Raw genomic sequence first — 57,671 nt, 5'->3', positions numbered from 1 at the left:
CCGCGGGCCTGGCGTCGTTCGGGTACGGCATGGGCTCGGGCGAGATCGGGCAGAACGTCGAGGGCGTCGACGTCGAGCGGGCGCTCCGGCGCACCGTGGTGCCCAGCCTGCACGGCAGCTATAGCTTCGGCATCTGCGTGGGCGGGCTCGTGGGCCTGGGCGCGAACCTGGTGCACGTCCCGGTGGCGGCCCACCTGCTGGCGGTCGCCGCGCTGACGGCGGTCGCCTCGGTCGTCCTCGTGGCCAACCTCGCGCCCGCCGTCGGCCGCGAGGACGCCGACGCGGGGCAGCGGCGCCGTCCGCTCGGCGAGACCGTCGGCGCGTTCCTCGCGGTGTGGCGCGAGCGGCGCACCCTGGCCATCGGCGTGATCGTGCTGGGCATGGCCCTGGCCGAGGGGTCGGCGAACGACTGGCTGCCGCTGATCATGGTCGACGGGTTCGACCTGTCGGCCGCGACGGCGTCGCTGATCTACGCGTTCTTCGGCCTGTCCATGGCGATCGGGCGGTTCGGCGGCGGGTACTTCCTGGACCGGTTCGGCCGCACGCCGGTGATGGTGGTCAGCGCGCTGCTCGCGATCGTCGGCATCGGCCTGGTGTCGTTCGCGCCGTCCGCCTGGCCGGCCGCGGTCGGCGTGCTGCTCTGGGGGATCGGCGCCTCACTGGGTTTCCCGGTCGCCCTTTCGGCGGCCGGAGACGACCCGCTGAACGCCGCACGCCGCGTGAGCGCCGTCGCCACGGCGGGCTACACCGCGTTCCTGGTGGGGCCGCCCCTGCTCGGGTTCGTCGGCGAGCACCTGACCCTGAGGCTCGCGATCCTGCTGGTCATGGTGCTGGTCGCGGTCTCGGCCTGCTTTGCCCGCGCGGTCACCCCGCCGGCGGGGGCGGCGCGCCTGTCCTCGCGTCAGGTGGAGTGAGTCCAGGAGAGGTCGGGTCGACGTGATCGGGCGCGGGCTCGACCAGGTGGCCCGTGGGCCGGGCGTGGCTGCGGACGTGGTGGGCTGGGTCGGTAGGCGATCGCGCCGTGGGCGGGAGTGGTCTGGCAGCCGATCTGGTAGCGGCTGCGTGGGGTGTAACCGGGTGCGGGGCCGGTCATGCCGACCGCGGGGGTCCAGGCCGGGGTCGGTGGTGGGGGTGCGACCGAGACATAGGTGTGCCCCGTCGGAGTGACCGTTTCTACGGCGTGCCGCCCGTCGAGCTGGGTGGTCTTCTGTGACCAGCCGGGTGCCTGCTTCGCGTGGTTGCACCGGGCGCACAGGCCCTGCCCGTTGTCGAGGCTGGTCGGTCCGCCCTCGGCGTGCGGGGTGACGTGGTCGAGGTGACGCACGGGGGCGTCGCACCAGGTGGTGGCGCAGATTCCCTGTTCCCGGGCCCGCAAGAGGCTTGCTAGTCCCTGGGGGTGGAACCGGGACGTCGAGGTGGTCGCTACCAACCGTCCGTGGGGGTTGACGTAGATCGAGCGCAGCCACGCGGTGTCGGTGTCGATCGCATGTGCCGCCAGGTTCCGGGCGACCGGGGCCGGGACGGTGCCGACCCCTGCGGGGGTGCCTTCAAGGACCACAGCGGGCTCGTCGCCACGGGCGAGAAGGGTCTGGTCGGAGACGAGCAGGTTGATCGTGACCGGCACATCCTCGGCATGGCCGGGCTCGCGTCCGGTGGTGCGCTCGATGAGGGTGTCGGCCATGATCTGCCCCACCCCACGCTCGTCCCCCGTGGCCTTGGTGGTCTGGGCGTGAGTCTTGAGCTGGGCGTAGGCCTGGACACCCTGGGCCATCGGGACCAAGGCGGTCAGGTAGACCATCAGGTCCGGTGCCGGGCGGATGGACACCCGTCGTTCGGTCACCGCGCGCGCGTTGCGCTTCACGCACGCGTGCACGTCCAGCCGGGCGGCGAGTTCCTTGATGCGGGCGACCAGGCGGCGGGTGCCCATCCTCGCCAGCTCCGCCAGATGTGCCGGGCCGCAGATCTCCTCGTCGATCAGGGCACGGTGTTCCACCGTCAGGTGGGAGGTCTCCCGCACCAGGAGCGTGGCCCGCCACTGGGACAACACCCCCGAGCGCAGCGCGTTGAACGTGTGGGGCATCTGCGTGACCCACACCCGGGACGTGCTCACGAACCCAGCCCCTGCATGCGGGCTCACCCGCAACGCAGCACCGACCTGGTTCGGCACCCCGCGACCCTGCCGCTCGGCGCGAATGGACTGCCGGGCCTCCTCGGCACGCGTGGCCTCGTCCAGGACGACCGCCAGCCGTGCTTGGGTCGCGGTGATCGCGTTCTTGACCGCCTCCAGCTCACCGAGCAGGTCGACGCATTCGGCCTGCACGGCCCGCGCATCCACGACCGAGTCAACAGCACCAGACCTGGTGTCAGTGGCTCCGGGCAGGATCATGCCTGCCAGTAGTTCCCGCACCGCCCGCACGCCCGCCACGTCAACGACCCCGCCGGGCACGGGCGCACCGGACGCCCTGTCGCCATCGGGCAGCACAGGGCGAACAGGCTGTCCGCCCGCCGCCGTCAGTACCTCACCCGTTCGCGTCATGCCATCAACATATGGCACATCCGTTCGCATCGCTCGCTGAACGGACCCGATCTGCCGACAGCAGAATCGCCTGCTCGTCTGGGGGAAGCCCTGGAACTCGGCGGCCGGCGGCCCCGAACGGGCGGGCCGTCTCGTCGATCACGCCAGACGCTCGTTGCGGGGACGGAAACCTCAGGAACACCCGTGCGGGCCACAGCACAGGACCGCGCAGCACAGGACCGCGCGGTTCGCCTGACTGCCCACCGCCCCACGACGCCGGGCGATCGGGATCCCGGGACGGCCGGCATCTCTGGAGTCCTGCCACTTCCGTCCCGGCCCGCCCCGCCTCGTCAGGTCTCACCCGAGCCCTACGGTGGGGCCCATGGCGAGACTTCACGACGTGGTGTTCGACTGCCGCCACCCCGCATCCCTGGCCCGGTTCTGGGCGGTCGTCCTGGACGGCTACGCCGTCGCCCCGTACGACGACGAGGAGCTCGACCGGCTGCGCACCCTCGGCGTCCACGACCCGGAGGACGACCCGTCCGTGCTGGTCGAGGGGCCTGCCGGCGCTCCGCGGCTGTTCTTCAACCGGGTACCCGAGCCCAAGACCGTGAAGAACCGCGTGCACCTCGACGTCCGCGCCCCCGACCGGGACGCCGAGGTGGCGCGCCTGGTCGCGGCGGGCGCGTCCCAGGTCGGCCGGCACGAGAACTGGGTGGTCCTGGCCGATCCCGAGGGCAACGAGTTCTGCGTCTTCCGCGAGTAGCGGCCCCGCCGGCCTAGGCGGCAGTGGGCAGCAGCGCGTCCCGGAACGCCGCGACCGCCGCGCCGCACGCCCAGTCGATGAACGTGTGCCGCCGCACCACCAGGCGGCAGTTGGCCGCCGCGCCGAACGCGTGCGCCGCGAACTCCTCGCGGATACGGCGCTCGTACAGGTCGTACTCCATGACGCCCTCGCCCGCGATGACCACCACCTCCGGGTCCACCAGGTTGGCGGTGACCGCGAGGGCCGCGCCGATGGCGGTGCCCGCGCGGTCGAACGCGTCGACGGCGGTCCGGTCGCCCGCGTGCGCGAGGGAAACGGCGTCCGCGAGCGTGAGCGTGGGGTCGCCGTGGCCGGCGCGCACGGCGTCGCGGATGGCGCCCGAGGAGGCCACCGCCTCCACGCAGCCGCGGCGGCCGCACACGCACACGGCGTCGGGGGAGGCCAGGGGCAGGTGGCCGATCTCGCCGACCACGCCGTGCGCCCCGACCACGACGTCGCTGTTGACGTAGATGCCGCAGCCGATGCCCGCGCCGATCGTGACGATGGCGAAGCTCTCCGCCTCCACGCCGAGCCCGAACCACTGCTCGGACCGGGCGAGCGCGCGCACGTCGTTCTCGACGACGACCGGCAGTCCGACCTCCCGCGCGACCGCCGCACCCAGGGGCACGTTGGCCCACCCCAGCAGCGGGGAGTGGCGCACCACGCCGGAGCCCGTGTCGATGTCGCCCGACGCCGACACGCCGAGGCCGACGAGACGGTCGGCGCTGTCGCCGAGCTTGTCGATCAGCCGCCGCGCGCAGCGGACGATCTCGCGCGTGACCGTCTCGGGGTCGTGCCGCTCGAGCGCGCGCCGGGTGGAGGTGAGCACCTCGTTGCCGATGCTCACCGCGACGGCCACGATCTCGTCGGCGTTGACCTTGACGCCGATGGCCAGCATGGAGCGGGGCACCACGCTCAGCGGGTAGACGGGCCGCCCCGGGGACGAGCTCTCGGCGTGCTCGCCGACGGTCACGAACCCGTCGCGGATCAGCGGGCTGACCGTCTTGGTCACCTTTGCCTGGGACAGGCCGGTCAGCCGGCCGATCTCGATCCGGCTCACCGGGCCGTGCGTGATGATGCGCGTGAAGATCTCCGCCGACGTCGTCGTGCGCAGCTTGGGGCGGCGCGGCGGCGTCGGGGGCGGCGTGGCACTCATGGGAAACCTCGTCCTCGGCCTGGGCGCGGCGCACGAGGCGCCGCGCCCAGGCCGGCCGTCACTACTTGGAAAGAATCTCCTGGGCCTTGTCCGCGGCCTCCTGCCACACGTCGTCGTCACGCTGGTGGCTGTAGTACGCCTCGAACAGCGGCTGCAGCTCCGACTTGAGCTCCGCGCCGTTGCGGTAGGCCAGCGACGGCTCGAGCTCCTCGTTCTTCGCGTAGTTGACGAACACGCTCAGGTCGATGCCCTTGTCGAGCTGGTCCGCGGCGAGCGCGTCCATGGCCGACGGGATGGACGGGAAGAACGAGCCCGACGTCAGCGCGGCGCTCTCCTGGCACTCGGCCGTGCCCATGAACGAGATCCAGTCCCAGGCCGCCTGCTTGACCTTGCTGCCCGACCAGAGCATGTTGCCGTTGGAGTTGCTCATCACCACGCGGGTCTCGCCGTCCGGGCCGAGCACGTTGGGCGCGATGCCGACCGACATGTCGGGCAGCTTGGCGAACGTCGTGGCCGACCACGAGCCGCCGGAGATCATCGCGACCGAGCCCGAGCCGAGCTGCTCGGTGTCACCGACGGTGAACTGGCCGAACTCCGGGGCGAGGCCGCGGTCGGACAGGCCGCGCAGGTAGTCCATGGTCTCGGTGAACGCCGGGTCGTCGAAGGCGAAGGACGTCGGCCAGGCCGCCGGCTCGCGCATCGTCCAGTCCGACGAGGCGGCGAACTGGTACCAGGTGGTCTGCCCGAGGTAGTCGGCCGTGCCGAGCGCCCCGATGCCGTAGACCGCGACCTTGTCCTTGTCGAAGCCCTTCTCGTCGCCGCGCTTGCCGTTCTCGTCGACGGTGAGGCGGGCGACGACCTTGTCGAAGGTGCCACCGTCCTCCGGGTTCCAGGTCATGTTCTGGACGTCGTCCTCGGAGAGGCCCGCGTCCTTGAGCATGTCCTTGTTGTAGTAGAACGCCGACCCGGCCCAGTCGAGCGGCAGGGCGTACTGCTTGTCGTCCGTGTACGTGAAGGCGGGGACGCCCACGTTGAACACGCCCAGGTCGTAGTCCGACTCGGCGATGTAGTCGTCGAGCGGCTCGAGCTGGCCCTGCTTCGCGTACGAGTCGAGGAACTCCACGCTGTTCTGGAACGCGTCGGGGGCGTTGCCGGCGACGAAGCCCGCCGTCAGCTTGGTGAAGTAGTCGTCCACCGCGTACTGGGTGATGTTGACCGTGATGTCGGGGTACTTCTCCTGGAACGCGGGCAGGCAGGTCTTGTAGGACTCCGCCTGCTTCTCGTCCCAGGTCCACCAGTTGACGGTGCCCGCGTGGGCGCCCTCCTCGGCCGCTCCGCCGGCGGAGCCGCCCGCGCAGGCGGCCAGCGAGACGGTGACAGCGGCTGCAGCGACGATGCTCAGCATGTGCTTCGGTTTCATGATTCCTCTTCGATCAAGGGACCGGGTGGGTTCGGTTCGGGTTGGTAGGGCCGGCGGTCGTCCCGAGCAGGCGGCCGAGCACGTCGAGCGCGCCCTGCCGGTCGAGGCTGCCGCCGGCGTCATGGCCGTTGGACGGCCAGACGGTGATGTCGTGCTGCGCCGCGTACTCGTTGTGCGCGGCGAACACGGTTTCCGGGGGAGTGATGTCGTCGTCGAGCCCGCAGGAGAACCAGGCGGGCGTGCGCGCGAGGCGCGCGAAGTTGACCACGTCCACGTAGCGGAGCGTGGCCAGGGCGCGCTCGCGGCGCGCCCGGTCCCGGGCCAGCAGGTCGGCGAGTTCCCGGTAGGGCCCGTGCGCGCTCAGGGTGAGCGCACCCGGGAGGTCCGCGAGGAACGGCGCCTGGGCGAGCACGGCCGACACGTCGTCGGCGAGGTACCCGGCGGCCAGCGCGATCCCGGCGCCCTGGCTGTTGCCGAGCACCGCCACGCGGCCGGGGTCGACGCCCGGCAGCAGCCGGACGGCGTCCACGGCGCGGGCCGCGTCGGTGAGCACGCGCCGGTAGTAGTAGCCGGCCGGGTCCGCGAGGCCGCGCGTGATGTACCCGGTGCTGTCGCCCCACGGGCCGTCCGGCGTGGAGCCGTCGCCCTGGCCGCGGGTGTCCATGACCAGGTGGGCGTAGCCCGCCGCGGCCCAGGTCAGGTCGTCGATCGCGTGCCCGCGGCCCGCGCCGTACCCGGTGAAGTGGACCACCGCGGGCAGCAGGCCGTCGCGGTGCCGCGGCAGCCGGAGCCACGCGCGTACCGGCTCGCCGCCGAACCCGGGAAAGGTCACGTCGAGCACGTCGATCGCGCCGAGCGGGGTCTCCACCGGGACGGCGGACGGCGGCGCGTCGTACCGCCGGGCCTCGGCGAGGGTGTCGCGCCAGAACCCGGCGAAGTCGTCCGGCAGCTCCTGCGTCGAGCGGTAGGCGCGCAGGGCGGGCTGGCGGGGGTCCGGGATGGTCATGAGGTCTCCCCGAACAGGCTGTCGGCGGCGACGGGCGAGCCCACGGGCACCGTCCGGGTCCGCCCGGCGAAGCTCACGGTCACGTCGCGCGGGCCGGCGCCCACGACGTCGTGCAGACGCAGCGCGACCGGGCGGCCGCCCCGCCAGTCGAGGTCCACCGCGACGCCCCCGCGGGTGCGCACGCCGGTGATCCGGCCGTCGGGCCAGGCCGCCGGCAGGGCGGGCAGCAGCCGGACCGGGCTGTCGGGCGTGCCCTCGCCGGTGCCGACCAGCATCTCGGCGATGGCCGCGGCCAGGCCGAAGTTGCCGTCGATCTGGAACGGCGGGTGCGTCGAGAACAGGTTCGGCAGCAGCCCGCCCCACTCCGAGCCGTCCGGCGGCGCGTCGAGGTCGGGGTCCCCGGGGTAGGGGGTGGTCGCCTCGCGCAGCAGGTCGCGTGCGACGTCGCCGTCGCCCAGTCGTGCCCGCATCGCGATCTTCCACGACCAGGACCAGCCCATGGCCCCCGGCCCGCGGGCGTCAAGGGTGCGGCGGGCGGCGTCGGCCAGCTCCGGGGTGCGCTCCACGTCGACGGCATGCAGCGGGTGCAGCCCGATCAGGAGCGACAGGTGGCGGTGGTGCGGTTCGAGCGAGGCCGAGTCGTCGCCCCATTCGTACAGGGTGCCGTCGTCGGCCACGCGCAGCGGCGCGATGCGGGGCAGCGCGGCGCGGATCTCGTCGAGCAGCGTCGCGTCCGCGGCGTCCGCCACGCCCACGGCCTCCGCGGCCGCGAGCGTGCGTTCGAGCGTCGCCCGGATCAGGCTGAGGTCCATCGCGGACGACGTGGAGACGGCGCCGGACGTGCCGTCGGCGCGCAGGAAGAAGTTCTCGGGCGACGTCGACGGCGAGGTGCCGAGCGTGCCGTCCGGGCCGGCCACCAGCCAGTCGAGCGCGAAGGCACTCGCGCCGAGCAGCAGCGGGAGCACCCGCCCCGCGAGCTCGTCGCGGTCGCGTCCGTACTCCCAGCGCTGCCACAGGTGGTCCGCGAGCCACAGGCCGCCCATCGGCCAGAACGCCCACGACGTCGGGCTGTGCCCGGCGCCGACGGGCAGCGCGTACCCCCACGGGTCGGTGTTGTGGTGCGCCACCCAGCCGCGGGCGCCGTAGAGCTCGCCGGCCACCGCACGGCCCTCGCCGGCGACGCGCTCGATCAGGTCCAGCAGCGGCTCGTGCAGCTCGCCCAGGCCGGTGCGCTCGGCGAGCCAGTAGTTCATCTGGGTGTTGATGTTGATCGTGTAGTTGGACGACCACGGCGGCCGCATCGACGCGTTCCAGATGCCCTGCAGGTTGGCCGGTGGCGAGCCGGGCCGCGACGACGAGACGAGCAGGTAGCGGCCGTACGCGTAAATCACGCGCGCCAGGGCGCGGTCGTCCGCGTCGGCCAGGAGGGCGTCGACGTCGACGGGCTCGTCGCCGGCGGGGACGCCCAGCTCCAGGCCCGACCGGCCGAGCAGCTCGCGCGCGGCGGCCTCGTGCCGGGCGCGCAGCGCTCCGGCGCCGGACGCCGCGACGTCCTGCGCGTGCCGGGCGGCGCGCGCGACGAGCTCGTCGCGCGGCGCCTGCGGCTCGTGCCGCCACCAGCGGCGCGCGTTCGTCTCCGTCGTGACCGCGAGCAGGACACGGCGCGCCCCGGTGATCACGACCTCGTGTGTCCCGGGCACCACGGTCGCCGCGCCGTCGGTGCGCACCGCCACGGCGACGGCGGCGGCCGGGTCGAACCCGGATCCGCCGACGGCCTCCGGCCCGCCCTCGCGCCAGACGTGCGCGACGGCGTCGGGCTCGTGCTTCGGCGCGCCGTCGACCGGCGTCTCCATCAGCAGGGACAGGTGCGCGAGGCCGCCGTCGGACACCCCGGCGTCCGAGCCGGCGACCCGCAGCGGCGACCGCAGCCGCACCACCGCGGAGACGGGAGAGTCGGCGACGAGCTCGACCACGAGCGCGCCGTCGGCCGCGGAGACCCAGGTGGCGCGGCGCACGGGCACGCCGTCCAGCAGGAAGGTCTCGTCGACCACCGCGGACGACAGGTCGAGCACCCGCTCGTACCCGGTCGTGTCGATCCGGCCGAGGTCCAGGTCGAGGTCGCCGAGCGGCAGGAACTCCTGGCTCCACGGGCCCTCGAAGGTGCGCAGCAGGCGTTCTGTCTCGTCGTCGTCGTGCCGGGCGACGGCGTCCCGTACCTGGGCGAGGCGCTCGGGACCCGCGCCGCCGGCGACGACGGCGTCGAGCGCGCGCCGCGGGCCGTCGGGGGTGCCCGACCACAGCGACGCGTCGTTGAGCCCGATGCGCCCGCGGGCATCGCCGAGCACCATGCCGCCGATCTCTCCGTTGCCCACGGGCGTCGCCTCGCCCCAGCGCGCGGCGGGCGCGGTCCAGCGCAGTCGGACCGGGCGCGGTGCGGTACTCACTTGAGCCCCGAGAAGCCGATGGAGTCCACGATCCGGCGGCCGAACGCGAGGAACAGCACCAGCATGGGCAGCGCCGCGACCAGCGTGGCGGCCATCAGGCCCGCCCAGTCCGGCGCGGCCTGCGGCGACGACTGCTTGAACACGGCCAGGGCGAGCGTGAGCGGGCGCACGCTGTCGTCGCTGGTGACCAGGAGCGGCCAGAAGTAGTCGTTCCAGGCGCCGATGAAGCCCAGGATGGACAGCGTGGTCACGGGGCCCGACGTCATCGGCAGCGTGATCTGGAACAGCACGCGCAGCCGGCTCGCGCCGTCGATCAGCGCGGCCTCCTCGATCTCACGGCTGAGGCCGAGCATGAACTGGCGCAGGAAGAAGATGTTGAACGCCGAGAACAGCGCTCCCGGCAGGATCAGCCCGCCGAACGTGTTGAGCAGGCCCAGGTCCTTGATCAGCACGAAGTTCGGCAGGAGCGTCAGGATGCCGGGCACCATGAGCGCCGTGAGCAGGATCGAGAACACGAGGTCCCGGCCGGGCCACTCGAGGCGGGCGAACGCGTAGGCGGCGATCAGCGAGAAGAACACGACCAGGCCGGTCGAGAGCGTCGCGAAGATCAGCGAGTTCAGCGCGAAGTGCAGGATGTTGATGCTGGCGCCCGAGCCGCCCTCCGCGAGCGACTCCGCCGACGTCGCGATGCCGAGCACCCGGCGGAACGCGCCGAGCGTGAAGTCGACCGGCAGCAGCGACGACGGGTGGGTGATCAGGGCGTAGTTGTTCGAGAACGACGTGCGCAGGATCCAGTAGAACGGGAAGAGCGTCACGAGCACGACGCCGCCGAGGTAGGTCCAGGCGACGGCGCGCCCCAGGCTGGGGCGACGCCGGGCGGGCGATGGCCGGGTGCCGGCACGGCTGGTCGGACGGGCGGCGGGCCGGACGGCGTCGACGGCCGAAGGGGCAGATGTGGATGCGGCTGCGGATGCGGACATGCGGGGGTTCCTCACGGGTTCGGGGCGGCGCGGACGGGCGACGGGTCAGTCGGTGTCGGACTCGTCGGCGCGCAGCAGGCGCATCTGCAGGAAGGTGATGGCGATGAGCATCGCGAACAGCGCGAGCGACATCGTGGCGGCGTAGCCGAACTCGAACTGGCCGAACGCCTTGTCGTAGATGTAGAGCTGCAGCACGTTCGACGCGCGGGCCGGGCCGCCCTGGGTGGTCACGGCCACGAGGTCGAAGACCTGGAACGAGCCGATCACCGTCAGCACCAGCACCATCGCCAGCACGGGCCGCAGCAGGGGCAGCGTGAGGCGCCGGAACATCTGCATCTCGTTCGCGCCGTCGATCCGCCCCGCCTCGTAGATGGTCGGCGGGATGGTCTGGAGGCCGGCGAACACGATGATCGCGTTGTACCCCATGCCCTTCCAGACGCTGATCAGCGCGATCGTGGGGATGGCCCACCTGCTGGAGCCCAGGAAGAAGACCGGGTCGAACCCGAGCTGGCGGATGGCGATGTTCACGATGCCGAGCTGCGCGTCGAGCATCCAGGACCACGTGGTCGCGGCGACGACGCCGGAGATGAGGAACGGCAGGATGATGACGCCGCGCAGGGCCGTGGAGGCCGTGAGCCGGTGCAGCACCACGGCCGTCGTGACCGACAGGGTCATGCCGATCACGACCGACAGGAGCACGAAGTAGGCCGTCACGCCGAGCGAGTGCCAGAAGACCTCGTCGGCCACGAGCCGCTTCAGGTTGTCCAGGCCGGTCCACTCCGGCGGGGTGAGCACCCGGAAGTCGGTGAAGCTCAGGTAGATCCCGCGCAGCGTCGGGTAGGCCGCGAAGACGAGGAAGCCGATGACGGCCGGTGCGATGAGGACCCAGGCCAGCCGCGCGTCCCCGCGATGGGCGGGTGAGCCGGCGCGGCGTACCGGCCCGGTCTTGCGTACGCGTCCGGCCGCGGTCCGTCCGCGCGCCGGGGTCGTGGTGGAGATCGCCATCGGCCTCATCCCTCGTCGTCGAAGTGCAGGAGGTGTCGGCACCTCGCTTGCTGCCGAGAGCGTAGGGCGACTAAGTTTCCGCTGTCAAGAAAGTCGATTCGGGGTGGTGAAGATGTCTGCTGGTGATGAATACGCGGTGCTGAGCGCGGCCGGGGTGTCGCTCGTGCTCGACCTCGCGGGCGAGATGCCCCGGGTGCTGCACTGGGGCGAGGACCTCGGCGACGTCGGCCCCGACGGCGTCGCCGCGCTGCGGGAGTCCGGGCTGACGGCGCGGGTCGCCAACTCCCCGGAGGCGCCGCGCGCGCTCACGCTCCTGCCCGTGGAGCGGGACACCTGGTCCGGACTGCCGGGCCTCGAGGGCCACCGTGCCGGGACGGCGACCACGCCGCGCCCGGAGCTGGTGGAGGCACGCGTCGAGGTGCCGGCGGACGGCGTCGGCGGCACGGTGCGCCTGGACCTGCGCGAGCCGGTCGCGGACCTCGCGCTGGCGGCCGAGGTGGAGCTGGAGGCAACGGGCGTCCTGCGGGTGCGGTGGACGGTGACCGCAGGCGGTCAGGGCGCGGATGCCTACGACCTCGCGCACGTCGTGGCGCTGCTGCCCCTCCCGGCGCGCGCCACGGAGGTGCTCGACTTCAGCGGGCGCTGGAGCCGGGAGCGGCAGCCGCAGCGGCTGCCGCTGGTGGACGGCACGCACCTGCGCGAGGTGCGCCGGGGCAAGCCGGGGCTCGACTCGCCCTACCTGGTCGCCGTCGGCACGCCGGGCTTCGCCCACCGCACGGGCGAGGTCTGGGCGGCCCACGTGGCGTGGAGCGGCGACCAGCGCTGGATCGTGCAGCGCCTGCCCGAGGGCGCGGGCGCGCACGCGGCCGTGCTCGGCGGCGGCGAGCTGCTGCGCCCCGGCGAGGTGCGGCTGGGCCCGGGGGAGAGCTACGCGGCGCCGGACGTGCTGTTCGCGTGGTCGGACGCCGGGCTGGACGGCCTCGCCGACCGGTTCCACCGCCGTACCCGCGCCCGCCGTCCGCGCCGGGCGCCGCAGCCCCTGGTGCTCAACACATGGGAGGCCGTCTACTTCGACCACGACCTGGGCCGGCTCGGCGAGCTCGTGGACCGCGCGGCCCGCGTGGGCGTGGAGCGGATCGTGCTCGACGACGGCTGGTTCCGCGGCCGGCGGGACGACACGGCGGGTCTCGGCGACTGGCAGATCGAGGCGGACGTCTGGCCCGACGGGCTCGACCCCTTCGTGGCGCGGGTGCGCGAGGCGGGGATGGAGTTCGGGCTGTGGTTCGAGCCCGAGATGGTCAACCTCGACTCCGACCTGGCGCGCCTGCACCCCGAGTGGCTGCTGGCGCCGTCGGCGGGGGTGGGCTCCAGCTTCCGCAACCAGTACGTGCTCGACGTCGCGCACCCCGACGCGTTCGCGTACCTGCTGGAGTCGATCTCGAAGCTGGTGGAGCGCTACGAGATCGCCTACATCAAGTGGGACCACAACCGGGAGCTGCACGAGGCGGTGGTGCGCGGCGGCGCCGCCGGGGACCGGCCGGGGGTGCGGCGGCAGACGCTGGCGCTCTACGCCCTGCTGGACGAGCTGCACGACAGGCACCCGGGGCTGGAGATCGAGAGCTGCGCGTCGGGTGGCGGGCGCATCGACCTCGGCATCCTGGAGCGCACCGAGCGGGTGTGGACCTCGGACTGCAACGACCCCGTGGAACGCCAGCAGATCCAGCTCTGGAGCGAGCTGCTGCTGCCGCCGGAGCTGCTGGGCTCGCACGTGGGCGCGGAGCGGGCGCACACCACGAACCGCGTCACCGACCTGTCCTTCCGGCTGGTGACGGCGGCGTTCGCCGCGCCCGGGATCGAGTGGGACATCACCGGCTGCACCGAGGACGAGATGGAGCGGCTGACGTCCTGGGCCGCGTTCGTCACGTCGCGGCGGGACCTGCTGCACGGGGGAGTGCGCGTGCACGCGGACCTCGCCGACGAGCAGACGCTGCTGCACGGCACCGTGTCCGAGGACCGTGCGCGGGCACTGTTCGCGTGGGTGCGGCTGGCGAGCTCGGCCGGGCCGCAGACGGCGCGGGTGCCGTTCCCGGGCCTCGACCGCGACCGGGACTACGTGGTGCGCGTGCCGGACGCGTTCGGCGCAGCCGCCGTGCACGGCCAGGAGCCCGCCTGGATCGCGCGGGCCCGCGGCGCGGAGGGCTTCCGGGTGTCCGGCGCGATCCTCGCCGGCGCGGGCCTGACGCTGCCGGTGCTCCAGCCGGCGTCGGGCATGGTGCTGGAGCTCACAGCAGAGTGAACGTGTCAGACGCTCAGGCCCCTCGGGGGACCTGAGCGTCTGACACGTCGGGGGTGTCAGCGCGAGAAGCGGAAGCCGTCGCTCCGGATCGGCGCGTCCGAGCCGTTCACCACCACGATGCGGTGGCTGCCGGGCTTGAGGCCGGAGACGGAGTACAGCTCCTGCTGCGTACGGCGGGCCGCGGAGCTCGTGTCCACGGTCTGCTTGAGCACCCCGTCCACGTAGACGTGCACGGGACCCTGGTCGGGTGCCGTCGGCGCGATCCACGTCACCCCGGTACCCGTGAACGTGAGGTCGGTCCAGGCCTCGCCACCGGCGGTGTGCACGTCGTCGGCGGCGTCGCCGCGGAACGCGAACGTCAGCGCGGTGTCGCCCGCGGGCAGGGCCGTGAGGAACCCGGCCGACAGCACGACCGCCTGGCCGTCGGCGGTCCAGTCCGTGCCCCGCTCCAGGACGGTGTCGCCGTGCCGGATCGCGGTGAGCTCACCCGGGTCGCGGGCCAGCTCGACGCGGGTCGCCTCGGCCTGCTCGTCGGGCACCACGATCGCGTTCGGCGTCACCAGGTTCTCCTGCTCCACGTCGATCCGGTCCAGGAGCATGAACCGCCCGGACTTCTTCTCCACGCGCAGCGTGTGCTCGCCGTCCGCGAGGTCCGACGTCGTCCACACCGCCTGCTGGCTCTCGCGCGGCGTCCCGGCCGGCAGTGACGCGTCGACCGTCTCGACGAGCTCGCCGTCGAGGTAGACCGCCACCTCGCCCTGCGACTCGTCGCGCTCGGTCACGTACGTCACGCCGGTGCCGCGGAAGGTCAGCTCGAAGGCGTCGCCGTCCTTCTCGGTCCAGTGCACGTCGTCCTCGTGGTCGCCCAGCCCGCGGCCGGTGCTGTGGCTCCAGCTCCCGGAGTAGGAGATCTCGGCGGCGTCGTCGTTGAGCTGCTCGACGCGGGCGTCGGTGTCGCCCGGCGCGGGCGCCTCGTCGCCGTCCGCCACGACCGAGACCGCGAGGTCCTGCGACGTCGCCGCGACCTCCTGGTTCCCGTTGCGCTGCCAGTCGCCGCCGTAGCCCACCTGGAGCACGTCGTCGTTCACCGTCGACACCGCGCGACCGGCGGGCGTGACCCGCAGCAGCCGCACGCCGTGCGGCGGCACGTCGGTGGCCGTGAAGCCGTCGGTGAACGAGCCGAGGTTCTTGCGCGCCCACACGTCACGTACCTTGTGGCCGCCGTCGGCGAGCCCGAGGTCCGTCCAGTCGGCCGTTATGTCGGCGTCGGTCGAGCCGAGGTTGAAGAGCCCGACCACGTACGAGCCGTCGTCCTGCAGCGAGTACCAGACCTGCCGCTTGCCCGCCGTCGAGACGGGGTGCGCCGGGATCGCGGCCTGGTTGATCGCGATGACCTCCTCGTTGGTCAGCAGGCTCAGGCCGAACGTGTCGAGCTGCGTGAGGTCGTTCCCGGTGTACATCGGGGCCGCGGAGATGGCCCACAGGCTGGTCGCGGTGCGGCGCTCGTCCTGCGTCAGGCCGTCCATGCGGCCGTTGCCGACGTTGAGCGAGTCGAGGTCGCCGAACCCGCCCGGACCGGTGTGCCGCCACCACTGCTCCGCCTTGGGGAACAGGCGCGCGATGTTGGGCCACGTGGTCAGGGCCTCGTTCTCGCAGTAGCACTCGACGTCCCAGTCGACCCGCCAGCCGTCGGCCTTCTCCTTCCAGTAGTCCGCGTAGGCCGGGTCGAGCGCCCAGGACAGCTCGAACCAGATGCCGCGGCCGTGCAGCGCGTCGGACCAGGCCGCGACGTCGCGGCGGGCGTCGAGCGACAGGTCGGAGATGCCGGAGCCGGGGGTCACGCTGTCGAACTTGACGAAGTCGACGCCCCAGTCGTCCAGCAGGGCGCCGATGGAGTCGATGTACTTGGTCGTGCAGGGGTCGTCGAAGTCGAGCGCCCAGCCGATGCCCCAGTAGTCGGCGCGGGTCAGCGGCTGCTTGACGATGTCACCGGTGCTGCAGCCCGGCGCGTTCCAGACCGGCAGGTCGGCCTCGTACACCTCGGGCCCGATGCCCGGGATGAAGTACAGCCCGAACTTCTGGCCGTTGTCGTGCACGTGGTCGATCACGGCCTGGAGGCCGTCCGGGTACAGCGACGTGCTGGGGGTGGGGCGGCCGTACTCGTCGACGCCGTCGTTCCAGCCCGCGTCCACGTTGATGCGGTCGTAGCCGTAGCGCTGCAGATTGGTGTGCATGGCGTCCGACTGGGCGATGAGCTGGTCGGCGTCGATCCAGCGGCCGTCGCCGCTGTAGACCTGCATGCTGAAGCTGCTCCAGCCCATGTACGGCGCCGTGGCGAGGTCGCCGGGCTCGACGCGGGGCACGGGCGCCGGGGGCGTGGGTGCGGGGTCGGCGGCGGCCTCGGCCGAGGAGGCCGTGGCGACCGCGGGAGCGGCGGAGCCGGCGGCCACGAGGCCGACGAGGGCGAGTCCGCACAGCGCCTGCCGTAGCAGGCGTCGGGGGCTTGTCATGGGTGCTGCTCTCCATCCTTGACGAGGATGCGCGTTGGCGACGTGCGGAACGGCACTGTTCCAGGCGCTGGACGCAGCCCGGCGGGCGATACGTCCTTTTTTGACGCGATCAAATAACCACAGCCCGGACCCTCCGCGCAAGGGCTGGGCGGGACTTGCTTGACAGCGGAAAGAAATTCCTGGAACGCTCGTCCCGCTCTGCCCGATCCGAGAATCCCTGGTGGCCCCCATGCTCACGCGCACCGCCGCGCCCGGTCCCTGGACCCTGCACCTCGACACCGCCGGACCCGACGCGGACCCCGCGGTCCTCGCCGGTCTGCCCGTCCCGGCCACGGTCCCCGGCACCGTCCACACCGACCTGCTGGCCGCCGGGCTCATCGAGGACCCGTACCTCGACCGCAACGAGCTGCTGACGCCGTGGATCGGCCGCTCGCGCTGGCGCTACGAGACGACGCTGCCGGCGGCCTCGCTGCCCGTCGCGCCGGGCGCGGAGCGCACCGACCTCGTGCTCGACGGTCTCGACACGCTCGCCACGGTGTACGTCGACGGCGCGGAGCGCCTGCGCACCCGCAACATGTTCCGCTCCTACCGCGTCGCCCTCGATCCGGCCGACGACGCCGGTGCGGCCGAGGTCGCGGTGGTGTTCGACGCGCCCTGGGGTCCCTTCGACGAGCTCGACGAGGACACGCGGCGCGCGTTCGACTCGCCGTCGGCGCACATCCGCAAGATGGCCTGCAACTTCGGCTGGGACTGGGGTCCCACGCTGGTCACCGCCGGCATCTGGCGCCCCGTGCGCATCGAGTCGTGGTCGGTCGCGCGGCTCGCCGAGACGCGGGTCGAGGTGCGCGCCGAGCGCGCCGGGGCCGGCTGGCGCGGCGTCGTCGAGGTGGGCGTGGAGCTCGAACGGACCGCGACGGCGCACGACGTCGCCCTGGTCGTGCGGGTGGCGGGCGCCGAGCGGAGCGTCGTGGTGCCCGCCGCGGAGACCTCGGCGCGGCTCGTGGTCGAGGTCCCGGTGGCGGACGCCGACCTGTGGTGGCCGCGCGGCGCCGGCGCGCAGCCGCTCCACGACCTGGAGGTCGAGCTGCTCGACCGGGTCACGGGTGAGGCGCTCGACCGCGACGACCGGCGGGTCGGCTTCCGCTCCGTCGAGGTGCGCCGGGACCCGGATGCCGACGGCGAGTCGTTCGCGTTCGTGGTCAACGGGCGCCCGGTCGCCGCGCTCGGCTTCAACTGGATCCCCGACGACTGCTTCCCGCACCGCGTCACGCACGACGACGTCGCCGCCCGGCTGCGCGACGCTGGCGAGGCGAACGCGAACATCCTGCGCGTGTGGGGCGGCGGCCTCTACGAGTCGGACGACTTCTACGCGCAGTGCGACGAGCTCGGGTTCCTGGTCTGGCAGGACTTCGCCTTCGCGTGCGCGCCGTACCCGGAGCACGAGTGGATGCTGGAAGAGGTCGAGGCGGAGGCGCGCGAGAACGTCGTCCGCCTGATGTCGCGCCCCTCGCTGGTGATCTGGAACGGCAACAACGAGAACTGGCTCGGCTGGGACGACTGGGGCTGGAAGGAGCGCCTCGGCGACCGGCCCTGGGGCGAGCGGTACTACCTGGACGTGCTGCCGCGGGTGGTCGCCGACGTCAGCCCGCACGCCTTCTACTGGCCCGGCAGCCCGTACTCGGGCACCCCGGAGGTGTACTCGAACGACCGCTCCCGCGGCGTGGTGCACCTGTGGGACGGCTGGAACGAGCAGGGCTACCAGGTCTTCCTTCAGGACCGGGCGCGGTTCGTCTCCGAGTTCGGCTGGCAGGGCCCGCCCGCCTGGCGCACGCTGACGGACGCCGTGCACGACGACCCCCTGCTGCCGGACTCGGCCGGCGTGCTGCACCACCAGAAGGCGGTCGACGGCTCCCTCAAGCTGTCGCGCGGCCTGGCGCCGTACTTCGACGAGCCCACCGGGATGGCCGACTGGCACTGGGCGATGCAGCTCAACCAGGCGCGCGCCCTGACCTTCGCGATCGAGCACTTCCGTTCGCTGCGCCCGCTGAACATGGGCTCGATCGTGTGGCAGCTCAACGACTGCTGGCCGGTCGCGTCGTGGGCGGTGGTCGACTCCGCCGGGCGGCGCCGGCCCGCCTGGTTCGCGGTGCGCGCCGCGTTCGCGCCGCGGCTCGCGACGATCCAGCCGCGCGACGGCGGCCTCGCGCTCGTCCTGGTCAACGACGGTGTCGAGGCGTGGGCGGGGACGGCGACGGTTCGCCGGGTCGGCCTCGACGGCCGCGTGCTCGCCGAGCAGCCGGTCACGTTCGAGGTCGGATCGGTGGCGGGCACGACCCTGCCCCTCGACCCGGCGCTGGGCACCCCGGGCGACGCCGGCGCCGAGCTCCTGGTGGCCGACGTCGACGGCGCGGCCCGCGCCTGGCGGTACTTCACCGTGGACCGCGACCTCGCCTACCCGCGTCCGCGGCTCGACGTCAAGGCGGTGCCGCTCGACGGCGGCGACGTCGAGGTCACGGTCACCACGGACACGTTCGTGCGGGACCTGACGCTGCACGCCGACCGGCTCGACGCCGGGGCCGCGGTGGGCGACGCGCTCGTCACGCTGCTGCCCGGGGAGTCGGCGACCTTCCGGATCGCGGGAGCCGACCCGGCGCTTGCCGGGACGCTCGCCGGGACTCTGGCGGACACGGTCCAGGGCGGCGAGGTGCTGCGGCACGCGGGCGACCTGGTCGCCTGACGTCGCACGTTCGGGAGCCGCCGAACTTCTCATCTGTGCAATTGCGCTGGTCAGCAGCGTGATTGACCTTGTGGCCGTCGTCGTCGGGGGCGCAGATTTGCGCTCATTACCCCACGGCGGGGCAAAGCCCCGGCCACGAACCATGGAGTGAACGTGCCCCCAGCTCATCCCCATCCGCGCAGGGCGGTGGCGGCGACCCTGTCGGTCGCCACCGTCCTCACCACGGCCCTGTGGGCCGTGCCGTCGGCGGGGGCCGCACCCGCCGCCGACCCGACGCCGCCCGCCAGCCGGGACGAGGCGGCCGAGAAGGTCACCGACGAGGTGGCGAAGACGCTCGCCGAGGAGGTGCGCGCCGACTTCTGGGTACAGCTCGCCGACCGGCCGGACCTGGAGCCCGCCAAGGACATCGCCGACTGGGGCGCGCGCGGGCAGTACGTGTACGACGCCCTGGTCGAGAACGCCGAGGAGTCGCAGTCCGGCGTCATCGCCCAGCTCCAGGCCGCGGGTGTCGACTACCAGACGTTCTGGATCAGCAACGCGATCCACGTCCAGGACGGCACCGAGGCCCTCGCCGAACGTGTCGCCGCCAGCAGCGACGTCGCCCTCGTGCACGAGGAGATCGCGATGGAGCTGGTGGACCCGCCGACCGAGTCGGCGGACCCGACCGGACGCACGGCGGCCGGCGAGCGGGCCACGCAGGCCGCCGAGGCCGCGGAGGGCTCCGTCACCTGGGGCGTCGACGCCATGAACGCCGACGACGTCTGGGACCTCGGCTTCACCGGTGAGGGCATCACCGTGGCCGGGTTCGACACGGGCGTGGACCTGGAGCATCCCGCGCTGCGGGCCACGTACCGCGGCACGCAGCCCGACGGCTCGGTCGAGAACGACTACAACTGGTTCGACCGTCCCGGCTTGTGCGGCGGCTCGCCGTGCGACCCGATCATCAACCAGGTGGGCGGCCACGGCACGCACACGATGGGCACGATGGTGGGCGACGACGGCGCGGACCACCAGATCGGCGTCGCGCCGGGCGCCCGGTGGATCGCGACCAACTGCGTGGACCGGTGCGCCAACTCGATGGAGCGTGCCGACTACCTGCGCAGCGCGCAGTGGCTCCTGGCGCCCACCCGTGCCGACGGCAGCGACCCCGACCCCGCGATGCGTCCGCACGTGGTGAACAACTCCTGGGGCATCCCGCAGTCGCAGGAGGAGACCCTCCCGTTCGCCGACTGGATGGCCGACGAGACCGAGGCGTGGGAGGCAGCCGGGATCTTCGGCGTCTGGGCCGCGGGCAACGAGGGCGAGCTGGGCTGCCAGTCCGGCCGGCTCCCCGCGCGCTACCCGCACACCTACTCGGTGGGCGCGTACGACGCCGCGGGCGACATCGCGTACTTCTCGTCACGCGGGCCGGGCACCGACGGCAAGATCAACCCGAACATCGCGGCACCCGGCGTCGACGTGCTCTCGTCGCTCCCCGGCGGCGGCTACGGCGCGGGCTCCGGCACGTCGATGGCGGCCCCGCACGTGGCCGGCGTCGTGGCGCTGCTGTGGAGCGCCGTGCCCAGCCTGGTCGGTGACATCGAGAGCACCAAGACCCTGCTGGACGGCACCGCGCACGACACCGAGGACCTGACCTGCGGTGGCACCGCAGAGGACAACAACGTCTGGGGCGAGGGCAAGATCGACGCCCTCGCGCTCGTGCAGGAGGCCCTCGCGTCCGGCGGCGCCGGCACCCTGGCCGGTACGGTGACCGACACCGACGGCGAGCCCGTCGCGGGCGCCACCGTCGCCGCCGAGGGCCGCCACTCGCCCCGCACCGTCACGGGCCGCGACGGCAGCTACTCGATGAGCGTGATCGCGGGCGACTACGAGGTCACCACCAGCGCGTTCGGCTACCTGTCCGCCTCCGGGGAGGCGACGGTCGCCGTCGACGAGACGAGCACGCTCGACGCGACGCTCACCGCCGCGCCGCGGCACGACGTGACCGGCACCGTGGTGGACCCGGACGGCGCGCCCGTCCCGAACGCCGACGTGACCGTGGACGACACCCCGCTGGACCCGGTCCGCACGGGCGCCGACGGGACCTTCACCGTCCCGGCCGTCCCCGAGGGCGACTACACGCTCGACGTGCGCCCGAACGCCTGCCTGTCGCCCGCGACCACGGCGCTCGCGGTGGACGGCGCCGAGTCCCTCACCGTCACGGTCGACCGCGTGGTCGACCTCGGCGGGTACACCTGCGCGGTGTCCGAGGGCGAGTACCGCCGGGGCACCGACCGGGTCGAGATCACGGACGGCGTGTGGGTCGACGTGGCCCTGCCGTTCCCGATCGCCTTCTACAACGGCACGCACGAGACCCTCAACATCGGCCAGCGCGGCGTCATCACGACCAGCGCCTCGGACACGGCGGGGCCGGGCAGCGGCGGGGCGGCGATCTTCCCGTTCTGGATCAGCCGGCCGCTGACGATCGACGAGCAGGGCGGCGTCTACACGGGCACGACCACCGTCGACGGCCAGGACGCGTTCGTGGTCGAGTACCGGAACGTCCAGGCCGAGGCCGTCGACAACGTCACCACGGCCCGGATCAGCTTCTCGGTCACGATCACGCGCTCCGGCACGGTGATCATCGCCTACGGCGACGGCGTGGGGGAGAACGGTCCGCTCAGCGCGGGCTCGACCGCCACCACCGGCATCCAGGGCTGGGCGGGCGTGGACGGCATCCGGTTCTCGCAGGACGCCCCCGTGCTGCGCGACGGGATGGTCGTCACCTACGACCTGCCCGACTTCGGCTACCTGGACGCCACCGTCGTCGACGAGAACGACGGGCTGCCGGTCGAGGGCGCAGACGTCGACTTCGTCCGGGACGGTCGCCTCGTGGAGAGCGTCGTGACGAACGGGACCGGGCTGGTGCACCGCCAGCTCCCGACCGGCGACTACACGATGACGGTCTCCGCGCCGGACTACGGCACGCGGTCGTACGAGTTCTCGCTCGACGAGCTGTACGACGCGGCCGAGGTCGACGCGCGCCTCGCCACCGGCATCGCCGACCTGGCCGCCGACGGCCTGGACACGGTGCTCGGCACCGACCAGCACGGCAAGGGTTCGCTGACGCTGACCAACACCGGCTCGGCCCCGGTCACGTTCGATCTGGCCGAGGTGGGCCGCCACCCCGAGCTGGACGCGACCGGCGCGACCACGAGCACCCTGACGGGCACCGCGAGCAGCATCGACCTGGCCGCCTGGGAGGCCGGCGCCTCGGGGCGGCACACGGCGTCGAACGCGGACGGCGGCGCCGGGAAGGAGGGCGGGACGGGCGACACGGCCGCCGACACGCTCGCCACGGACACGCTCGCCGGCGGCGACGTGATCACCCGGTTCAAGCCCGCCGGGAACGGTGAGGGCGAGCCGTCCGGCCTCGGCTACGACGGCGACGTGTGGGTCCACGACTACGACGCGAGGACCAACACGGCCTTCACCGTCACGGGCAAGAAGGCCGGCAAGACGTTCGCGGCCGACTGGAACCCGGACTACCGGGCCTTCGACATGGCCTTCGACACGCTGACCGGCGACATGTGCCAGATGGAGGACAGCCCGGCCAGCTACATCCACTGCTTCGACACCGAGACCGGCGAGAAGACGCGGGAGATCAAGGGCGACTGGTCCACCCTGCAGCTGACAGGTCTCGCCTACGACGCCGGCCGGGACGTGTTCTACGTGGGCGGCCGGGTCAACGGCATGATCGGCACGGTGGCCGGCACCTCGCACGAGACGCCGGGCGCGCTGCTGTCCTTCTGTGCGCCGCCCCTGCCCCAGGTCATGGGCCTGGCGTACAACGAGGCGTCCGACACCATCTGGTACACCGACCGCTCCAGCGGGCGCAGCCGGCTGCTCCAGGTGGACCCGGCGGACTGCTCGCTGGTCAACGCCTGGTGGTTCCCCGGCGCCCGGCCGTACCAGGGTGGCGGTCTCGCCACCGACGTCAGCGGTGCCCTGTGGGCCACCGACCAGATGTCGGACGAGGTGCTGCTCGTCGACGTCGAGGACGACCAGGTCACCGACCTGCCGTGGCTGTCCCTGTCCACCACCCGCGGCACGCTCGCACCGGGGGAGTCGACCACCGTCGACGTCTCCGTCTCCACCGAGGGCGTCGAGCCCGGGACGCTCGCCGCGAACATCGTGGTGCGGTCCGACGCGGGCCGGCAGTCCAAGGAGTACGTGCCCGTCACCGTGACGGCCACCGGGTACCAGGTGGCCGTGAACGCGGGCGGGCCGGACGTCACCGACGGCGCGGGCTTCGCCTGGTCGGCCGACCGGGCCCACCGCGACGGCGGCTGGGGCTACGAGGGCCGGACCAGGACCGTCTCCACCCGCTCGGCCATCGCCGGCACCTCGGACGACGCGCTGTTCCAGACCCAGCGCACGCCGCAGCGCCGGGACCTGACCTACGTGTTCGACGACGCCCCGGCCGGCACGTACCGGGTCGACCTCGGGTTCGCGGAGATCGAGCGGGCGGCACGCGGCAAGCGCGTGTTCGACGTGCTCGTCGACGGGTCCCTGACGCACTACGCCTACGACCCGGCGGGCACCGCCGGCCAGCGGACGGCGGACGTGCGCACCGCCGTCGTCGAGCACGACGGCGGCCCGCTGACCGTCGAGCTGCGGGGGACCAACGGCCTGCGGTCCCCGAGCGTCGCGTCGCTGCTGGTGACGCTCGACCCGCGCGAGGCGGAGGCACCCGAGGAGCCGGCCGAGCCGGAGCAGCCGGAGGACGTCCCGGTGGCACCCGCCGGCCGCACCTACGAGGAGAAGGTCACCACCGGCATGTACCGAGAGGGCACGGTGCAGGCTCCGTGGACCGGCACCAGCGGGTGCGGACCGCTCTTCTTCACCTTCGACTTCCCCTTCTACGACACCACGTGGGACGGGGTGTGCGTGTCGCCCGCCGGCATGCTCACCTTCGACCGCGCGCGCAGCAGCTGGGGGAACACCGACCTGCCGTCGTCGGCCCCGGTCGACGCCCTCTACCCGTTCTGGGACGACCTGGAGGTCGACGACGCGGCGGGCATCTACCTCGGCGTGACCGAGGTGGACGGCCTGGACGCGCAGGTCATCGAGTACCGCGACGTGACCTTCCAGGACGCCCCCGGGGAACGGGTCAGCTTCTCGGTCACCCTCGTCGCGGACGGCCGCATCCAGATCGGCTACGGGGACGGCGTCGGCGGCGAGAACCCGCTGACCAAGGGCTCCTCGGCGACGATCGGGGTGGAGAGCCTGACCGGGGCGCACCAGGTCTGGTCCTACGAGCAGCCCAGGCTGACCGCGGGCACGGGCCTGGAGTACACCCTGCCGACGTCGGGCACGATCGAGGGAGCGGTCACCGACGCGAACGACGGGAAGCCGGTCGCGGGTGCCGTCGTCACGCTCACCGCGCCGGACGGCGGCACCCGGACGATCACCACCACCAGGGAGGGGCTCTGGAAGGCCCAGGCCGTGCTCGGTGAGAGCACGGTCGAGGTCTGGTCGCCGAACTACGTGGCCGCCACCGGCACGGTGACCCTCGGCGAGCGCGGCCAGGCCGGGACGCTGGACACCGAGCTGGCCACGGGCGTGGCCGAGGTCTCGGGCGACGAGCTCGACTGGCTCCTCGGCCCGGACCAGACCGCGACCGCCGAGGTGAAGGTGACCAACACGGGCTCGGCGCCGCTGAAGGTCTCGTTCACGGAGCAGGAGCGCGGGCAGGGCGGGGCCGCGGACCTGCCCTGGCTGGCGCTCGCCGGCCCTGCGCTGGAGGGCCCGACGGTGCTCGCGATCGGCGAGTCGACGACGGTCAGGGCGACGGTGGACACCTCGGGGACGACGCCGGGTGAGCTCACCGGCGACGTCCTGGTGGCGTCCGACGCCGGCCGCGTACCGGAGCGGGAGCTGCCCGTCACCCTGGGGTCGTCGGCCTACTGGCTGGGCGTCGACGTGGGCGGCCGGGGCCTCACGGGGGCCGACGGGACCGTCTGGTCCGCCGACCAGGCCTTCGACGCCAGGCGGCACAGCGCGACGTGGGGGTATGTCGGAGGCAAGGCACGGTCCACGCGGGCCGACATCGCGGGCACGGTGGACGACCAGCTGTTCCGTACCCAGCGGACCGGCCCCACGTTCTCCTACGTGTTCGAGGACGTGCCCGCCGGCACCTACCGCGTCGGGCTCGGCTTCGCCGAGCTCGACCGGGTCCCGGTCGGCGGGCGCGCGTTCGACGTGCTGGTGGACGGCGAGGCGGTGCTCTACGAGCACGACGTGCAGGCCTCGGTGGGCAGGCTCGCCGCCGACACGCACACCGCCACCGTCGCGCACCCCGGCGGCGACCTGACGGTCGAGCTGGTCGGCGAGCTCGGTGACGGTGACCCGGTGCTCAGCTCGCTCACGGTGCGGGAGGATCCGCGCGGCTGATCAACGGCCTGAGGCAGGTCCCGCCCCCGCGCGGGACCTGCCTCAGGTGCTGACTCATCGGGTCGAGGACGCGCCCGCGCTGAACGACGCGACGAACCGCGCGACGAGCTCGCGCAGCTCGGACCGTTCGTGCACCTGGCGCCCGAGGAGCAGGGCCGCCTCCTCGCGGTGGTGCTCGGGGCAGTACGCCCGGACCTCCGCGGCCTCGAAGAGGTCCCACGACGGCATCATGTTGGACAGCCGGCCGGCGCGCACGAACGCCGTCGCGGGGGCGAGGTCGTCGAAGAATGCCCACCGGTCCGTGAGGTCGACCGCGGCCCCGCGGCAGATGCGGACCTCGGCGGTCTCCAGCGCCCCGGGCAGGGCAGGCTGGTCGACGACGGCCGCGTATTCTCCGCCGCCCCCGCCCGTCCGGGCGTACCAGCCGTCGGCGACGTCCTCGCCGTAGGCGCGGCAGACGGGCGTCAGGAGATCGCGGTCGGGTGCGGTGGTGGTGAGTTGCATATCGCTCCTTCACATAGCATTGCCCGGGTTTCTCCTCGCGGAGTTCCGGTTGGAAGTTCCATGCAAAAACATGGAGTCCTGGTCATTTTTCACCCTGCGTGCGGAGCGATATGGGGGGTGCTTCGCCGGGGTTCGATCGGGGTTGTGCGGCCTATCCGGCGGCCACGGCCGCCGGCCCGAAGCGGGCCCAGTCGACGGATGAATCCAGCATCCTGGTCAGCCCGATTCGATTGACGGGTATTTTCTCGTCCTGGATCAGATCCTCCAGTTCTTTGTCCCAGGTATCGGTCGTCGCCACCACGAGTCGGGTCGTGAACGGGGCCTTGTTCGACGCCGCGAGGAATGCGGCGACATCCGGCCTCGACAAAGGCCGTGCCGGATCGTGGAATGCGCACTGCACGGCCACCAGGTTCTCTGTGTCCTGCTCGCGCGCGACCAGGCTGATCCCGTTGCCGGGGCCCTCGTGGCCGGGCCATTCGTCCCATGACCACACCGTGTCGAACGCGCCGGCCCACTCCGCGTCGGAGCGCAGGAATGCCTTCATCAATTCCTCGAACTTCTCGTCCCGGTCGGTCTCCGACTCCGACCTGAGCAGGTAGTCGTCGAGGAGGTCCTCAAGTGCGGTCATGCGGTCATTCTGTCAAGGGTGCTGCGTAACCGCTCTCCGGGCAGCGGTAGTTCACGAGGCGTTTACCGGGACGCGCGGAGACGGGCGGCGTCGCGCTGTCGCGCGGCGCCGCCCGTCGGGGTGTGCGGGTCAGCGGTCCTGGGCGGGCGCCTCTCCGGCGAGGGTCAGGTAGACGTCGCGGCGGGCCTTGTCGAGCACCGCCGTGACGGTGGCCACCTGATCGGTGGTGCCGGTGCGGGCGACCTGTTCGACGGCGTCGGCCAGCGCGCGCAGCTCGTGCCGCAGCTGGCGTCCGTGACCGTGGCCGACCTGCTCCCAGGGGGTGCCGAGCTCGTCCTTGTGCTGCTCGACGTAGGCGGTGCCCTCGTCGGTCAGCGTGGCGAGCTTGCGGCCGCGGTCCTCGGTGAGGGCCGCGAGGCCCTCGTCGGCGAGCAGGGACAGCGCGGGGTAGACCGCGCCGGCGCTGGGGCGCCAGCGGCCGTCGGTCCGTTCCGCCAGCTCGCTGATGATCTGGTAGCCGTGCATCGGCTGCTCCGCCAGGAGCAGCAGGATCGCGGCGCGGATCTCGCCGCGGCCGGCGCGACGCGGGCCGCGGGGGCCCCGTCGTCCGCCCTCGTGGTGGCCGCCGTGCGGTCCGCGCGGGCCGAAGCCGCCACGCCCGGGGCGCTGGCCCCGGGCGTGGCGCTCGTCGGCGTCGTCGCGGTAGTCGCGGTCGTCCGGCAGGCCGGGCCCGCCGGCCATCGCGAACGCGGGGCCGAAACCCGGGCCGAGGCCGTCGAACCTGGGACGGTCGAACGAGGGCAGGAAGCCGCGGCCGCGCCGTCCGGGGTCCTGGGGGTTGTTGTCGTGGGTACGCATGGTGTGTCTCCTACGTGTCGCGGCGGGGCGAGGCGGTGCGCGATCGCGCACTACGGCGTCTCGTCAGACCCGCCGATCGGGAACGTTGCCGCTCGACCGACGCTCTAAAGATAGATCAAAGATATATCGTTACGCAACCCCCGGCTCGACGCCGGCTGACCTGGTGCGGGACCACAACCGGCGGAATGCCCTCGGTTCCGCTCGCGTTGCCCCGGGCATGGACTTCAACCAGCAGATCGTCGACACCTTCCGCGCCAACGGCGGCGAAGTCAACGAGCCCGTGCGGTTCGGCAAGGGGCTCGTGCTCGTGCACGTGCCGAGGAAGGACGGCAGCGTGCGGATCGCCCCGCTCGCCGCGATCCAGGACGACGGCGTCCGGTACGTGGTCGGGAGCGCCGGCGGCTCGCCCAGGAACCCGGCGTGGGTCTACGGGCTGCGGCGCGCCGAGGAGGTCGACGTCGAGGTGCCGGGTGAGCCGGTCGTGACCGTCCGGGCGAAGGTCGAGGAGCTGGCGGGCGAGGAGCGCGACACGATGTGGGCTCGCTTCAAGGGGTTCTCGAGCGGTTTCGCCGACTACGAGAAGACGGCGGAAGGGCGCGTCTTCCCGATCTTCCGGCTGATCGGCTGACCCGCCGCCCTGGGCTGTCCCTTGGACCAGCCAAATCGCGACTAATCCGCTTGGATGGGTGAATATCCCCGATCCGACGTCAAGGAGACCCGCGCGATGACCCAGGCAGCCCAGGTCGGCACCGTCTACCAGAACAGCCAGGAGCTCCTCGACGCCGACCTGCCGCACCTCAGCATCGCCCTGGACGCGAGCGGCTACGCGATCCAACGGGACCGGGACGGCAACTGGTACAGCGTGTCGTCCGTGGGCCCGTCCGACCTCGCGGGTGTCTACACCGTGATCCACCTGCCGGCCGAGCCCCTGCCCGCCACCTACGGGTCGGTCGTCATCACGGACAACGGCACGCCCTTCATGCGCCGCTGGGACGCCGCGACCGACGAGCGCTTCGGCGTCGAGCACTGGATCGGGCCCGACGGCGTCACCGTGACCGACAGCCACCTGCGGCACCTCGGCATCGCCCGGGCCTGGGACGCGAGCGTGCCGGGCGGGACGTCGCGGCTCGGCGGCCGGCGTCGTCGTTCCCGCGCGACCCTGGAGACGCCGGGGCGCGACGACTCCCACCCGCGGACGCCGACGGCGTCATGAGCCGGCAGCGGCGTGCGCCGCCGCGCGGGCGATGTTGCGCTGCATGCCGCCGAACACGATGCCGTGGAACGGGCTGATCGCCCACCAGTAGAGCTGCCCGGGCAGCCCGCGCGGCAGGAAGACGGCGCGCTGGCGGAACGTCGGCCGCTCGGCGGTCTCGTCCTCGACGGACAGCTCCAGCCAGGCCAGCCCGGGCAGGCGCATCTCGGCGCGCAGCCGCAGCAGGCGGCCCGGCACGATCTTCTCCACCCGCCACCAGTCGAGCGCGTCGCCGGGAGCGAGGTGGTGCGGGTGCCGGCGTCCGCGCCGCAGCCCGGGCCCGCCGAAGAGCCGGTCCATGGCGCCGCGGGCCACCCAGCCCAGGCGCCAGGAGTACCAGCCGTGGGCGCCACCGATGCCCTCGATCACCGTCCACAGCGCCTCGTTCGTGGTGTCCACCACGCTCGACCGGTCGTCGACCAGCAGGCTCCCGCCGGCCCAGTCCGGGTCGTCGGGCAGCGGGTCGGACGGTGCGCCGGGCACGGAGGCGGACAGCCAGCTCGTGCGCACGTCGAGGTCCCGGATCCGGGCGAGTGCGAGCGCCACCGCCCCGTCGAAGTCGATGAGCCCCTCGGGCGGGTCGGGCACGTACTCCTTGATGTCGTCCTCCTGGGCCACCACCTCGTGCACGAGCGACCCCACCAGGGGTCGTGCGATTCCCGGAGGCACGGGGGTCACCAGGCCCACCCAGAGGCTGGCCAGCCGTGGGGTCAGCACGGGGACGGCCCGGATCACTCGCGGGCGCAGCCCCGCGACGGCGGCGTAGCGCTGCATCATCTCGCGGTAGGTGAGCACGTCGGGGCCGCCGATGTCGAAGCCGCGGCTGACGTCGGCCGGGACGTGCGCCGCGCCGACCAGGTAGCGCAGCACGTCGCGCACCGCGATGGGCTGGATGCGGTTGTTGATCCAGCGCGGCGCCACCATGGCCGGCAGCCGCTCGGTGAGGTAGCGCATCATCTCGAACGACGCGCTGCCGGAGCCGAGGATCACGGCGGCCCGCAGCACGACGGTCGGCGCGCCGCCGTCGAGCAGGATCTGCTCGACCTCGCGGCGGGACTCCAGGTGGGGTGAGAGCCGCTCGCCCTCGGGGTAGAGCCCGCCCAGGTAGACGACGCGCCCGACGCCGGTCTCGCGCGCCACGACGGCGAAGCCACGGGCGGTGGCGCGGTCGCGCTCGGCGAACCCCGGCCCCGCCCCGAGGGCGTGGATCAGGTAGTACGCGACGTCGACGCCGTCGAGCGCCCGCCGCAGGTCTGCGCGGGAGGTGGCGTCGCCCTCGACCACCTCGACGTCGTCGGACCACTCGCGCGAGGCGACGCGCTCCGGATGGCGGGCGAGCACGCGCACGTCGTACCCGGCGGCGAGCAGCTCGGGCACCAGCCGCCCGCCGATGTACCCGGTGGCTCCGGTCACGAGGACACGGGACATGTCACGACACCAACTTTCGCCAGAACAGGAAGCCGAGCAGATTACTAGATAGGCTAGGCATATCGGTCGGGCGGTGGCTTGCTGGGGCAGGTACAGGGGGCCGCCCGGCCCGTCCCGAGGAGGGCCGCACCATGCAGGAGAAGTCCCGCGACCGCGTCGAGCGGATCGTCGTCACCGTCAGCTTCGTGGTCTGCGTCATCGGTTCCATGATCGGCGTGGGGGTGTTCGGCGGCACGCCGGTCTCCTCGGCGGCCGGGGGAGCGCTGGACACCGACGCCACCCTGCTCGCGCCGGCGTCGGCGGCGTTCTCGGTGTGGACCGTGGTCTACGTGGGGCTGGCGGGGTACACGGTGCTGCAGTGGTTCGACGGCCCCACGCCGCGGGCGCAGGCGCGGCAGCGGCGCCTGCGCCTGCCGGTGGCGGGGACGATGCTGCTGAACGCGGCGTGGATCCTGGTGGTCCAGGCCGGCTGGCTCTGGATGAGCGTGCTCGTCATCGGGGCGCTGCTCGTGCTGCTGGGCCGCGTGTTCGTGATCCTGCTGCGCACCCGCGCGAGCGGACCGCTGGACCGCGTCCTGGTGGACGGGGTGCTCGGCGTCTACCTCGGCTGGGTCTGCGTGGCCACCGCGGCCAACGTCGCGGCGGCGCTCACGAGCGCCGGGTTCGACGGCGGGGGCCTCGCGCCCGAAGGGTGGGCGGTCGCGGTCCTGGTGGCGGTGGGGGCGGTCGGCGTCGCCCTGGCCGTGCGGGGCGACGGCCGCATCGCCGTGGCCCTGGCCATCGCCTGGGGCCTGTCCTGGATCGCGGTGGCGCGGTGGGACGGTACGCCCGCCTCCGCGCCGACGGCGGCCGCGGCGGTCGCGGTCGCCGCCGTGGTGCTCGCGGTGACCCTGGGCGTGCGCGTGCGTGCCGTGGTGCGCGCCTGATGGCGCGTCAGCCGGTGGGCGGCAGCACGTAGTCGGTGCCGAGCGCCAGCCACGGCGTGGCGAGCGCGACCACGAGGAGGACGAGGAAGACGAGGACCTGGCGGCTGTGGCGTACCCGGCCGGCGGCGACGGCGGCCAGGACGACGAGCACCAGGGCGGCGAGACCCACCAGCCAGCCGCGTTCGACGGTGTCCGCCGCCCAGATGCCCAGGCCGGCGTCGAGCGCCCGGTCGCCGAGGTCGCGGCTGGTGGTGGGGTCGCCGAAGGTGAGGCTGACGAACGCCGCCTGGACCATTGCGACGGCGTGCACGGCGACGAACATCGCGTTCGAGAGCCGGGCCCGGGGGCCGTGCCGCCACCGGTGTGCGAGCATCAGGGCGGCGAGCACGAGCGCCGGGGCGACGAAGAGCACGTACGCGGCCGCATAGAGCCCGACATAGGCCGTGCTGCCGTCCACGGCGAGCGGGGTGCCGTTCCCGCCCGGGGTGCCGAGCCAGGAGGCACGGTCGAGCGCTCGCCACGAGGCCGGGCCGAGCCCGAACAGGACGGCCAGCAGCAGCAGGGCCGCACCGGCGGCCAGCCAGCCGCCGGTGCGGCCGGTGAGACGGTCGTAGCCCAGGACCGACGCGAGCAGGTCGTCCTGGGTGCGCTCCGGTGCGGGTTCCATGCGCAGGACTCTACTGGCGCGCGGCCATGGACCGGCCCCGGCTCAGCCCACCCGCGTGAGCCGGAAGGTCTGCGCCGCGGAGCCGGTGCACGGCTGCTGCGTGAACCGGGTCCCGTCGGCGCCGGTGGCGGAGCCGAGCGTGAGGCACGCGCCGCTGTGCCGGGCGGTGAAGGTGACGCCGCCGCCCGTCGTCGTCGGCCGCCACTGCTGGTTGGTGCCGCCGACGTACGACCAGAGGTGCACGGCCGTGCCGCTCGCGACCGCCCCCGGTCCGCCGGCCACGTCCCAGACCTTGCCGGCGTGCTGGTTGGCCACCTGGTACCAGCCGTCCGACGTGGGCGTGAAGCGCCAGCGCTGGTTCGCCTGTGCGGCGGTGCCGCAGGTCCACTGCTGCAGGCCGGTGCCGTCGGCGGTGCCCCAGTCGGCGGCGTCCAGGCACTTGCCGCCCGCCGACGAGCTGACCTGGTACCAGGAGGCCGGGTCCGGGTCGGCCGGGGTGGTGGTCGACGGCGGGTCCCAGGTGTAGGTGGCCACGGCCCGGCCGGGCAGGGTGTGGGTCAGGGAGCGGCCCTCGTCGGTGATCGAGAACGTGCGGCTGCCGGAGGAGGCGTTCACGACGTACGCCACGCGGGTGCCGTCCGGGTTCTGGAAGACGACGTTCTGCAGGCCGCCGGACTGCTCGCTGGTGGAGCCGATGCGGCGCGCCCCGGCGTCGATGAACCTGGTCAGGTGGCCCAGCACGTAGAACTCGGCGTTGCGCGTCACGGTGCCGCCGGCGATCTGGACGACGCCGTTGCAGCGGGTGCCGCAGTGCCCCTGGTGCGGGCCGCCGTTCTGGTCGAGCGCGAGGTTCCAGCTGATCGTCGTCTCCCCGCCGTTGCGCATGTTGCGCACCACGAGGTTCTCCGCGTGCCAGACCAGGGTGTCCCCGAAGGTGTTCGCCGCGTCGTCGCTGTCCGTGCCGGAGCACTCGGTGAAGTACACGCGCTTGCCCGCCGCGACCACCTGGGCCTGTGCCTCGGGGGAGCCGCCGTAGCAGTGGAAGGCCGCGCCGACCACGCGGGAGATGCCCTGGGTGCCCGAGAAGACCTCCAGCGGGTAGTCGGGCCGGTCCCAGTTGTGGTCGTAGGCGAAGATCTGCGTGCCCAGCCCGGCGCTGGTCAGCCGGGCGTCGAGCACCCGGAGGAACTGCGCCTGCTCGGCCGCCGACATGCTCATCGACGGGTAGCTCGTGGCGAAGAGCGGCTCGTTCGCCACCGTGAGGTCGCTCAGCGTCACGCCCTGCTGCGCGTACGCCTGGATCGTCCGGACCAGGTAGTCGGCGTACTCGTCGTAGTTCTCGACGCGCAGGCTGCCGCCGTTCAGCGAGCCGCCGGACTTCATCCAGGCCGGCGGGGACCACGGGCTGCCCATGAACCGGATGTTCGGGTTGATCGCCAGGGCCTGCCGCAGCACGGGCAGGATCTGCTGCTGGTCGCGGGCGATGCCGAACTGACCGGGCGTGTCCTCGTAGGTGTAGAAGCCACCGGAGTTGAAGTCCGTGCTGCCGAGCGGCTGGCGCAGGTAGTTGAGCCCGATGCCGTCGCCGGCGCGGGAGAACAGCGACCGCAGCAGCGTGTCGCGGGTGCCGGCGGGCAGGCCGCTGATCAGCGACGCCGACGCTTCGGTGACGGACGCCCCGGCGCCGGTGAAGCGCTGGGACACCTGGCCCGGGCTCACCCGGATGTCGGTGGCCTGCGGGCCGGTGTCGAACGCGATGGTGCCGCCGTCGGTCAGCCTGCGGCTGCCGTCGGCGGTGGTGACCCAGACATGTGCGCTGGTCGGGGCGGCGGCGGCCGAGCTCACGGCCGGGCCGATGCCGACGGCGCCGACGGCCAGGGCGCTCAGCGTGGCGAGCGCCGTCCGGACGGGCCCGGTGCGGGTGGTGCGCGTCATTGCGACTCCCTCGGTGGGTGGACAGTGAGCGCCACCCTATCCCTACCTACCAAGCACTCGGTAGGTAGGGGTTCCTCGTACCCGTAGACTCGCTCGGATGACACGAGAAGCCGGGAGCACCAGGACGCGGCGTCCGCCCGCGGAGCGCCGGGCGGAGATCCTGCGCATCGCCATGGAGACGTTCGCGGAGCGCGGGTACCAGAGCGCGTCGCTCGCGGAGATCTCGGCGCGGGTCGGGCTGACCCAGGCCGGCGTGCTGCACTACTTCTCGTCCAAGGCCGGGCTGCTCACCGGCGTGCTCGACCTGCGCGACTCGACCGACATCGAGGAGCTCGGCAACGAGCGCCCCCGCGGCCTGGCGTTCCTGCGCCACCTCGTGGAGACCACGCGGCGCAACACCACGCGCGAGGGGATCGTGCGGCTCTACACCGTGCTCGCCGCGGAGAGCGTGACGGCCGAGCACCCGGCGCAGGAGTACTTCCGCGACCGGTACCAGGGGCTGCTCGCCCTCGTGGTCGAGGCGCTGGAGGAGGCCCGGTCCCTGGGCGAGATCGCGGACGGCGTGGACACCGCGACGACCGCCCGGGTGATCGTGGCGACGATGGACGGCCTGCAGCTCCAGTGGCTGCTGGAGCCCGGCTCGGTCGACATGGCGCAGGCCACGGAGCTGGCGATCGTCCGGCTGATCGGCCGCGACCTGCCGCCCGCGCCGAGCCGCTAGGCGCCCGGCCCGGCGTTGCCGTCCGGCTCCGCGCCGTCGGGCTCCGCGCCGTAGGACGTCGCCAGGTCCGCCACGTCGTGGGCGTAGGACACCGAGCGGTTGTAGGCCCCCAGCGCCGCGGTCCAGCCGTCGTCGGTGGTCACGTCGCCGCCGCTCTCGCACAGGTAGTGCGCCGCGGTCAGCACCGCGTCGTCGATCTGGTGCGGGTCGGCCCGGCCGTCCAGGTTCCCGTCCTGCGCGTGGTCGCCCCAGGTGGTCGGGATGAACTGCATCGGGCCGACGGCGCGGTCCCACCGCACGTCGCCGTCGAGCTCGCCCTCGTCGGTGTCGAGGATCTCCATGACCCCCTCGCTGCCGTCCAGCGCGATGCCGATGATCGGCGGGCTCACCAGCCCGTCGGCATCGGTGCTCGCGCCGAGGTAGCTGCCGTGGATCGACTCCACCGCGCCGATGCCGGCGAGCGTGTTCCAGCCGAGGCCGCACTCCGGGAGGGTCTCGGCCAGCCGGAGCGACGCCCCGGCGTAGGCGGCCAGCGCCCGCCGCGGGATCCCCGTGCGCTCCGCGGTGTCGCGCAGCCATTCCGGGTCGGCCAGGTCGGCGACCGGGACGGTGCTCCCGTCCCCGCCGGAGGCCCCGGACCCACCGCTCTCGCCGGACACGGGCACCCGCTGCGCCGGCGCGGGCGGGTAGTCCCGCTCCAGCACCTCGGGCCACGTCCTCCCGCCCGGGGAGCAGGCGGCCAACAGCAACGCGGCCGCGCAGACGACGGCCCCAGCTCGTGCTCTCACGGTGCTGACGCTACGGCCGGGCCGCGCCGATCCGGAAGCCCATGACAAGACCTCCCGCAAACGTGCGCTTTTCCGGCTGCCGCCCGACCCGCCCCGGTCACCCCACCGGGCGGGTGTGCACGACCAGGACGGGGCACGGCGCGGCCCGCAGCACGGCGTCGGGCACGCTGCGCAGCATGCGGCCCAGTACCGAGGGGTGCCGGCGCCCGCCCACGACGACGAGGTCGTCCGGGGCCAGGTCCTCGAGCAGCGCGCCCGCCGGGTCGCCGCGCCGGATCGCCGTCGTGGACGTGACCTGCGGGTACTTCTCCGACCACCGGGCCACCTGGTCGGCCACCTCGGCCCGGGCCGCCTCGTGCCACGTCGCTGCGACGGGGTCCGCCTGGTAGAGCGCCGAGCTGATCGGGTCCGTGCCCGTCACGTGCACCACCTCCAGCGGGCAGCGGCGTGCGGCGGCCTCGGTGAACGCCGCGCCCAGCACGTCGGGCTCGTCGTCCCGGGCGATGCCCACGCGGATCCGGCGCGGGTCGCCGGTCGTCGCGCCCGCCGGCACCACGACCACCGCCCCCGGGGACGCCGCCGCCAGCGCCGACGACGTGGAGCCGAGCAGCACCCGGTCGAACGAGTCCAGCCCGCGGCGGCCCACCACCACGAGGTCGCAGGTCCGCGACCGCTGGCTCAGCACGTGCGCCGCGGTGCCGGGAAGGACCAGCACCTCGACGTCGCGGCCGCCCGGCCGGCGCCCGCCGAGCCGGGCGCGTGCCGCTCCCGCGGCCCGCTGGGCCTCGTCGCGGCCGTCCCGGATCGGGTCGCCCAACCCGGGTACGGGCGCGGCCGGCGTGGCATGGGTCGCCACCACCGTCAGACGCGCCTCGTGCACGTCGGCGGCGTGGGCCGCCCAGTCGAGCGCGGACAGGCTCTCCTGGGACCCGTCGACGCCGACGACGATGCCCCGGTACCAGGTGATGGTCATGATCGTGCTCCTTACCCCTCGCACTTCCTGTGCTCACCACCAGCACACCAGCCGCCGGCTGCGCCCGGCAGAGCCGGGAGACCCCGCCGTCCCGGGACGAAGGTCCCGCGTGCCGCTCCCCGCGCCCGCGCGCTAGCGTGGCCCCGGGAGGTGCCGATGGACCCGGTGAGTGCTCCACGCGACCGCACCGACGTGCTGCTCGAGGCGGTCGTCGGCGTCGGCCGCGGCCTGGACCTCGAGTCGTTGCTGCACCGCATCGTCGAGGCCGCCGTCTCGCTCGTCGACGCCCGCTACGGCGCCCTCGGGCTGCTCGGCGCCGACAACCGGATCGCCAGGTTCCTCACGGTCGGCCTGACCGACGACGAGGTGGCGGCGATCGGCCCGTACCCCACGGGCCGCGGCGTGCTCGGCGAGATGATCCGCCACCCCGTGCCGCTGCGGCTGGGGGACCTGTCCGCGCACGTCGCGTCGGTCGGGTTCCCCGCCCACCATCCGCCCATGCGCACCTTCGTCGGCATGCCGCTGAGGGTGCACGGCTCCCCGTTCGGCAACCTCTACCTCACGGACAAACGCGGCGGGGGCGAGTTCACCGCCGAGGACGAGCGGGTGCTCGAGGCGCTCGCGGCCGCGGCGAGCGTGGCGGTGGAGAACGCCCGGCTGTACGACGTGGCGCGGCTGCGCGAGCGCTGGGCGCGGGCCAACGACCGGATCTCGCGCCACGTCCTGGCCGGGTCCTCGCCGCATGACGTGCTGACCCTGATCGCCAGCGAGGCGCGGGAGGTGGCCGACGCGGACGTGACGACGACCGCGGTGCCCGACCCCACGACCGGCCGCCTGGTGCTGCAGTCGGCCTCCGGGCTCGACACGGAGGCGAAGGTGGGGTCGGTGCTCGCCGCCGACGGCACGTTCGCCACCCTCACGTTGCGCACGGGCGTGCTGATGGTGACGGACGACGCGACGGCGGACGAGCGCGCCAGCCTGGCGCTGGACCTTCCCGGCGAGCTCGGCCCGCTCGCCGTCTGGCCGCTCGGCCAGCCGGGCAGCGCCCGGGGCGTCCTGGCCGCGGGCCGGCTCCGTGGCCGGCTGCCGTTCTCGTCGGTGGTGGTCGAGGCCCTGGGCGCGTTCGCCGCGCAGGCGGCCGTCGCGCTGGAGCTGGCGGAGGGGCGCGCCGACGCCGAACGGGTCTCCCTGCTGCGCGACCGGGAGCGCATCGCGCGCGACCTGCACGACCTGGCCATCCAGCGGCTGTACGCGACAGGCCTGTCGCTCGAGCGCGTGGCCCGGAGCGCGACCCCGGAGGTCGCCGAGCAGCTCACCAAGGCGGTCGACGAGGTGGACGAGACCATCTCGTTGGTGCGGACGACGATCTACCGGCTGCAGTCGGGGGAGCAGCCCGGCGGCGCGCACGCCCGCCGGGTGGGCCTGCGCGCCCGCGTGATCGCGGAGGTCGACGCGACGACGGCCGCGCTCGGGTTCACGGCCCGGCTGCGGTTCGAGGGAGCGGTCGACACCCTGGTCCCGCCCGACGTCGCCGAGCACGTCGTCGCCGTCCTGCGCGAGGCCCTGTCGAACGTCGGCCGGCACGCGCACGCGTCGCGCGCGGAGGTGTGCCTCGGCGTGGGGCACGACGTGGTGCTCACGGTGAGCGACGACGGCGTGGGCATCCCGCCGGACGCGACGCGCAGCGGCCTGCTCAACCTCGCCCGCCGCGCGGCCGAGTCGGGCGGCGTGCTCGTGGTCACGCCGGTGAACCCGTCGGCCGTGCAGACCGGTACCCGCCTTGAGTGGCGGGTGCCGCTGCCCCGGGACGAGACGCCGGAGCCCTGACCCCGCCGCCCCTGGCCGGGCCGCACGAGGCCGTCACGGGTGGTGGCGCTTGTCCTGCTCCAACCGGTCGGCGAGCACGGCGGCCTGGGCCCGCCGTTCGAGGCCCAGCTTGGCGAAGATGCTGGAGACGTAGTTCTTGACGGTCTTCTCGGCGAGGAACAGCTCGCTGCCGATCTGCCGGTTGGTCAGGCCGTGCCCGATGAGCGCGAGGATGCGCCGCTCCTGGTCGGTGAGCTGGGCGAGCGGGTCGGGCGCGTGGTGGGCGTCGGCCCGGAGCCGCTCCATGACGCGCGCCGTGGCGCGCGGGTCGAGCATCGACCCGCCCGAGGCGACGGTCAGCACGGCCTTGACCAGGTCGGTGCCCCGCACCTGCTTGAGCACGTAGCCGGCGGCCCCCGCGAGGATCGCGTCGTAGAGGGCCTCGTCGTCGGCGAACGAGGTGAGCATGAGGCAGGCCAGGTCCGGCATCTGCGAGCGCAGCTCCCGGCAGACGGTGACGCCGTCGCCGTCGGGCAGCCGCACGTCCAGGACCACGACGTCGGGCTCGGTGGCGGGCACCCGGGCCAGTGCCTCCCGCGCGGTCCCGGCCTCGCCCACCACGCGCACGCCCGGCTCGGACTCCAGCAGGTCGGCCACACCGCGACGCACCACCTCGTGGTCGTCGACGAGGAACACCCGTACGTCCATGTGCCCCACCGTAGCCGCGGTGCCCGTCCCGGTCACGGCCGGGACGGGCACCGCGGGGTGCGTCGTCATCGCAGCGCGGGGAAGCGCTCGACCATGCGCCGGCGCGACCACCACCGGCCGAGGCCGATGGTGTCACCGGCCAGGAAGGCGGCCAGGCCGATGAGCAGGACCGCGTCGACGAGGTGGTAGTCCACGAAGGGGTTGTTCTCCAGCGGCAGCGATGCCATCCACATCAGCAGCATGAGCACGGCGCCGGCGCCGGCCGCGATCCGCATGCCGATGCCCAGGGCGAGCGCCAGGCCGATGCCGAGCAGGCCGAGCATGAACAGCCAGTCGACGACCGGGTTGCCGGCCATGGGGTTGAAGAACCCGGCGAAGGTGCCCTCGACGCCACCGAGGAATCCGTCGGTGGGGGAGCCGCCCCTGATCCAGGCGTTCTCGGCGGGGGTCGAGCGGCCCCAGCCGAAGAGCTTGTCGCCGAACGCCCACAGGAACTCGACGGCGAGCAGCAGCCGGACGCCGGCGAAGGCGTACCGGGCGACGGCCTCGCTCGTGACGTGCGTGGTCGCTGCGGCGGCGGCTTCTCCCCGTGCGCCCGACCCGTGCGCCCACTCGGCGGAGCTGTGGCTGACGGAGCTCATGATGTCCTCCCGGTGGATACGCCGGACCTCTTCCGGCGCCTGTCTCCACCATCCCGCCGGCCGGCCGTCCGCCGGCAGGGTCGCCGGGCCCACGCGGAGGGGACCTTGGTCCCGTTCGTTGAGGTCAGGGCGCTATCGGGTGCGGTTCGCGGCCAGGATCTCCTCCTGGTACGGCGCGACGACGGACCCCGACACACGGCAGTCCAGGAGCAGGAAGCGCCGGTCGGTGACCGGCTCGGCGGCCCAGGCCGCCACCCGGTCCAGGTCGGCCAGCGAGCGCACGACCACGCCCTCGGCGCCCACGGCCCCGGCGAGCGCCGCGAAGTCCGTCTCGGGGATGAGCATCGGCTCCTCGGTGATGCCCTGCCGCCCGTACACGTGCACCTCGGCGCCGTAGGCGGCGTCGTTCCAGACGACGGCGATGCCGCGGCCGCGCGCGGTGCGCACGGCGGTCTCCAGGTCGGCCAGCGCCATCAGCCCGCCGCCATCGCCGGTGGTGAGCACCACGGCGGCGTCGGGCCGGGCCGCGGCCGCGCCGGCGACGCTGGGGAAGCCGAGCCCGATGGACTGGTAGGCGGTGCCCACCATGACCATGCGGTCGGGGGAGGCGACGGGCCAGTACATGTTGGCCCAGCCGATGAAGTGCCCGCCGTCGGAGACGACCACGCGGTCGGCGGGCAGCAGGCCGGCGAGGCGGTGCGCGACGGTGCGGGGGTCGAGGCGCCCGTCGGGCGCGATCCCGTCCGCGGGGCCGGTCTCGTAGGTGCGGGCGGCGGCGACGTCGACCGTCTCGCGCCAGCCGGAGGGTTTGGCGCCCAGGGCGTGCAGCTCGTCCATCAGGGCGCGGGCCACGAGGGCCGCGTCGCCGCGGACGAACCCGCCGACGTGCCGATGCGTGGCGGCGGGCGCGATGTCCACCTGGACCACGCGCGTGCCGGGTGCGAACAGCTCGCCGAACCGCATCGTGAACTGGTTGAGGGAGGCGCCCAGCACGACGGCGACGTCGGCCTCGCGGACCAGGTCCATCGCCCCCTGCGCGCCGAAGCCGCCCGCGACGCCGAGGTCGTACCGGCCGTCGGGGAAGACGCCGCGGCCCAGGGCCGTGGTGGTGGTCAGCGCCCCGGTGGTCTCGGCGAGCTCGCCGAGCACGGCGCCGGCCCCGGCGAGCCAGGCGCCGCGGCCCGCGAGCAGCAGGGGCCGCTCGGCGTCGGCCAGGTGCCGGGCCAGGTCGGTGATGGCGGCGGCGTCGAACGGGCCGGCCGGGGCCAGCGGCCGGGGGAGCACGGGCTCGGGTGCGTCCGGGATCGGCCCGGCGTCCAGGGCGGCGACGTCGTAGGGGATCGCCAGCACCACCGGCACCCGGTAGGTCAGGGAGTGCTCGATGGCGATCACGCTGGTGGCGGCGGCGTCCGCGCGGCCCACCGTATAGGTGCGCGCGCCGACGGCGGCCGCCAGGGCGATCTGGTCGACGTCCCAGGGGCGCGGCCCCGACGTCGGCTCGTCGCCGGTCAGGAGCACCAGCGGCACCCGGGCCTGGGCGGCCTCGGCGAGGGCCGTCAGGGCGTTGGTGAAGCCCGCGCCGTAGGTGGCGGTGGCGGCGGCGATGCGGCCCGACGCGCGGAAGTGGGCGTCGGCGGCTACCACGCCGCCGGCCTCGTGCCGGACGGCGGTGAACCGCGCGGTCGTGGAGCGTTCGAGCGCGTCGAGGAACCAGGCGTTGCCGTTGCCCATGACGCCGAAGACATGGTCGACGTGGCGTGCGACGGTACGGGCGACGTGTGCGGACACGGTGGGCACGGGGCCTCCAGGGAAACAGTGACGGATGAGTGGTGCGGTCCGTATGTGTCCCGGGCGGGCCCGGCCAAGGGCCCGTCGCGCGCCCCTTTTTCGAGCGCAGGCGGTGTTGTCGGTGCTGTCCGCCTTGACGATGTGGAGTATATCCACGCGGCGGGGCCTTCCTGCCGTCCGGACGGGGATGGTCCCTGTCCGGACGGCAGGATCACTGCTGTGGGGTCACCGCCCCGAGAGCGGCGGCGTGATCTGGATGAGGGCCGAGGTGTTGTTCTGGAGGGCCTTCTTGAGGTGGATCACGGTGCCGTAGCCGACACCGTCGTCCTCCGGGTCCCCGGTGCCCGTGATGGCGCCGATGCCGAAGTCCTGCCCGAACAGCTCCGGCAGGAGCTGTCCGCGCTCGTCGACCATCCGCACCGTGTAGGGCGAGTTGCCGACGGACGGCACCACTGTCGACGCGTCGTTGTCCCGGTAGTACAGGCTGCCGTTGTCGTTCAGCTCGAGGCCGGGGTACCAGCCGTGGTCGTCGGTGAACGTGCGCACCGGCGCCTGGGCCCGGAAGTCCGTGCAGAACTCCTCGGTGGTGTCCGTACCCGTGATGCACTCGGTGAACGGGTACGTCGGCTTGAGGCCGAACGCCACGTTCGACGACTGCGCGCGGGACGGGATGTTCTTCAGCACCGACGTGTCCGGCGTGGCCGAGTCGTCGCGGCGCAGCGGGTCGAAGTGGCTGTCCACCAGCAGCAGGCCGCCCTTCGGCCCGGTGCTCGGGAGCGCCGACAGGTTGCTCAGCACCAGGTTGGCGTTGCCGTACGTGGTGTCCCGGTACCAGACGAGCATGCCGGGCGCGTTGTACGCGATCTTCTCGACCTTCCACGCGTCGGTCTGCGGCGCCGCGTAGGTGGAGTCGTACCCGTACTTCAGGCCCTTGTCGAAGCCGTCCAGGTTGCGCCACTCGACCAGGTAGTACTGCGCCTGGACCGACGAGCCGGACGTGGTGTGCCAGCCGGCACCGGTGGTGTCGACGAACGTCGTCGCCTCGGCGGTCCAGCCCGGGTCCGTCGTCTCCACGTCGTCGCTCCACACGACCGTGTCACCGCTCGTGAGCTCGAAGTCGTCGGAGAACCATCCGCGCTCCTGGAAGGCGGCGTCCGTGGCATAGCGCAGACGGACGTCCACCGTGGTCCCGGCGAACTGCGACAGGTCCACGTTGAGGTGGGCCCAGCCGTCGGTGGAGCCGGTCAGGCCGTACTTCTTGTCGCCGAAGTCGGCCATGCGGCCGTTCGGGTCCGCGTACCCGTCCGGTGTGGTGACCTCGACGCCCGCGTCGTCGACGATCTTCTGCTCCGCCCAGGTGGCGCCGCCGTCGGTCGAGACCTCGACGAAGCCGTAGTCCCAGTCCTCCTCGATCACGTAGTCGGCCCAGAAGGAGAACGTGGCGTCGGCCGGGACCTCGACGGTGCGCGAGAGGCGTGCGTCGGCCCAGTCCTGGTCGGCACCGGAGTACCACATGTTCTCGCCGCTGTGCGGCGTGCCCAGCGTGATCTGCTTGTCCGGCAGGTTGACCTTGACGCCGTCCTCGGTGCCCTTCAGCGGGCGGGACGCCTGGCCCACCTTGATCGTGGTCCGGTCGTCTCCCGGGTTGACCTCGACCGGGTCCACCCAGCCCAGCACCCACTTGTCCCAGATGCCCATGTGGGTGGGCATCGACTGGAAGATGGGGCCTGAGTGCGAGCCGGAGCTCATCAGGTCCCAGAAGTCGACGTCGGAGTCGCCGCCGCTGCCCGTGTCGTACAGGTCGGGCAGACCCAGGTCGTGGCCGTACTCGTGGGCGAACACGCCGACGCCGGAGTCCTCCGGCTGCACGATGTAGTTGGAGAGCTTCAGGTCGGTGCCCGGGATGTCGGCGCCGCCCGCGACGGCCGACGAGTGGGCCCAGATGGCGTAGGTGCCCTGTTCGCCACCGCCGCCCGACTTGTCCTCACCCGCGTGGACGAGCACCACGTGGTCGATCACGCCGTCCGGCTCGTAGACGTTGCCGTCGTCGTCGCGGTCGGCCTGGTCCTCGATGTCGTAGTCGGCCCACGGGAAGTCGGGCTGCAGCTCGGCGAGCGCCGCCACGGCGTCGATGGGCAGCTGGCCCGCCCCGAGCGGGTTGTCGGGGTGGCCGTTCATGGACTGGTAGGCGCCGGCCTCCCACTCGCCCTCGTCGTTCAGGAAGCAGCGCTGCGCGCCGTAGTACCCCTCGGAGTGCGGCACCTTCACCCACGGCGTGGCCTCGCCCGAGACGGTGTAGGCGCCGCGCGACATCTCCTCGTACATGTTCTTCATGGTGTAGCCGGAGATGTCGATGCCACGCCTGCCGTCCGGCCCTCTGAGGTCCGGGCGGACACGCTGGGTGATGCCCCTGTCGGTGAAGAGCATCTTGTTGAAGTGCTCGGACGAGAAGTCCGCGACCCACATCGAGTTGTTGTCCGGCTGCGACGCGTCGGCCGGGTTCGGGATGTTGTTGTGCAGCGGGCCGTTCTGGACGTTGCCCGGCATGCACTCCGAGGAGCCCCAGTAGGTGGGCACCATCTGGTCGGTGAAGTCGTCGTTCGCGTTCTCGTCGAACTCGACCAGGATCGTCAGGAGCTTGGCCTCCTGGGTCTGCGGAGCACGCTTGTACCGCGAGTGCTTGATGTCCCGGGGGCTCGAGCCGGTGACGACCGCCTCGTTCTCGAGCTCCGCCAGCTTCCCTGCCGCCGCCGGGTTGCCGCCGGCGAACTTCTCGTCGATCTCGTCGGAGGCGGCCTGGACGGAGGCGTCCACTCCGACCCCGTTCTTCCCCCTGGCCCGGTGGACGACGGTGCTGCCGTCGGCCGTGAGCTCGACGTCGTCGTCGATCTCGGGCTGTGCGGCGACGTCCGCGTAGTTGATGTAGTGCTCGGAGCTTCCGATGGAGGGCGCATCGCTGGTGGCTGATGCCGTCGACGTGCCTCCGGTCGCGGCGAGCCCGGCGACGGTGAGCGCGAGCACGGGTATCGCGGCCACCGTACGCCGCAGCGCACGGGGTGAAGGTGTTCTCATGCTTTCTCCCAGGTCAGGCCGTCGACAGGGGTGTGCGACGGCAGAGGCAGAAGGCCACGGGAAAGTGGCGGCGCCCGCATGCCTACCGGAAATCGACCTATAAAGAAAGCAAATCCTGATGTTTTCGTCCATTGGTGGACGAATTCACCCGCAGGATTTATCAGGCGTTCTTCGGGGTCGTCGGGGTGTGCTGCGGCAGCAGCGCCCCGGCGAGGAACGCGCTGAGCTCGTCGCGCGCGCTCAGCGGCAGCACGGCGGCCACGTACTGGTCCGGCCGGACCACGACGACGGCGCCGCCGCGGTCGATCCCGCGCAGCTCGAAGATGTCGTGGCTCGGGTCGGTCGCGTAGACCTTCTCGTGGTCGACCAGCCCGAACGGGCCGACCCTGGGCCGGAACACCTCGGGCACGTCGGCGAACCCCACGCCGAAGTGGTCCTGCTGGTAGACGACCTTGACGTCGAGCACGGCGTCCGGGTCGCCGTCGGGCGGGGTGTGCCGCAGCAGGGGCGAGCCGGGCGCGGTGCCGAGCCAGTGCGCCCAGTCGCGCAGCGCCGAGGGTTCGGCGGGCGCGGCGGCGTCGGCGAACGCGTAGACGCGCCACCGCCCGTCGGCGCGGGCGTGGTGGCCCAGGTGGGCGGGGTTGCCCTCGGCCACGCGCTCGACGGGGGCCGACTTGAACCGCTTGCCGACCGGGAAGCCGGTCGCGAGCCCCTGGTGCTCGGCGTCGCCCACGATCATGGAGGGCTGGTACTGCGTCATGAACCCGCAGGGAAACTCGGCGGTCTTGACGTAGAAGTCCTCGAGGTAGGTCGGGTCGGGCAGGTCCTCGGGCCGTGTCGCCATGAGGCGTGACCACTCCCGGTCGAAGTCGATGAGCTCCTGGGCCACGACCTGCCGCTCGGCCGAGTACGTGGCCAGCAGTGCCTCGGGGGCCCGGCCGGTGAGCACGTGCGCCAGCTTCCAGGCGATGTTCCACCCGTCCTGCATGGACACGTTCATGCCCTGCCCGGCCTTGGCGCTGTGCGTGTGGCAGGCGTCGCCGGTCAGGAACACCCGCGGCGTGCGCGTGCCGGTCAGGCCGGCGGGCACGTCGTCGAACCCGTCGGTGACGCGGTGGCCCACCTCGTAGACGCTGTGCCAGGGCACGTCCTTCACGTCCAGCGAGTAGGGGTGGAGGATGCGGTTCGCCCGCGCGATGATCTCGTCCAGCGTGGTGGCGCGGACGCGGGCGCCCTCGCCGGGCGGTACCTCGCCGAGGTCGACGTACCAGCGGGCCAGGAACCCGCCCTCGCGGGGGATGAGCAGGATGGACCCGCCGTCGTGGGACTGGATGGCGCACTTGGTGCGCACGTCGGGGAAGTCGGTCACGGCCAGCACGTCCATCACGCCCCAGGCGTGGTTGGCCTTATCGCCCACCGGCTTGCGGTCGATGGCCTGCCGCACGGCGCTGTGCGCGCCGTCGGCCCCGACGACGTAGCGGGCGCGGACGGTGCGCTCGGTGCCCTCGCGCGGCCCGGACGTGTGGCGGAGCGTCACGGCGACGGGCTCGGCGGGTGTCTCGGGGACGGTGAGCCCGGTGACCTCCAGGCCGTAGTCGGGGGTCACGCGCGCGGGCGCCCGGGCCGCCACCTCGGCGAAGTGGTCGAGCACCCGCGCCTGGTTGACGATCAGGTGCGGGAACTCGCTGATCCCGTCGGGGTCGTCGGGCGGCACGGCGGCGCGCGCGATGTTGCGCGGGTCGGCGGGGTCCGGCTTCCAGAACGCCATCTCGGTGATGCGGTAGGCCTCGGCGGTGATCCGCTCGGCGAAACCGAACGCCTGGAACGTCTCGACGCTGCGCGCCTGGATGCCGTCGGCCTGGCCCATCTCCAGGCGCCCGGCCCGCCGCTCCACGACGTGCGTGCGGATGCCGGGGAACTGCGCGAGCTGCGCCGCCGCGATCATGCCCGCGGGCCCGCTGCCGACGATCAGCACGTCGACCTCGTCCGGCAGCTCGGCGGGCCGGTCGATCCCGTACCCGGCGGCCGGCAGCACGTGCGGGTCTCCGGTCACGTAGCCGTGGTGGTGGAACTGCATCGTTCGTCCGTTCTGCCCGTGGTCGGCGACGTTGCCGGGCCCATCCAGACCATATACGATCTGTGATACGAAGCACCAGAGAGCAAGGGAGCTCATGGGTACCGAAGCGCAGGCGCCGCTCGACCGCCGGCCGGGCAAGATCGTCGCCGTCCACCTCGCGTACGCCTCCCGTGCCGACCAGCGCGGACGACGGCCCGCCGCGCCCTCGTACTTCCTCAAGCCCGCGAGCTCGCTCGCCGCGACGGGCGGCGTGGTCGAGCGGCCCGCGGGCACCGAGCTGCTCGCCTTCGAGGGCGAGGTGGCGCTGGTGATCGGCGAGCCCGCCCGGCACGTGGCCGTCGAGGACGCCTGGGCGCACGTCGCCGCCGTCACCGCGGCGAACGACCTCGGCGTCTACGACCTGCGCTGGGCCGACAAGGGCTCCAACGTGCGCTCCAAGGGGCGCGACGGGTACACGCCGCTCGGCCCCGCGCTGATCGACGCGCGCGCGGTGGACCCGGCCGGGCTGCGCCTGCGCACCTGGGTCAACGGCGACCTGGTGCAGGAGGACACGACCGGCCCGGACGCGCTGCTGTTCCCGTTCGCCCGGATCGTGGCCGACCTGTCCCAGCACCTCACGCTGGAGAGGGGCGACGTGATCCTCACCGGCACGCCCGCCGGGTCCAGCGTGGTGGTGCCCGGCGACGTGGTCGAGGTGGAGGTCGACGCCCCGACGGCGCCCGGCGCGCCGACGTCCGGCCGCCTGGTCACCACGGTGGTGCAGGGCGAGGTGCCGTTCACCGACGTCGGCGCGGGCCCCCGGGTGGACGACGCCCAGCGGGCCGACGCGTGGGGCAGCCGGGAGGCGGCAGGGCTGGCCCCCGAGCCCGAACCGTTCGTGCTGACCGACGAGCTGCTCGACCTGCTGCGCCGCGCACCGGTCGCCGGGCTCTCCGCCCAGCTCCGCAGGCGTGGCCTCGACAACGTGATCATCGAGGGCGTGCGGCCCACCGTGCCGGGCGCCACGGTCGTGGGCCGCGCCCGCACCCTGCGCTTCGTCCCCAACCGGGAGGACCTCTTCGCGTCCCACGGCGGCGGGTACAACGCGCAGAAGCGCACGTTCGACGCCGTGGGCCCCGGCGAGGTGATCGTCATCGAGGCGCGCGGCGAGACCGGGTCGGCCACGCTCGGCGACGTCCTCGCGCTGCGCGCCAAGGTGCGCGGGGCCGCGGGCGTGGTCACCGACGGCGGCGTGCGCGACCACGACGCCGTCGCCGCCACGGGGCTGCCCGTCTTCAGCCGCGGGCCGCACCCCGCCGTGCTCGGCCGCCGGCACGTGCCCTGGGACACCGACGTCGCCGTGGCCTGCGGCGGCGCCACCGTGCTGCCCGGCGACGTCGTGGTGGGCGACGCGGACGGCGTCGTCGTCATCCCGCCGCACCTGGTCGCCGAGGTCGCCGCGGCGACCGTCGCCCAGGAGGAGCAGGACGCCTGGGTGGCGCAGCAGGTCGCCGCGGGGCACCCGATCGACGGGCTGTTCCCGCCGGACGCGACCTGGCGGGCGCGCTACGAGGCATGGCGGGCGACGCGATGACGGCCGAGAGCGGCACCGCGTCGGCCGTCGAGACCGCGTTCGCCGGCGAGATCAGCAAGTCCCAGGCGGCCTACACCTACCTGCGCGACCGGATCGCCCGCCGCGACCTCGGCCCGGGCTACCGGCTGGTGCTGCGCAGCATCGCCGACGAGCTCGACATGAGCGTGGTCCCCGTGCGCGAGGCCATCCGGCGGCTGGAGGCCGAAGGGCTGGTGACCTTCGAGCGCAACGTCGGGGCGCGCGTCGCGATGATCGACGAGCGGGGATACGTCGAGGCCATGCAGGCGCTCGGCGTGGTCGAGGGCGCCGCGACCGGCCTCTCGGCCCCCGCCATCTCGGCCGCGGACCTCGACCGGGCCGCCGAGGTGAACGACCGGCTGCGCTCGCTGCTGGACCACTTCGACCCGCACGCGTTCACAGCCCTGAACCGGCAGTTCCACTCGGTGCTGTTCGAGTCGTGCCCCAACACGCTGCTGCTGGACATGGTGCACCGCGGCTGGGCCCAGCTCTCGGGGCTGCGCGACTCCACGTTCGCGTTCGTGCCGGGGCGGGCGCACGACTCCGTGGCCGAGCACGCCCACATCCTCGACCTGATCGGCCGCAGGGCCGACCCGCTCGAGATCGAGATCGCCGCGCGCGACCACCGCTGGGCCACCATGCAGGCCTTCCTCGACTCGACCCGAACCCCGGAGACACCGTGACCGACCAGCCCACCCGCCACGTGCCCGCCGACCTGCCGGGCCGCATCCAGCACTACATCGGCGGCGCGCTCGTCGACTCGCTCGACGGCCGCACGTTCGACGTGCTCGACCCGGTGACCAACGAGGTCTACGTGCGGGCGGCGGCGGGGCAGGCCGCCGACGTCGACCGCGCCGTCGCCGCGGCGCGCACGGCGTTCACCGACGGGCCGTGGCCCCGGATGCTGCCGCGCGAGCGCTCCCGCGTGCTGCACCGGATCGCCGACCTCGTCGAGTCCCGCGACGCGCGGCTGGCGGAGCTGGAGAGCTTCGACTCCGGCCTGCCGATCACCCAGGCGCTGGGCCAGGCCCGGCGGGCCGCGGAGAACTTCCGGTTCTTCGCCGACCTGGTCGTGGCCCAGGCGGACGACGCGTTCAAGGTGCCCGGCCGGCAGCTCAACTACGTCAACCGCAAGCCGATCGGCGTCGCGGGCCTCATCACGCCGTGGAACACGCCGTTCATGCTGGAGTCCTGGAAGCTCGGGCCCGCGCTCGCGACCGGCAACACGGTGGTGCTCAAGCCGGCCGAGTTCACGCCGCTGTCGGCGTCGCTGTGGGCGGGCATCTTCGAGGAGGCCGGGCTGCCCGAAGGGGTGTTCAACCTCGTCAACGGCCTGGGCGAGGAGGCGGGCGACGCGCTGGTCCGGCACCCCGACGTGCCGCTCATCTCGTTCACGGGGGAGAGCCGCACCGGCGAGCTGATCTTCGCCAACGCCGCGCCGCACCTCAAGGGGCTGTCGATGGAGCTGGGCGGCAAGTCGCCCGCCGTCGTGTTCGCCGACGCCGACCTGGACGCCGCGATCGACGCGACGATCTTCGGCGTCTTCTCGCTCAACGGCGAGCGCTGCACCGCGGGCAGCCGCATCCTGGTCGAGCGCGCGGTCTACGACGAGTTCGTCGAACGGTACGCCGACCAGGCCAAGCGTGTGGTGGTGGGCGACCCGCAGGACCCGGCCACCGAGGTGGGCGCGCTGGTGCACCCCGAGCACTTCGCCAAGGTGATGGGCTACGTGGAGATCGGCAAGGGCGAGGGCCGCCTCGTGGCGGGCGGCGGGCGCCCGGCGGGCCTGGAGAGCGGCAACTACGTGGCGCCGACCGTCTTCGCGGACGTGCCGCCGTCGGCCCGGATCTTCCAGGAGGAGATCTTCGGCCCGGTCGTGGCGATCACGCCGTTCGACACCGACGAGGAGGCGCTCGCGCTGGCCAACGGCGTGCGGTACGGGCTGGCCGCCTACGTGTGGACCAACGACCTGCGGCGCGCGCACACCTTCAGCCAGGCGATCGAGGCGGGCATGGTCTGGCTCAACTCGAACAACGTGCGCGACCTGCGCACGCCGTTCGGCGGGGTCAAGGCCTCCGGCCTCGGGCACGAGGGCGGCTACCGCTCGATCGACTTCTACACCCACCAGCAGGCCGTGCACGTCACGCTCGGCGCGGCGCACCACCCCACGTTCGGCAAGGGAGCCTGACGCCATGCCTGGACCGACCCCGACCGAACCGATTCCGACCCCTGTCGCGCCGCCGCCGGACATCCTGCGGTGTGCCTACATGGAGCTCGTGGTCACCGACCTGGCCGCCTCCCGGAACTTCTACGTCGACGTGCTCGGCCTGGTGGTCACCGAGGAGGACGAGCAGGCCGTGTACCTGCGCAGCATCGAGGAGTTCATCCACCACAACCTCGTGCTGCGCCAGGGTCCGGTGGCCGCCGTCGCCGCCTTCTCCTACCGGGTGCGCAGCCCGCAGGAGCTGGACCGGGCCGTCGCGTTCTACACCGAGCTCGGCTGCGAGGTCCGCCGCGCGCCGGAGGGCTTCACCCGCGGCATCGGCGACGCGGTGCGCGTGGTGGACCCGCTCGGCTTCCCGTACGAGTTCTTCTACGACGTGGAGCACGTCGAACGGCTCGCGTGGCGGTACGACCTGCACACCCCGGGTGCGCTGGTGCGCCTGGACCACTTCAACCAGGTCACCCCGGACGTGCCGCGCGCGGTGAGGTTCATGGAGGACCTGGGCTTCCGCGTCACCGAGGACATCCAGGACGCCGAGGGCACCACCTACGCCGCGTGGCTGCGCCGCAAGCCCACCGTGCACGACACCGCGATGACCGGCGGCGACGGCCCCCGGATGCACCACGTCGCCTTCGCCACGCACGAGAAGCACAACATCATCGCGATCTGCGACAAGCTCGGCGCGCTGCGCCTGAGCGACCGCATCGAGCGCGGGCCGGGCCGGCACGGCGTGTCCAACGCCTTCTACCTGTACCTGCGCGACCCGGACGGGCACCGCGTGGAGATCTACACGCAGGACTACTGGACGGGCGACCCCGACAACCCCGTGGTCACCTGGGACGTGCACGACAACCAGCGCCGCGACTGGTGGGGCAACCCCGTGGTGCCCTCCTGGTACACCGAGGCGTCGCCCGTGCTCGACCTGGACGGCGTCCCGCAACCGGTCGTCGCCCGCACCGACACCTCCGAGATGGCCGTGACGATCGGCGCGGACGGGTTCTCCTACACGCGCCCGGAGGACGCCTCCCGCGCGCAGGACGACGCCGACGTGCTGCCCTCCTGGAAGCAGGGCGAGTACAAGCTGGGGCACCAGCTGTGACGGGGGAGCGCGTGCTCGACGACGCGACCGTCACCGCGATCGCCGACGAGCTGGCCCGCGCGGAGGCCGAACGCACCACCGTGCCGCTCCTGACGGCGCGCCACCCCGGCATGACGATCGAGGACTCCTACGCCGTGCAGAACACCTGGCGCCGGCGCGGCATCGAGGCCGGACGGCGCCCGGTGGGCCGCAAGATCGGGCTCACCTCGAAGGTCATGCAGGCGGCCACCGGCATCACCGAGCCGGACTACGGCGCGATCTTCGCCGACATGGTGTTCGAGAACGGGTCGGTCATCGAGCATGCCCGGTTCTCGAACGTGCGGGTCGAGGTGGAGCTCGCCTTCGTGCTGGGCGAGCGCGTGGCCGGGCCGGACGCCACGGTGTTCGACGTGCTGCGGGCCACCGAGTACGTGGTGCCCGCGCTGGAGATCCTGTCCTCGCGCATCGAGCTGACCGGCCGCACCATCGTCGACACCATCAGCGACAACGCCGCGATGGGCGGCATGGTCTACGGCGGCAACCCGGTGCGCGTCGGGGAGACCGACCTGCGCTGGGTCGCCGCGCTGCTGTACCGCAACGAGGTCATCGAGGAGTCGGGCGTCGCCGCAGCGGTGCTGAACCACCCCGCGGCCGGCGTGGCCTGGCTCGCCAACAAGCTCGCCCGGCACGGCGCGGCGCTGGAGCCCGGCGAGATCATCCTGGCCGGCTCCTTCACACGACCGATGTGGGTGGAGCCGGGGGACACCGTGCTGGCCGACTACCGAGAGCTGGGGACCGTCTCGTGCCGATTCGTCTGACCCTCCCGCCCACGTTCCGGGACCGCATCGAGGCCGCCGGCCGGCCGCTGGCCGGCATGTGGGTGTGCTCCGGCAGCCCCGTGGTCGCCGAGATCTGCGCGGGCGGCGGACTGGACTGGCTGCTGATCGACGGCGAGCACTCGCCGATCGGCCTGGAGACCACCACGGCCCTGCTCCAGGCGGTCGCGCCGTACCCGGTCACTCCGGTGGTGCGGGCGCCGTCGGGCGATCCCGTGGTGCTCAAGCAGCTCCTCGACCTGGGCGCGCAGAACGTGCTGGTGCCCATGGTCGACACCGCCGAGCAGGCCCACGACGTGGTGCGGGCCGTGCGCTACCCGCCCCGCGGCGTGCGCGGCGTCGGCAGCGCGCTGTCCCGCGGCGCGCGCTGGAACCGCGTCGAGGACTACCTCGCCGACGCCGACCGGCACGTCTCGCTGTTCGTGCAGGTCGAGTCGGTCGAGGGCGTCGAGAACGCGGCGCGGATCGCCGGCGTCGACGGGGTGGACGGCGTGTTCGTGGGCCCCTCCGACCTGGCCGCGTCCCTGGGCGTGCTCGGGCAGCAGACCCACCCGGCCGTCATCGCCGCCGTGCACCGCACCTTCGACGCCGTGCGCAGCGCGGGCAAGCCCGTGGGCGTCAACGCCTTCGACCCCGCCGTCGCCCAGGCCTACCTGGACGACGGCGCGTCGTTCGTGCTCGTCGGGGCCGACGTCGCCCTGCTCGCCCGGGGTGCGGAGGCGCTCGCGGACCGGTGGACCGGACCCCGTCCGGCGCAGGACGCCGGGTAGCGTTCGGTCCATGCGTCTGGGCGTCCTCGACATCGGTTCCAACACGGGTCACCTGCTGGTGGTCGACGCCCACGGCGGCGCCGCGCCGCTGCCCGCGTCGTCGTACAAGGAGCCGCTGCGGCTCGCGGAGCACCTGGACGACGCCGGCGCCGTCGGCCCGGCGGGCGTGGACGCCCTCGTGGAGTTCACGGCGCAGGCCGTGCGTGTCGCGGAGGACCGCGGCTGCGCGGAGACGCTGGCGTTCGCGACGTCCGCGGTGCGCGAGTCGGTGAACGCCGAGGAGGTGCTCCGGACCGTGCAGGAGCGCACCGGGGTGCTCCTGGAGGTGCTCAGCGGCGCGGACGAGGCCCGGCTCACGTTCCTCGCGGTGCGCCGGTGGTTCGGCTGGTCGGCCGGCCGGCTCGCCGTGTTCGACATCGGCGGCGGCTCCCTGGAGATCGCCGGCGGCGCCGACGAGGCGCCCGACGCCGCCTGGTCGCTCCCGCTGGGCGCCGCGCGCCTGGCCCGCACGCACTTCGGCGCGGCACCCGACGCCGGGGCGCTGCGCGCCCTGCGCCGAGACCTGCGCGCGGACATCGCGCGCAACGCCGGTGACCTGCTGCGCTCCGGCCGCCCCGACCGCGCGGCCGCGACCTCGAAGACGTTCCGGTCGCTCGCCCGGATTTGCGGCGCCGCGCCCGCGGGGGACGGGCCGCTCGTGCCGAGGACGTTGCGGCTCGACGACCTGCGCGAACGGATGGGCGAGCTGGTCCGGACGGCGCCCGCCGACCTGGCCGGGCTGCCCGGCGTCTCGCCGAGCCGGGCCCACCAGATCGCGCCCGGCGCGTTGGTGGCGGAGGCCTGCATGGACGTGTTCGACCTGCCGGAGCTGGAGATCTGCCCGTGGGCGCTGCGCGAGGGCGTGATCCTGGAGCGCCTGGACCTCATGCCCCACCTCGCGGCCGGCTGATACCGCACCGCATGGCCGACCGAGGACGTCCCGGGCGGATACTGGCGGCATGCCCGTTGTCACGAGCCCCGTCGAGCGCCTGCGCGCCCGGGTGGGCGACGCCCTGTTCACGCGGGTCGCCGGGCCCCGGGGGTACGAGGCGCGCGACCGCATCCACCTCACGCCCGGCCCGCGCTGGTTCGCGCCCGGCAGCCCGATCCGCCGGGTGCACGCCGACTCGGCGACGTTCGCGGGCGGCCTGCGGGCGCTGCTGCTGCAGTCGCTGCACCCGCTGGCGATGGCGGGGGTGGCCGGCCACTCCGGCTACCGCGGCGACCCCTGGGGGCGGCTGGCCCGCACCTCCACGTTCCTGGCGACCACCACGTTCGCGACCGCGGACCACGCCCAGGAGATGGTCGACCGCGTGCGCGCGGTGCACGACCGGGTGCGGGGCCGGGCGCCCGACGGCCGGCCCTACCGCGCGAGCGACCCCCACCTGCTCACCTGGGTGCACGTGGCCGAGGCCGACTCGTTCCTGGCCGCCCACCAGCGCTACGGCGAGCGGCCGCTCAGCCCGGCCGAGGCGGACGAGTACGTGGCGCAGTCCGGCCGGGTGGCCCGCGCGCTCGGCGCCGTGGTGGTCCCGGAGACGGTCGCCGAGCTGGCCGAGTGCCTGCGGTCCTACCGCGACGAGCTCGTCGCCACGCCCGAGGCCCTCGACACCGCCCACTTCCTGCTGCGCGAGCCGCCGCTGCCCCGGGCCGCCCGCGGCCCCTACCGCCTGCTCGCCGCCGGGTCGGTGGCGCTGCTGCCCGCCTGGGCGCGCGCCGAGCTGGGCGTCGAGACCTGGTTCAGCCGGAACCTCGGCGGACCCGCCGGGGCGGTCGCGGTCCGGGGCGTGCGGTGGGGACTGGGCTCCGCCGGAGGCCGGGAGCGCTGGGCCTCAGTAGCCTGAGGACATGGCGAGCGACCCCGACGTCCCCGACGCCTTCGACGTGTACACGGTCGTGGTCCTGCGGCGTCCGCCCGACGCCCCCGACATCACGGACGACGCCCTCACCGAGCTCCAGGCGCGCCACCTCGCCTACCGGGCCGACCTGCGGCGCCGGGGCGTGCTCGTGGTGAACGGGCCGTTCGACCTCCGCAGCGACCCGTCGTACCGCGGGATGTCGATCTTCGCGTGCTCCCCGGACGAGGCCGCCCGGCTGTCCGACGGCGACCCGTCCGTCGCGGCGGGCCGGCTCGTCCACGACGTGCTGGAGTGGTGGGTTGCCGCCGGCTCGCTCGCGTTCCCGCTCGCGGCCGGCCCGGTGGGGGACCGCCGCAGCATGCCGGACGACTGAGCGCCCGGGCACGGTCGTACCGTGCCCGGGCGCCGTCGTCAGCGAGGGGCGCTCACTCCACGCCGAGCGCCGCGACCGGCGACGTGCGGACGGCCGCCCGCGCCGGGACCACGGAGGCGAGGAGGCCGGCGACGAGGGCCACGGCCAGGACCAGCGCGATGTCCGTCCACGGCACGGCGTACCGCACGTCACCCATCAGCGACAGGGCGGTGGCCGCGCCGGCCCAGCCGAACACCAGCCCGAGCACGATGCCGAGCACCGCGCCGACGCCGGCGATCAGCATGCCCTCGACCGCGAGCATGGCACGCAGCTGGTCCTTGCCGAGCCCGATCGCCCGCAGGGTCGCGGACTCCCGGGTGCGTTCGATGACCGAGAGGGACAGCGTGTTCGTGACGCCGATCAGGGCGATCACCACGGCCACGGCGAGCAGGCCCACCACGATGCCGAGGATCACGTCCACGACCTGCCGGAACTGCGCGGCCTGGGCCGCCGGGCCCATCACGAACGCCGCGCCGTCGACCTCCGCCACGGCGTCCTGCACGTCCGTGAGCACCGCCGCGGGGTCGGAGCCGTCGATGTGGGCCCAGACGTCGCTCCACGCGTCCTCACCGACGACCCGGTCCAGGTCCGCGGCCGTGATCATGCTGCTGAGCGGGTCGGCCGTGGTGATGACGACCGTCAGGTCGACGGCGCCGCCGGGACCCTCGACGGTGGTGCGGTCGCCCTCGGCGAGGCCCAGCGAGTCCGCGGCGTCCTGCGTCAGCAGGATCGAGCCCTCGGTCAGCCGCTCCGCCTCCTCGGCCACGTTCACGACGGCCGCCAGGTCGTGCGGGTCGGCGCCCGCGACCGACATGTCCTCCGCCCCGGCGAGCGTGACGGTCGTGTTCGTCACCAGCACGGTGTCGGTGACCCCGTCGGTGCCGGCGACGGCCCCGTGCACGTCCTCGACGTACCTCGGGTCGGACGGCGACGCGCTCACGTCGTACGGGAACGTCTCGTCGAGCAGGCTGTCCGCGGACATCCGTGCGCTCGCCGCCCCCGTGGACATCATGGTGACCAGCGTGACGCCGATGAGCAGCGCGGTGGAGGTCGCCGCCGTCCGCCGCGGGTTGCGCAGCGTGTTGGCGACGGCCAGGCGGGCCGCCGGGCCGGTGCGGGCCACGAGGCCGCCCAGGCCCGCCGCGACGCGCGGCAGCCAGAGCACGGCGCTCAGCACGACGCCGAAGAACGCGAGCGAACCGCCGCCCACGGCCGCGATCAGGCCGAACTGCGGGCCACCGTTCATGCCGAGGGCCACGCCGATCGCGAGGCCCGCGAAGCCGCCGATGACGCACAGGATCGAGATCACCAGGCGGGCCCGGCCGGTGCGGGCGCGCAGCGTGGGCGCGTCCGAGGGACGCAGCGCGGCCAGCGGCGCGACCCGCGTGGCCGAGCGGGCCGGGGCGAGCGCGGCCAGGACCGTCACGCCCACGCCGACGGCCAGCGGCAGCACGACCGCCTGCCAGGTCAGGGCGATGGTCGTGGGCAGCGGCACGCCGAGGTCGAACGACGGCGCGACGAGCAGCGCGATCTGCGCCAGCGCCGCGCCCGCCACGATGCCCGCCGCCGACGCGACGACGCCGAGGATCGCGGCCTCCAGCAGCACGCTGCGGTAGAGCTGGCCGGCGTCCGCGCCGATGCAGCGCAGCAGCGCCAGGGTGCGGGTGCGCTGGGCCACGAGCACCTGGAACGTGTTGGTGATGACCATGGCCGCGATCAGCAGCGCGATGGCGGCGAACGTCAGCACGAACACCAGGAAGACGAGGTCCTGGCCCCCGGTCTGCTCCGCCGTCCGCTCGGTCGCCACCTGCTCGACCGTCTGGACGGTCGCGTCGCCCGCGCCGTCGGAGAGGGCACCCTGGAGCGACTCGCGCAGCCCTGCCGGGACCTCGTCGCTCTCCAGCGGGGTGTCGAGCGCGACGAGCAGCTCGGTGACCGGGTCCGAGTAGGGCTCGGCCGCGTTCCAGGCGTCGAGGGTCGCGGCCGGGACCGCGGCGGCGCCGCCGTAGGAGGTGTAGGCGCCGTAGGGGTCCTCGGCGATGCCCGTCACGGTCAGCGTCTCGGTGACGTCCTTCGGGTCGCCGAGCTCCGCGGCCGGGTCGTCGGCCTGGCTCTCGGCCCAGCCGTCGGGGTAGACGGTCCGGTTCAGCGTCACGGTGTCGCCGACGGCGACCTCCATCCGCTCGGCGACCGTCGTGGACAGGGCCACCTCGCCGTCGGCCGTCGGCCAGGCGCCGTCGGTCAGCTCCAGCGGGGACAGGCGCGGGTCGGCGGGCACCGGGGCGAAGGCCTGGAAGCCGCCCTTGCCGCCGTTGCGCAGGTCGCCGAACCAGGTCGTGACCGGCTGGACGGCCGCGACGCCGTCGAGCGCGGCGACGGCCTGGACGTCACGGTCGGCGATCCCGTCGGTCTCGGTGCCCGGGCTGGTCACCACGACGTCGGCCCGCGCGTACCCGGCCGCGACCATGTCGTGGGTGGTGCCGTTGATGACGCCGCCGGCCAGGAGGGTCACGGTGACGAAGGCGGTGCTGATCAGGATGGCCACACCGGCGGCGGTGAGCCGTCCGGTGCTGCGGCGCATCTGCCCCAGGGTGAGGCGTGCGGTGGGGAAGGAGTTCGACATCACGCACCCGTCCGGGTGGGACCGGTGGTGACGGCGGGCTCGAGGGTGCGCAGGGCGTCCAGGCCGGCCATGGCGGACTCCGGTGTCGGGTCGGAGATGTCGCCGGCGATGCGGCCGTCGGCGATCAGCACGACCCGGTCCGCGTACGCGGCCGCGGA

General features: G+C 73.4%; 41 protein-coding genes and 1 pseudogene (1 of these 42 running past the window's edge). 19 read left to right on the top strand and 23 right to left on the bottom strand.

Features of this window, described 5'->3' with window-relative positions; genetic code table 11:
- Positions 1 to 914 carry the 3' portion of an MFS transporter gene (locus tag AB0I29_RS23395; RefSeq protein ID WP_357486247.1) on the top strand. The gene continues 316 nt to the left of window position 1, outside the view, so the window shows 914 of its 1,230 coding nt (coding positions 317–1,230); its start codon lies off the left edge, out of view; the stop codon is at positions 912 to 914.
- Here the strand turns inward: AB0I29_RS23395 and AB0I29_RS23390 are convergent.
- Positions 902 to 2,386, bottom strand: coding sequence for a DUF222 domain-containing protein (locus AB0I29_RS23390; RefSeq protein WP_357486318.1), 1,485 nt, complete (start codon positions 2,384 to 2,386; stop codon positions 902 to 904). The genes AB0I29_RS23395 and AB0I29_RS23390 overlap by 13 nt on opposite strands.
- A gap of 511 nt (positions 2,387 to 2,897) precedes the next feature.
- Here AB0I29_RS23390 and AB0I29_RS23385 point away from each other — a divergent pair.
- Positions 2,898 to 3,281, top strand: a complete 384-nt coding sequence (locus AB0I29_RS23385) for a VOC family protein (RefSeq protein ID WP_357486245.1) — start codon at positions 2,898 to 2,900, stop codon at positions 3,279 to 3,281.
- 13 nt (positions 3,282 to 3,294) lie between these two features.
- On the opposite strand, the gene AB0I29_RS23380 is transcribed toward AB0I29_RS23385, so the two are convergent.
- The 6 genes from AB0I29_RS23380 to AB0I29_RS23355 all read right to left on the bottom strand — a co-directional run bounded on the left by AB0I29_RS23380 (position 3,295) and on the right by AB0I29_RS23355 (position 11,331).
- On the bottom strand, positions 3,295 to 4,476 hold the full coding sequence (locus AB0I29_RS23380) for an ROK family protein (protein WP_285102019.1): 1,182 nt from the start codon (positions 4,474 to 4,476) through the stop codon (positions 3,295 to 3,297).
- A 61-nt stretch (positions 4,477 to 4,537) separates the two neighbouring features.
- On the bottom strand, positions 4,538 to 5,896 hold the full coding sequence (locus tag AB0I29_RS23375; RefSeq protein WP_357486240.1) for a sugar ABC transporter substrate-binding protein: 1,359 nt from the start codon (positions 5,894 to 5,896) through the stop codon (positions 4,538 to 4,540).
- Between the two features lie 13 nt (positions 5,897 to 5,909).
- Positions 5,910 to 6,902, bottom strand: coding sequence for an acetylxylan esterase (locus AB0I29_RS23370; RefSeq protein ID WP_357486237.1), 993 nt, complete (start codon positions 6,900 to 6,902; stop codon positions 5,910 to 5,912).
- Positions 6,899 to 9,346, bottom strand: coding sequence for a glycoside hydrolase N-terminal domain-containing protein (locus AB0I29_RS23365; RefSeq protein ID WP_357486233.1), 2,448 nt, complete (start codon positions 9,344 to 9,346; stop codon positions 6,899 to 6,901). The genes AB0I29_RS23370 and AB0I29_RS23365 overlap by 4 nt, the downstream gene beginning before the upstream one ends.
- Positions 9,343 to 10,206 carry a carbohydrate ABC transporter permease gene (locus AB0I29_RS23360; protein ID WP_285102057.1) on the bottom strand — a complete coding sequence of 288 codons (864 nt, stop codon included), beginning with the start codon at positions 10,204 to 10,206 and terminating at the stop codon, positions 9,343 to 9,345. Before AB0I29_RS23360 ends, AB0I29_RS23365 begins: the two co-directional genes overlap by 4 nt.
- A 165-nt stretch (positions 10,207 to 10,371) precedes the next feature.
- Entirely contained in the window at positions 10,372 to 11,331 is a 960-nt protein-coding gene (locus AB0I29_RS23355) for a sugar ABC transporter permease (protein WP_357486229.1), read from the bottom strand.
- Between the two features lie 112 nt (positions 11,332 to 11,443).
- On the opposite strand from AB0I29_RS23355, the gene AB0I29_RS23350 reads away from it, so the two are divergent.
- The gene (locus AB0I29_RS23350) at positions 11,444 to 13,627 is read left to right on the top strand and encodes an alpha-galactosidase (RefSeq protein ID WP_357486225.1); all 2,184 of its coding nucleotides are present in this window, start codon (positions 11,444 to 11,446) and stop codon (positions 13,625 to 13,627) included.
- A gap of 56 nt (positions 13,628 to 13,683) precedes the next feature.
- Here AB0I29_RS23350 and AB0I29_RS23345 read toward each other — a convergent pair whose 3' ends face one another.
- Positions 13,684 to 16,137, bottom strand: a complete 2,454-nt coding sequence (locus AB0I29_RS23345) for a X2-like carbohydrate binding domain-containing protein (RefSeq protein WP_357486222.1) — start codon at positions 16,135 to 16,137, stop codon at positions 13,684 to 13,686.
- A 229-nt stretch (positions 16,138 to 16,366) separates the two neighbouring features.
- Here AB0I29_RS23345 and AB0I29_RS23340 point away from each other — a divergent pair, with 229 nt between their 5' ends.
- Both AB0I29_RS23340 and AB0I29_RS23335 read left to right on the top strand, forming a co-directional pair.
- On the top strand, positions 16,367 to 18,874 hold the full coding sequence (locus tag AB0I29_RS23340) for a glycoside hydrolase family 2 protein (protein WP_357486218.1): 2,508 nt from the start codon (positions 16,367 to 16,369) through the stop codon (positions 18,872 to 18,874).
- A gap of 153 nt (positions 18,875 to 19,027) precedes the next feature.
- Positions 19,028 to 25,309, top strand: coding sequence for a S8 family serine peptidase (locus AB0I29_RS23335; protein WP_357486214.1), 6,282 nt, complete (start codon positions 19,028 to 19,030; stop codon positions 25,307 to 25,309).
- A gap of 54 nt (positions 25,310 to 25,363) precedes the next feature.
- Here the strand turns inward: AB0I29_RS23335 and AB0I29_RS23330 are convergent, their stop codons facing one another.
- The 3 genes from AB0I29_RS23330 to AB0I29_RS23320 form a co-directional block, all read right to left on the bottom strand.
- A complete protein-coding gene (locus AB0I29_RS23330; RefSeq protein ID WP_357486212.1) occupies positions 25,364 to 25,813 on the bottom strand; it encodes a hypothetical protein in 450 nt (149 codons plus the stop codon).
- 151 nt (positions 25,814 to 25,964) lie between these two features.
- The gene (locus AB0I29_RS23325; protein ID WP_357486209.1) at positions 25,965 to 26,441 is read right to left on the bottom strand and encodes a hypothetical protein; all 477 of its coding nucleotides are present in this window, start codon (positions 26,439 to 26,441) and stop codon (positions 25,965 to 25,967) included.
- 129 nt (positions 26,442 to 26,570) lie between these two features.
- On the bottom strand, positions 26,571 to 27,299 hold the full coding sequence (locus AB0I29_RS23320) for a PadR family transcriptional regulator (protein WP_357486207.1): 729 nt from the start codon (positions 27,297 to 27,299) through the stop codon (positions 26,571 to 26,573).
- Between the two features lie 217 nt (positions 27,300 to 27,516).
- Here AB0I29_RS23320 and AB0I29_RS23315 point away from each other — a divergent pair, with 217 nt between their 5' ends.
- Positions 27,517 to 27,927, top strand: a complete 411-nt coding sequence (locus tag AB0I29_RS23315) for a nitroreductase family deazaflavin-dependent oxidoreductase (RefSeq protein ID WP_285102030.1) — start codon at positions 27,517 to 27,519, stop codon at positions 27,925 to 27,927.
- Between the two features lie 96 nt (positions 27,928 to 28,023).
- The gene (locus AB0I29_RS23310) at positions 28,024 to 28,512 is read left to right on the top strand and encodes a hypothetical protein (RefSeq protein WP_357486205.1); all 489 of its coding nucleotides are present in this window, start codon (positions 28,024 to 28,026) and stop codon (positions 28,510 to 28,512) included.
- Here AB0I29_RS23310 and AB0I29_RS23305 read toward each other — a convergent pair.
- Entirely contained in the window at positions 28,507 to 29,979 is a 1,473-nt protein-coding gene (locus AB0I29_RS23305; RefSeq protein ID WP_357486203.1) for an SDR family oxidoreductase, read from the bottom strand. The two genes, AB0I29_RS23310 and AB0I29_RS23305, sit on opposite strands and share 6 nt — an antisense overlap.
- Before the next feature lie 131 nt (positions 29,980 to 30,110).
- On the opposite strand from AB0I29_RS23305, the gene AB0I29_RS23300 reads away from it, so the two are divergent.
- On the top strand, positions 30,111 to 30,905 hold the full coding sequence (locus AB0I29_RS23300) for a tryptophan-rich sensory protein (RefSeq protein ID WP_285102033.1): 795 nt from the start codon (positions 30,111 to 30,113) through the stop codon (positions 30,903 to 30,905).
- Between the two features lie 7 nt (positions 30,906 to 30,912).
- Here AB0I29_RS23300 and AB0I29_RS23295 read toward each other — a convergent pair whose 3' ends face one another.
- Both AB0I29_RS23295 and AB0I29_RS23290 read right to left on the bottom strand, forming a co-directional pair.
- A complete protein-coding gene (locus tag AB0I29_RS23295) occupies positions 30,913 to 31,572 on the bottom strand; it encodes a hypothetical protein (protein ID WP_357486201.1) in 660 nt (219 codons plus the stop codon).
- Between the two features lie 42 nt (positions 31,573 to 31,614).
- Positions 31,615 to 33,507, bottom strand: a complete 1,893-nt coding sequence (locus AB0I29_RS23290; RefSeq protein WP_357486197.1) for an RICIN domain-containing protein — start codon at positions 33,505 to 33,507, stop codon at positions 31,615 to 31,617.
- A gap of 97 nt (positions 33,508 to 33,604) precedes the next feature.
- Between AB0I29_RS23290 and AB0I29_RS23285 the strand changes: the two genes are divergently transcribed.
- On the top strand, positions 33,605 to 34,228 hold the full coding sequence (locus tag AB0I29_RS23285; protein WP_357486195.1) for a TetR/AcrR family transcriptional regulator: 624 nt from the start codon (positions 33,605 to 33,607) through the stop codon (positions 34,226 to 34,228).
- Here the strand turns inward: AB0I29_RS23285 and AB0I29_RS23280 are convergent.
- Together AB0I29_RS23280 and AB0I29_RS23275 are read right to left on the bottom strand one after the other, a co-directional pair.
- Entirely contained in the window at positions 34,225 to 35,016 is a 792-nt protein-coding gene (locus AB0I29_RS23280; protein WP_357486193.1) for a lytic murein transglycosylase, read from the bottom strand. The genes AB0I29_RS23285 and AB0I29_RS23280 overlap by 4 nt on opposite strands.
- A 97-nt stretch (positions 35,017 to 35,113) precedes the next feature.
- Positions 35,114 to 35,989, bottom strand: coding sequence for a universal stress protein (locus tag AB0I29_RS23275; protein WP_285102038.1), 876 nt, complete (start codon positions 35,987 to 35,989; stop codon positions 35,114 to 35,116).
- Positions 35,990 to 36,145: 156 nt separating this feature from the next.
- Here AB0I29_RS23275 and AB0I29_RS23270 point away from each other — a divergent pair, with 156 nt between their 5' ends.
- Entirely contained in the window at positions 36,146 to 37,816 is a 1,671-nt protein-coding gene (locus tag AB0I29_RS23270) for a GAF domain-containing protein (RefSeq protein ID WP_285102039.1), read from the top strand.
- A gap of 33 nt (positions 37,817 to 37,849) precedes the next feature.
- On the opposite strand, the gene AB0I29_RS23265 is transcribed toward AB0I29_RS23270, so the two are convergent.
- The 5 genes from AB0I29_RS23265 to AB0I29_RS23245 form a co-directional block, all read right to left on the bottom strand.
- Positions 37,850 to 38,503 carry a response regulator transcription factor gene (locus AB0I29_RS23265; protein ID WP_285102059.1) on the bottom strand — a complete coding sequence of 218 codons (654 nt, stop codon included), beginning with the start codon at positions 38,501 to 38,503 and terminating at the stop codon, positions 37,850 to 37,852.
- Positions 38,504 to 38,568: 65 nt separating this feature from the next.
- Entirely contained in the window at positions 38,569 to 39,144 is a 576-nt protein-coding gene (locus tag AB0I29_RS23260) for a hypothetical protein (RefSeq protein WP_285102040.1), read from the bottom strand.
- A 132-nt stretch (positions 39,145 to 39,276) separates the two neighbouring features.
- A complete protein-coding gene (locus AB0I29_RS23255; RefSeq protein ID WP_285102041.1) occupies positions 39,277 to 40,941 on the bottom strand; it encodes a thiamine pyrophosphate-binding protein in 1,665 nt (554 codons plus the stop codon).
- A 216-nt stretch (positions 40,942 to 41,157) separates the two neighbouring features.
- On the bottom strand, positions 41,158 to 44,004 hold the full coding sequence (locus AB0I29_RS23250) for an immune inhibitor A domain-containing protein (protein ID WP_357486189.1): 2,847 nt from the start codon (positions 44,002 to 44,004) through the stop codon (positions 41,158 to 41,160).
- A 160-nt stretch (positions 44,005 to 44,164) separates the two neighbouring features.
- On the bottom strand, positions 44,165 to 46,081 hold the full coding sequence (locus tag AB0I29_RS23245) for an FAD-binding monooxygenase (protein WP_357486187.1): 1,917 nt from the start codon (positions 46,079 to 46,081) through the stop codon (positions 44,165 to 44,167).
- Positions 46,082 to 46,175: 94 nt separating this feature from the next.
- Between AB0I29_RS23245 and AB0I29_RS23240 the strand changes: the two genes are divergently transcribed.
- The 9 genes from AB0I29_RS23240 to AB0I29_RS23200 are packed head-to-tail and all read left to right on the top strand — an operon-like array spanning position 46,176 to position 54,851.
- Complete coding sequence (locus AB0I29_RS23240) at positions 46,176 to 47,654, top strand: fumarylacetoacetate hydrolase family protein (protein WP_357486185.1); 1,479 nt, start codon at positions 46,176 to 46,178, stop codon at positions 47,652 to 47,654.
- Entirely contained in the window at positions 47,651 to 48,355 is a 705-nt protein-coding gene (locus tag AB0I29_RS23235; RefSeq protein WP_285102045.1) for a GntR family transcriptional regulator, read from the top strand. Before AB0I29_RS23240 ends, AB0I29_RS23235 begins: the two co-directional genes overlap by 4 nt.
- Positions 48,352 to 49,860, top strand: coding sequence for a 5-carboxymethyl-2-hydroxymuconate semialdehyde dehydrogenase (gene hpaE / locus AB0I29_RS23230; RefSeq protein WP_357486183.1), 1,509 nt, complete (start codon positions 48,352 to 48,354; stop codon positions 49,858 to 49,860). The genes AB0I29_RS23235 and hpaE overlap by 4 nt, the downstream gene beginning before the upstream one ends.
- 4 nt (positions 49,861 to 49,864) lie before the next feature.
- Positions 49,865 to 50,995, top strand: a complete 1,131-nt coding sequence (hpaD, locus tag AB0I29_RS23225) for a 3,4-dihydroxyphenylacetate 2,3-dioxygenase (protein WP_285102047.1) — start codon at positions 49,865 to 49,867, stop codon at positions 50,993 to 50,995.
- 11 nt (positions 50,996 to 51,006) lie between these two features.
- Positions 51,007 to 51,792, top strand: a complete 786-nt coding sequence (gene hpaH / locus AB0I29_RS23220; protein WP_285102060.1) for a 2-oxo-hept-4-ene-1,7-dioate hydratase — start codon at positions 51,007 to 51,009, stop codon at positions 51,790 to 51,792.
- Complete coding sequence (locus tag AB0I29_RS23215; protein ID WP_285102048.1) at positions 51,777 to 52,580, top strand: HpcH/HpaI aldolase/citrate lyase family protein; 804 nt, start codon at positions 51,777 to 51,779, stop codon at positions 52,578 to 52,580. The genes hpaH and AB0I29_RS23215 overlap by 16 nt, the downstream gene beginning before the upstream one ends.
- A gap of 10 nt (positions 52,581 to 52,590) precedes the next feature.
- The gene (locus AB0I29_RS23210; RefSeq protein ID WP_285102049.1) at positions 52,591 to 53,529 is read left to right on the top strand and encodes a Ppx/GppA family phosphatase; all 939 of its coding nucleotides are present in this window, start codon (positions 52,591 to 52,593) and stop codon (positions 53,527 to 53,529) included.
- Between the two features lie 49 nt (positions 53,530 to 53,578).
- Positions 53,579 to 54,463 carry an oxygenase MpaB family protein gene (locus tag AB0I29_RS23205; RefSeq protein WP_285102050.1) on the top strand — a complete coding sequence of 295 codons (885 nt, stop codon included), beginning with the start codon at positions 53,579 to 53,581 and terminating at the stop codon, positions 54,461 to 54,463.
- A gap of 4 nt (positions 54,464 to 54,467) precedes the next feature.
- Positions 54,468 to 54,851: a YciI family protein gene (locus tag AB0I29_RS23200; RefSeq protein ID WP_285102051.1), complete on the top strand. Its 384-nt coding sequence runs from the start codon at positions 54,468 to 54,470 to the stop codon at positions 54,849 to 54,851.
- 52 nt (positions 54,852 to 54,903) lie between these two features.
- Here the strand turns inward: AB0I29_RS23200 and AB0I29_RS23195 are convergent, their stop codons facing one another.
- Both AB0I29_RS23195 and AB0I29_RS23190 read right to left on the bottom strand, forming a co-directional pair.
- The gene (locus tag AB0I29_RS23195; protein ID WP_357486179.1) at positions 54,904 to 57,513 is read right to left on the bottom strand and encodes an FtsX-like permease family protein; all 2,610 of its coding nucleotides are present in this window, start codon (positions 57,511 to 57,513) and stop codon (positions 54,904 to 54,906) included.
- A pseudogene (locus AB0I29_RS23190) lies at positions 57,513 to 57,671 on the bottom strand (ABC transporter ATP-binding protein); the annotation flags it as partial. The gene AB0I29_RS23195 and the pseudogene AB0I29_RS23190, both read right to left, overlap by 1 nt.

Origin of the sequence: Promicromonospora sp. NPDC050262 (genome assembly GCF_040655935.1) — a bacterium.
Classification (GTDB): Bacteria; Actinomycetota; Actinomycetes; order Actinomycetales; family Cellulomonadaceae; genus Promicromonospora.
Note: the sequence above shows the minus strand (reverse complement) of the source record. Positions and strands in the feature narration are given on the sequence as shown.

Bases quoted from the DNA above. Each gene is read 5' to 3' on its own strand.
- AB0I29_RS23210 (WP_285102049.1), top strand. From the start codon at position 52,591: ATGCGTCTGGGCGTCCTCGACATCGGTTCCAACACGGGTCACCTGCTG.
- AB0I29_RS23375 (WP_357486240.1), bottom strand. From the start codon at position 5,896: ATGAAACCGAAGCACATGCTGAGCATCGTCGCTGCAGCCGCTGTCACC.
- AB0I29_RS23240 (WP_357486185.1), top strand. From the start codon at position 46,176: ATGGGTACCGAAGCGCAGGCGCCGCTCGACCGCCGGCCGGGCAAGATC.
- AB0I29_RS23195 (WP_357486179.1), bottom strand. From the start codon at position 57,513: ATGTCGAACTCCTTCCCCACCGCACGCCTCACCCTGGGGCAGATGCGC.
- AB0I29_RS23305 (WP_357486203.1), bottom strand. From the start codon at position 29,979: ATGTCCCGTGTCCTCGTGACCGGAGCCACCGGGTACATCGGCGGGCGG.
- AB0I29_RS23205 (WP_285102050.1), top strand. From the start codon at position 53,579: ATGCCCGTTGTCACGAGCCCCGTCGAGCGCCTGCGCGCCCGGGTGGGC.
- AB0I29_RS23245 (WP_357486187.1), bottom strand. From the start codon at position 46,081: ATGCAGTTCCACCACCACGGCTACGTGACCGGAGACCCGCACGTGCTG.
- AB0I29_RS23260 (WP_285102040.1), bottom strand. From the start codon at position 39,144: ATGAGCTCCGTCAGCCACAGCTCCGCCGAGTGGGCGCACGGGTCGGGC.
- AB0I29_RS23370 (WP_357486237.1), bottom strand. From the start codon at position 6,902: ATGACCATCCCGGACCCCCGCCAGCCCGCCCTGCGCGCCTACCGCTCG.
- AB0I29_RS23345 (WP_357486222.1), bottom strand. From the start codon at position 16,137: ATGACAAGCCCCCGACGCCTGCTACGGCAGGCGCTGTGCGGACTCGCC.
- AB0I29_RS23200 (WP_285102051.1), top strand. From the start codon at position 54,468: ATGGCGAGCGACCCCGACGTCCCCGACGCCTTCGACGTGTACACGGTC.
- AB0I29_RS23385 (WP_357486245.1), top strand. From the start codon at position 2,898: ATGGCGAGACTTCACGACGTGGTGTTCGACTGCCGCCACCCCGCATCC.
- AB0I29_RS23290 (WP_357486197.1), bottom strand. From the start codon at position 33,507: ATGACGCGCACCACCCGCACCGGGCCCGTCCGGACGGCGCTCGCCACG.
- AB0I29_RS23285 (WP_357486195.1), top strand. From the start codon at position 33,605: ATGACACGAGAAGCCGGGAGCACCAGGACGCGGCGTCCGCCCGCGGAG.
- hpaD (WP_285102047.1), top strand. From the start codon at position 49,865: ATGCCTGGACCGACCCCGACCGAACCGATTCCGACCCCTGTCGCGCCG.
- AB0I29_RS23325 (WP_357486209.1), bottom strand. From the start codon at position 26,441: ATGACCGCACTTGAGGACCTCCTCGACGACTACCTGCTCAGGTCGGAG.
- AB0I29_RS23250 (WP_357486189.1), bottom strand. From the start codon at position 44,004: ATGAGAACACCTTCACCCCGTGCGCTGCGGCGTACGGTGGCCGCGATA.
- AB0I29_RS23330 (WP_357486212.1), bottom strand. From the start codon at position 25,813: ATGCAACTCACCACCACCGCACCCGACCGCGATCTCCTGACGCCCGTC.
- AB0I29_RS23380 (WP_285102019.1), bottom strand. From the start codon at position 4,476: ATGAGTGCCACGCCGCCCCCGACGCCGCCGCGCCGCCCCAAGCTGCGC.
- AB0I29_RS23320 (WP_357486207.1), bottom strand. From the start codon at position 27,299: ATGCGTACCCACGACAACAACCCCCAGGACCCCGGACGGCGCGGCCGC.
- AB0I29_RS23340 (WP_357486218.1), top strand. From the start codon at position 16,367: ATGCTCACGCGCACCGCCGCGCCCGGTCCCTGGACCCTGCACCTCGAC.
- AB0I29_RS23355 (WP_357486229.1), bottom strand. From the start codon at position 11,331: ATGGCGATCTCCACCACGACCCCGGCGCGCGGACGGACCGCGGCCGGA.
- AB0I29_RS23300 (WP_285102033.1), top strand. From the start codon at position 30,111: ATGCAGGAGAAGTCCCGCGACCGCGTCGAGCGGATCGTCGTCACCGTC.
- AB0I29_RS23350 (WP_357486225.1), top strand. From the start codon at position 11,444: ATGTCTGCTGGTGATGAATACGCGGTGCTGAGCGCGGCCGGGGTGTCG.
- AB0I29_RS23270 (WP_285102039.1), top strand. From the start codon at position 36,146: ATGGACCCGGTGAGTGCTCCACGCGACCGCACCGACGTGCTGCTCGAG.
- AB0I29_RS23295 (WP_357486201.1), bottom strand. From the start codon at position 31,572: ATGGAACCCGCACCGGAGCGCACCCAGGACGACCTGCTCGCGTCGGTC.
- AB0I29_RS23315 (WP_285102030.1), top strand. From the start codon at position 27,517: ATGGACTTCAACCAGCAGATCGTCGACACCTTCCGCGCCAACGGCGGC.
- AB0I29_RS23235 (WP_285102045.1), top strand. From the start codon at position 47,651: ATGACGGCCGAGAGCGGCACCGCGTCGGCCGTCGAGACCGCGTTCGCC.
- AB0I29_RS23275 (WP_285102038.1), bottom strand. From the start codon at position 35,989: ATGACCATCACCTGGTACCGGGGCATCGTCGTCGGCGTCGACGGGTCC.
- AB0I29_RS23310 (WP_357486205.1), top strand. From the start codon at position 28,024: ATGACCCAGGCAGCCCAGGTCGGCACCGTCTACCAGAACAGCCAGGAG.
- AB0I29_RS23390 (WP_357486318.1), bottom strand. From the start codon at position 2,386: ATGATCCTGCCCGGAGCCACTGACACCAGGTCTGGTGCTGTTGACTCG.
- AB0I29_RS23265 (WP_285102059.1), bottom strand. From the start codon at position 38,503: ATGGACGTACGGGTGTTCCTCGTCGACGACCACGAGGTGGTGCGTCGC.